The following is a 57,671-nucleotide window of genomic DNA, read 5'->3' as shown; positions in this document are numbered from 1 at the left end:
GACGCTGTGCGTCTTCGATCGCCTGCTGAATCTGGACCTTCGGATCGGCCTTCTCATCGATCTTGGAGTTGAAGAGCGCCATGAGGTACTTCCAACCCTTGACGAACGGATTAGCCATGGGTGTGATCCCGCCTCCATCTGTACGCCGCGCCGAACGCGACCCGGTGTGCGTCCCTCGCGCACCGGTTCCGGTCCGCCGTGCCGGTCACCTTCGACTCGACCGATCCGACGATCCCACCTGGCGACTCGGGCCACCCCCCGGACGGTGGCCCACGCTGTGTCGCTTTCGTCCGTATCCGGCGACGCCGACACGGTCGTGATCCATGTTAGGCCGCGGCGAGCGCTCGCGCGGCCGGTGCCGGAATCACCACGCGGGTCTCCTGCGTGATGAGCGACTCCTGGGCAAGCAGCGGGTCCTGGGCAAGCAGGGCAGCATCGACCGTCTCCACACCCGACTCGGAGTGGGTCGAGCCCTGGTCTGCGTACGCACCCGGCATCACGACGTCCGCGCCGGTGCGTCGCAGAGTCCGCTCGGCGAGCGACTCACTGACGTCGAACATCACGTCGGACAGGGGTACGGCGAGTGCGTCGCAGATGGCGGCGAGCAGTTCGCTCGACGCTTCCTTCCGCCCTCGCTCGACCTCCGAGAGGTAGCCGAGGCTGACCCGGGCGCTGCTGGAGACTTCGCGCAGGGTGCGGCTCTGCGAAACACGGGTGCGCCGAAGGCTGTCACCGAGTGCCTCACGCAACAACAGCGCCATCGCATCCTCCTTCGTCCGACGTGCCTACAACTCGACCGTGCCTACAACTCGACAACGCGCGACACGGTCGCGAGGTTCCCGGGCATCCTCCGGACTTCGAATACCGCGGTGCACAGACATTACAACGCCGCCTGGGAGCCCAGTCGCGTGAGTAGCCCCGACACGGTCGCGTCGACCGCTCCAAGTCTGATCTGCCATCGATCGCCGCTGGCTTCCGGGCGGGTGACAGACGTCCCGGACGGCCCGCTGATCCCGAGAGACAGGGTTCCCGGAGGGTGGTCGTCCTGGGCGTCGGGCCCCGCGACACCCGTCAGCCCGACACCCCACGTCGCCGGGATCGCCTCCGAACGTCATGCGGAATCACCGTTCCGATGTGCTTGTTCGGCGCGACGCACGCCGGCGCGCAATCGCACCGCCTGGACCACGTAATCGATCCCCGTGACCACCGTGAGCACGACCGCCAGCACGATCAACGCCATGGCGAACGGTGCGACGACATCGGGTAGCGGAAGCAGGTACACACCGATTGCGACTGTCTGCACCAACGTCTTGAGTTTGCCGCCGCGGCTGGCCGGGATCACCGCGTGCCGCAGCACCGCGAAACGCAGCGCCGTGATACCCAACTCTCGCGCAGCGATGATGCCGGTGACCCACCATGACAAGTCGCCGAGCAGCGACAGGCCCACCAGTGCGGCGCCGATGAGCGCCTTGTCGGCGATCGGGTCGGCCATCTTCCCGAAATCCGTGACCAGGCCGAGCCGCCGGGCCAGCTGACCGTCGATGCGGTCGGTGATCGCAGCAATCGCGAAGACTCCGGCCGCGGTCAGCCGCCAGACGGTCTCGTGTCCGTCGCCGATGAACAGAAAGACCAGGAACACCGGAACGAGCGCAATGCGCATCACCGTGAGGATATTGGCGATGTTCCACAGTGGGACCGGGTCGTGCGCAGAACCAGCGTTCGGTCCTGGTGCGGCGCCGCTCCCGCCCGATGCGGCAACGGACTGGCGGGGCGTGCTCATGCGCCCACAATATCGGTACATTCACGCGCTACTGTTCACCGCATGACTTCACCGGCCGACGAACAGGACACGAACGACCGGATTGTCGTGCGGCGCGCCAGAACATCCGACGTGCCGGGGATCAAGCAATTGATCGACATCTACGCCGGGAAGATCCTTCTCGAGAAGAATCTCGTGACCCTGTACGAGGCCGTGCAGGAGTTCTGGGTCGCCGAACTCGCAGGCGAACTGGTCGGGTGCGGCGCTCTGCACGTCCTGTGGTCGGATCTCGGCGAAATTCGTACCGTGGCGGTGGATCCTAAGGTCACAGGACGCGGCACCGGGCATCTCATCGTCACGCGCCTGATCGAGGTCGCGCGCGAACTCGAACTCGAGCGGCTTTTCGTCCTCACCTTCGAAGTCTCGTTCTTCGCGCACCACGGGTTTGCGGAGATCGACGGAACACCGGTGACCTCCGAGGTCTTCGCGGAGATGTGCCGGTCGTACGATACCGGCGTCGCAGAGTTCCTGGATCTGAGCTATGTCAAGCCCAACACTCTCGGCAACACCCGGATGCTGCTCGCCTTGTGAGCACACCTCGAGATGTACGACCACCGAGATGTACGAGGATCGAACGGTCGATCCCGCACGGAAGTGAGAACCCATGGCCCTGTTCGCCGTCGAATACACCTACTCCGAGGCGACTGCCGCAGCTCGCGACGAACACCGTCCGGAGCACCGTGCCTGGCTCGGAAGTCTGGTCGAGGCAGGCACGGTGCGGGCGACCGGGCCGTGGGTCGACGGTTCCGGCGCGCTGATCCTCATCGATGTCGCCGACGAAGCAGCCGCACACGATCTGATGGCGCAGGATCCGTTCGCGCGGTCGACGCTGATCGACGCTGTCCGCATCACCGGCTGGACTCCGGTGATGGGCGTGTTCAACGACTGAGGTTCTTCTCCCCAGTCTTGCCGCCCTGATCCTTGTCGTCGTTCCTGGTCTTGAGCAGGCTCGCGACCGTCGTGATGACGAGAACCCCCACGATCACCATCAGCGACAACCCTGTGGAGATCTCGGGGACCGCTACGTGCTCGCCGCCGTTGATCCAGGAGAGCGTGTTCTCGTGCAGCGCATGCAACACGAGTTTTACGCCGATGAACGCAAGGATGACCGACAGACCGTACGACAAGAACACCAGACGCTCGAGCAGTCCACCGATCAGGAAGAACAGCTGCCGCAGGCCCATCAGGGCGAACGCGTTGGCGGTGAAGACCAGGTACGGCTCCTCGGTGAGGCCGTAGATCGCGGGAATCGAATCGAGTGCGAAGAGGATGTCGGTGAAGCCGATCGCGACGAGCGCGAGCAGCATGGGGGTCACCATCTTCTTACCGTTGATGCGGGTGACGAGCTTGTCGCCGTCGTATTCGTCGTGGACCGGCAGAAACTTGCGGGCGAGAACGACCATCTTGTTCTCCGACACGCTCTCGGTTTCGTTGCCGTGGTCGCGGATGAGCTTGACGGCCGTGTAGATCAGGAAGAAACCGAACAGGTAGAAAACCCAGCTGTAAGCGTTGATTGCGGCAGCGCCGACCGCAATGAAGATTCCGCGCATCACCAATGCCAGCACGATCCCGATCGTGAGGACCTTCTGCTGAAATTCGCGTGGCACCGCGAAGGTGGCCATGAGGATGACGAAGACGAAGAGGTTGTCCACCGACAGGGCCTTCTCGGTGACGTAGCCGGCGAAGTACTCACCGCCGTACGTCGGCCCCCACACCACGAAGACGACCACGCCGAAGAGGATCGCGATGGTGATGAACACTGCGGACCAGAAACCTGATTCGCGCAGTGTCGGCGCGTGCGGTTTACGGACGTGCGCGAAGAAGTCGAAGACGAACAGCCCGATGATCACCGCGATCGTGATCAACCAGGTCGTCAATGTGACGTGCATATGCACCTCGGCCTTCCGGTAGGTATGCGTACCTGCCGGAGGTCTCTCCCGCCCGGGGCCGAGCCTCGGACCGGCAGCCCCGGAACGGCAACGGTGCCGAACGTGTTGACGAGACTGCCGCGGATAAGGGGATACTCCCCTCCACAGCTCTCACGATTGTGCCACAGGCACCGCGGCGGGACTTCACGACGACACTTCGGCCGTAAGGCACGTCACCCATCACCCGGTCACGGGGTGTCCGGACATCAGGTGTCACTGCCATCCGATTCCGAGGGATCGCCACCGCCCCGGATCGAATAGAGCAGGCCATCGAGCTCGTCCGGCTTGACGAGGACTTCGCGGGCCTTGCTGCCTTCGCTCGGCCCTACCACGCCGCGGGTCTCCATGAGGTCCATCAGCCGTCCGGCCTTGGCGAAGCCCACGCGGAGCTTGCGTTGCAGCATCGAGGTCGACCCGAACTGGCTCGTGACGACGAGCTCGACCGCCTGCAGGAACACGTCGAGATCGTCGCCGATGTCGGGGTCGACGTCCTTCTTCTCCCCGGCCTTCGGCACCGTGACGCCCTCGTTGTATTCGGGCTCGGCCTGAGTCTTGGCGAAATCGACGACCGCCGAGATCTCCTCGTCGGTGATGAAGGCACCCTGCATGCGGACGGGTTTGCCTGCACCCATCGGCAAGAACAGCCCGTCACCCATACCGATGAGCTTCTCGGCACCCGGCTGGTCGAGGATGACCCGCGAGTCGGTCAGTGAGCTCGTTGCGAACGCGAGTCGTGAAGGCACATTCGTCTTGATCAGACCGGTCACGACGTCGACAGAGGGCCGCTGGGTTGCCAGGACGAGGTGGATTCCGGCGGCACGGGCTTTCTGGGTGATCCGCACGATCGCATCCTCCACGTCGCGCGGGGCGGTCATCATGAGATCCGCGAGCTCGTCGACGATGGCCAGAATGTACGGATACGGCCGGTAGACACGCTCGCTGCCCAGTGGTGCGGTGATCTCACCCGACTTGACCTTCGTGTTGAAGTCGTCGATATGCCTCACCTTGTTGGCCTGCATGTCCTGGTAGCGCTGCTCCATCTCCTCGACGAGCCACGCCAGAGCAGACGCAGCCTTCTTCGGCTGGGTGATGATCGGGGTGATCAGGTGCGGGATGCCCTCGTACGGTGTGAGCTCGACCATCTTCGGGTCGATGAGAATCATCCGCACCTCGTCGGGTGTCGCCCGGATCAACAGCGACACCAGCATGGAGTTGACGAAGCTGGACTTACCGGAACCGGTGGAACCGGCCACCAGCAGGTGCGGCATCTTCGCGAGGTTCGCGGAGACGAAGTCGCCTTCGATGTCCTTGCCGAGCCCGATGACCAGCGGATGGTGGTCGCGGCGAGTGGAGGCCGCCCCCAGCACGTCGGACAGGCGCACAAGTTCGCGATCGGAGTTGGGCACCTCGATCCCGACCGCGGACTTTCCGGGAATCGGTGCGAGCAACCGGACATTGTCGGTCGCGACGGCGTAGGCGATATTGCGGGCGAGTGCGGTGATCTTCTCGACCTTCACACCCGGCCCGAGTTCGACCTCGTACCGCGTGACGGTGGGGCCACGGGTGAACCCGGTAACCGCTGCATCGATCTTGAACTGCTCGAGTACCTCGGTGATCGCCTCGATCATCTGATCGTTCGCGGCCGAACGGGTCTTGGGCGGGTCGCCCTCGATCAACAGATTCAAGGAGGGCAACGTGTAATCGCCTTCGACGACGCGGTCCGGAACCAGCTGTTCCATGACGTCCGCGTCGGGCTCCGGCGGGGTGGGTGTCGGCACTGCCGCCGAGGCCGAGGCCTTCGGCTTGGTACGGGCCCGCGGTTTCGGGGCCTCCGGTTCGGGTTCGGGCGCGGGCATCGGCGCAGCGTCCGGTTGTGGTTCGTCCCACAACGGAAGCACCTCGGTGCGTGCATCGCCGTCGAACTCGTCGGTCGGGTAGTTCTCGCTGGGGGTGCGGCGACGCCGGGACCGCGGCTTCTCGGAGTCGTCCTCGTAGAGCAACGGGTTGAGATGGTCGGAGTAGCCGTCGTGCTCGGGGTGGTACTCGCCGTCTTCGTCGTAGTACCCATATCCGTCGTCGTCGCGGTAGGGAAGGCCGAAGTAGTCGCGGAAGAGCTCGGGTAGTTCGCGGATCGTGGTGCCGGTGATCAGCAGGATTCCGAATCCCATGGCGATCAACATGAGCGGCACCGACAACCACACCGTCAGGCCCGCGGTGATCGGGCCACCGACGGCAGCACCGACGAACCCGGCACCCTCCGACCGCCCCGAGACATCGGTGGGTGAGCCGGACGCGATGTGCCAGAGTCCCAGCGCGGGAAGCGCGACGAGAAGCGACCCGAGGACCAAGCGTGGCCGGGCCTCCGGCCAAGGTTCGGTTCGCATGAGCACCACCGCGATACCGAGAGCGACGAGAGGCAGTACCGCGCTTGCCCCACCGGTGACGGCACGCACTCCGGTTTCGACCCACTCGCCGACGGGGCCGCCCACACCGAACCACACCGAGCCGGCGACAATCACTGCGAATGCAACGAGACCGAGCGCGATGCCGTCACGCCGGTGACCGTGTTCGATCTCTGTCGCGCGGCCCATCGTCCGGGTGGTGGCGCCGAGACCCCGAGCGATCATGAACCAGCCGGCACCGACACTCTTGCCGATCGCGGTGAGCAGTCCTCCCGAGCCTCGACGCGGTTGCGGTGCCGGACCGCGACGCGCGCGCGCTGCCGGGGCTCGGCGAGTCGTGGCCGAGGCACGCGAACCGGAGGCCGAGGGCTTCCTCTTGGCGGGCGACTTCGCCGTCGAGGTCTTCGCCGTCGATGCCCTGGGAGTCGACTTCTTCGCGGTCGAGGCCTTCGCGGAACGTGCGGACGGTGTCTTCGCGGACGAGGTCGATGTGGCGGCAGCAGTCTTGGCCCGACCCGACGAGGTGGACGTGCGCGTCCCCGACCGTGACCGAGAGGTCGCGGGGGACGATGCGCGGCTACCCGACTTTCCTGCCATACCGCCAGGGTAGCCGCACCCACCACTCACGCACCGTCAGCAACACGGGAAGCACGCGGCGGCACTGATCACAACACCGGACCGCCGTCCGGCAAGGAGCACCGGGCACGCGCAGGTCAGAGTCCCCTGCGGGACGCCGCGAGCTCGGCGATATCCGCCTCACTCCCGTCCTGCTCGAGGCGAACCTCGTCGCGTCCGAATGCGTGGAGGAGCAGTTCGGACGGTTCCCCGCGCAGCACGACGGCGCGCGGCCCCCGCGAGCGGACGGTGACCCGGTCGCCGCCCGGGCGTTCGAAGTGCACGGTGATGTCGCTGCCGCTGTAGCTGGTGCGACCGATGGTCCGGGCGTACTTCCAGAGCAGCTCCTGGTCTTCCGCGGACAACCGCCGCGGTTCCCACCCGGATGCGCCTCGTCGCACGTCCTCGTGGTGCACGAACATCTCGGTTGCGTTCGCGACCGAATCGACGAGGTACAGGGGTGACCACTTCGGAGGCCCGGAATCGATGTCGGCGAGCAGGTGCGCCCACTGTTTGTCGGTCACCGCGCGCCGGACCTTCTCGGTGTGGCCGGCCAGCGCCGAGATCATGATTCCGGGCATCGCGTCGATGCGACGCTCGCGCACCAGCAGATGTGCTGCGAGATCGCGGGTCGTCCAATCCCCGCAGAGCGTCGGGGCTTCCGGGCCGACCTCCGACATTGTGCGGACCAAAGCGTGCCGTTCGCGTCGAGCAAGGCTCATTCGGCCACTCTAACGAGCATCTCGCGCGATGGCATCGACCGATCCTGCGTGTGTCTCAGGAGACCTCGATAACCGTGGGCACGATCATCGGCCGACGCCTGTACGTGTCGGCGACCCATCGACCGACGACACGGCGAATGCTCTGCGCGATGCGGTGTGTTTCGGTGATGCCCTCCGCAGCGAGTTGGTTGAGCGTCTTGTCGACGAGCTCGGCCGCCTCGGTCAGTGCGGTCGGGTCGTCGGAGAAGCCGCGCCCCGACACCTCCGGTGTGCTCACCGCACGACCGGTTGCCGCGTCGACAGCGACGGAGATCGAGATGAAGCCGCCTTCACCGAGGATCAACCGATCCGACAAGGTGGACTCGCCCACATCGCCGACGGATAGCCCGTCGACGTACACGTGTCCGACCGGCACCCGGCCGACGATCTCGGCGAGGCCGTCGACCATGTCGACGACGACGCCGTCTTCCGCGAGCACGATCCGTTCCTTCGGCACACCGGTGGCTTCCGCGAGCGCCGCGTTGGCACGGAGGTGACGCCACTCGCCGTGTACCGGCATCGCGTTGGTCGGCCGGACTGCGTTGTACAGGTACAGCAGTTCACCGGCCGACGCGTGGCCGGAGACGTGCACCTTCGCGTTCTGCTGCGTGACGACGGTGGCACCGCGCTTGGAGAGCCCGTTGACGACCGCGAACACCGAGTTCTCATTGCCCGGGATCAGCGACGACGCCAGCACCACGAGGTCGTTTTCCTTGACGTTGATCTGGCGGTGTTCGCCGCGTGCCATACGCGACAGCGCCGACAACGGCTCACCCTGCGAACCCGTCGATACCAGCACGAGCCGATCATCGGGCAGCGATGCCGCGGTGTCGATGTTGACCTCGAGGCCGTCCGGCACAGTGAGGTAACCGAGGTCCTGCGCGATCTGCATGTTGCGGACCATGGAACGGCCGACGAACGCGACGCGACGGTTGTAGCGGTGTGCGACGTCGACGACCTGCTGGATTCGGTGCACGTGGCTCGCGAACGACGCGACGATGACGCGGTTCTTCGCTTTGCCGATGACGTTGTCGAGCACGCCGCCGATTTCGCGTTCCGGAGTCACGAACCCGGGAACCTCGGCGTTGGTGGAGTCGACGAGGAACAGGTCGACGCCCTCATCTCCGAGACGGGAGAATCCCGCAAGGTCGGTGAGGCGGTTGTCGAGCGGCAGCTGGTCGAGCTTGATGTCGCCGGTGTGCAGCACGACACCGGCTTCGGTGTGGATCGCGACCGCGAGCGCATCCGGGATCGAGTGGTTGACGGCGAAGTACTCGCACTCGAACGGGCCGTGGGTGGTCCGCTCCCCCTCGATGACCTCGGTGAGGTTCGGGCGCAACCGGTGCTCGCGGCACTTCGCGGAGACGAGCGCGAGGGTGAACTTCGAACCGATGACAGGGATGTCCGGCCGCAGTCGCAGCAGGAACGGCAGTGCGCCGATGTGGTCTTCGTGACCGTGGGTGAGAACGACCGCTTCGATGTCGTCCATGCGGTCTTCGATGTACCGGAAGTCGGGAAGGATGAGGTCGACGCCTGGCTGCTGGTCCTCGGGGAAGAGAACACCGCAGTCCACGATGAGCAAGCGGCCCTGGTGCTCGAACACCGTCATGTTGCGACCGATTTCACCGATGCCGCCGAGCGCGACGACCCGCAGCCCGGTCTTCGGTGCCTTCGGCGGAGTGCCGAGGCGCGCGGTCGGGTCTGTCGTGGGCCGGGGGCCCGGGCGTTTCGTTGCGGCGGAGTTCTGGGGGACGCGCCGAGTGGGCTTGGACGTCGGCGGTCCGGCGTTGCGGGTCGCGCGACCACGGCCACGGTTGGGACGACTCATCACAGCACCCCCGCTGCATGCAGATCTGCGGCCAGCGCATCGATCTGGGCGGTCACCGGCGCAACCTGCGGCAGGCGTGGCTCACCGACATCGATGCCCATCAGGCGCAGTCCGGCCTTGGACGCGCTCACCCCACCGAGCCGCGCGACGGCGCGGTAGATGGGAATCAACGACAGATTGATCTTCCGGGCGAGTTCGAGGTCGCCGGCGGTGAAAGCGGTGTGCAGTTCGCGTAGTCGTCCGGGTACCAGGTGTCCGATGACGCTGACGAAGCCCACCGCGCCGACCGAGAGCCATGGCAGATTCAGTGGGTCGTCGCCCGAATAGAACTTCAGGTCGGTGGTGCCGATCAACTCCGCGCCGGCATTGAGGTCACCTTTGGCGTCCTTGACTGCCACGATGCGTGGATGTTCCGCCAACAGTCTCAGAGTCTCCGTCTCGACCGGGACGACGGAACGCGGTGGGATGTCGTAGATCATGACCGGAAGGTCGGTGGCGTCGGCGACGGCGACGAAGTGCGCGTACAGGCCGGCCTGCGGCGGACGCGAGTAATAGGGGGTCACCACGAGCAGGCCGTGGGCGCCGGCACGAGCAGCGTCGCGCGCGAGTTCGGCACTGTGAGCGGTGTCGTTGCTTCCCGCGCCTGCGATGATCTTCGCGCGGTCGCCGACTGCGGCGAGTACGGCACGCATCAGTTCAAGTTTCTCGTTCTCGGTGGTGGTGGGCGATTCGCCGGTGGTACCGGCGAGAACCAGTGCGTCGCAGCCGCCCTCGACCAGATAGTTCGCCAGTCGCACACCCGCATCGACATCGAGCTTGCCCTCGGCAGTGAACGGGGTCACCATCGCCGTTGCGATGGTGCCGAACGGAAGCTCGACAGCAGTTGCGGAATCACCGTTGGTCATGGTCAGAAGGCTACCGCGTGGACGCTGCCACCCGGAACACGGCTCGCGCACGGCCCGCACCGGCAGTGCTGTCAGCCGTCGATCTGAAAGCCTCCCGAGGCGACTTCGGTGCCGTCGGCGAGTGCGCTGATCGTGAAGTCGCAGAAGGCGTTCGGCGCCGCTTCGGTGAGCTGCCGCAGACATTCCACGGCGAGTCTCCTGATCTCGACGTCGGCATGCTCGGTGGCGCGCATCGCGATGAAGTGCCGCCACGATCGGTAGTTTCCGGTCACCACGATGCGGGTCTCGGTGGCGTTCGGCAGGACCGCTCGTGCGGCTTCACGGACCTGCTTGGCCCGTAGGGGCCCCGGGGGGAGATGCGACATCTTCTCGTCGAGCGCGTCGAGGAGTTCGACATACGCGTCGCGACTACGTTCGGCAGCGCGGAAGAACAACGCCTCGAGGTCGGCGTCGCCTTCGATTGCCGGAGGAATCACGACGGGAGCGTCCCCTCCCGGGACGAACCGTTGCGACAGTTGCGAGAAGGAGAAGTGTCGATGGCGGATCAGTTCGTGCGTGCACGAGCGGGAGATGCCCGTGATGTAGAAAGTGACGGTCGCGTGCTCGAGCACCGAATCGTGCCCCACGGCGAGGAGGTGTGTGAGGTATCCACTGTTGGTTGCGGTGCGAGGGTTCGGCTTCGCCCAGCTCTGATAGCACGCGCGACCGGCGAACTCGACGAGGGCTTCACCGCCGTCGGCATCGGTTTCCCAGGGCACACCCTCCGGAGGGAGGAATTCCGTCTTGGCGATGAGCCTGACCTGCAGTCCGATCGGTTCCGGCGCCATGCCCGTCTCCCCTCCACGTTTCCGCACGGTAATTCTGCTCGACCCTAACGCGCAGTCGCACGGAACACCTGGATGACATCTGAATGACGGTTGACTGACATCACGTTCGGCGTCACACTGACGTCATGAACATCGATGCTTATACCGACGCCATCGCCGACTCCGTGAGAAGCGCGGCAGAACTGGGCGACGAGCAGACTCGGCGCATCGCCGCGGCCCTCGCCACCGCCATCGCTGCCCCCGCTCGACTCGCCGTGTTGAGCGCCCTGTCCGACCTGGCCGCCGACGTCTCCGAGCAGTTGGGAGACCGTAGGATCACCGTCCGTCTCGACGGAGTCGATGCCATCGTCGAGGTACACGACGGCCCGGCACCCGAGGCCGAGGCCACTCCGCCGCCGACCTTCGAGGAGATGACCGGCGACATCAGTCGCGTCACACTCCGACTGGTCGAGCAGATCAAGACCCGCGCAGAGGAGGCCGCCGCACAGAATGGGGTGTCGCTCAATTCCTGGGTCGGGCAAGCAGTGCAGGGCGCGTTGCGCGAGCAGATGCGCTATCAGCGTCGCGCCGACGAATGGCGCTGGCCCACCACCAAGCCGACCACCACGACTCCGGCACCCGGGGCCCGAACCGACACCGAAACCGACACGCCCGCCGACACCGGGGCCGGTGATGCCACCGGGAACGACACCACCGGCGACACCGACGAGCGCCACACCGACTGACCGCTCCCCACGGGTATCCGTGCGGTAGATTTCCGTCGCACGTGAAGGCGCAGTTCGCGAAGACGCGGACCCGAGGGGTGGAGAAACATGGCCGTCAGCAGCACCAAGAGCTTCGAGATCGACGCGACACCGGAGCAGGTGATGGCGGGTATCGCCGCGGTCGATCGCCTTCCCGAATGGTCGTCGACCCACAAGTCGGTGACGGTCGAGAGCACTCACCCCGACGGCCGCCCCCACCGTGTGCGCATGACTGTGTCGATCATCGGGATCACCGACGAGCAGGTCGTCGACTACACGTGGAGCGGCGACGAATCGATGTCGTGGACCCTGGTCGAGAGCGCTCAGCAGAACGTGCAGGACGGCTCGTACACGCTCACCGCGTCAGGCAAGGGAACCAGGGTCGATTTCAGCCTCGCCATCGATCCGAAGATCCCGGTGCCCGGATTTCTGGTGCGCCGCGCGGAGAAGACCGCCATCGACACCGCGGGCAAGGGCCTGACGAAGTTCGTGGAGAAGAACTTCGTCGCGTAGCCCGTTCCGGGTCGGCACATCACCGGGTCAGCCCATCAGCTGGGCCGCAACAGTCGCGCCGAGTTCCCAGCAGGCCTCGAGATCGCTCTTGCTCGGTTTACCCGAAACGACGACGTAGTCGGCGGTCTTGACCCATCCGAGCCCGGTCGTGATGGTGTCGACGGCACGCTCGGCACCCTCGGTGCCTTCGTTGCCGTGGAGGTACAACCCGTAAGGCCGTCCGCGCGTCGAATCGAGGCACGGGTAGTAACAGACGTCGAACGCGTGCTTGAGCGCGCCACTGATGTATCCGAGGTTGGCCGGTGTCCCGAGCAGATAGCCGTCCGCTTCGAGCATGTCGGTCGGAGAGACCGTGAGCGCCGGCCGGCGGACCACCTTCACACCCTCGATCTCGGGATCGGTGGCGCCCGCCAGCACAGCTTCGAACATCGCCTGCATGAACGGCGACGGAGTGTGATGGACCACGAGCAGAGTGCGGGCGTTGTCTTCGGTCATCCCCGCAGACTACGCATCTCGACACGCTGCGACGAGCGGCTACGTCTCGCTGTCGCGCTCGGACTTCTCCAGGGCCACGGCGCGTTTCATCGTCTCGCGCGCCCGACTGCGGTCGCCGGCGAAATCGTAGGCGCGGGCGAGTCGATACGAGTTGCGCCAGTTGTCGGGGTCGGCCTCCCACTCGGCTTTCACCGAGTGGAACAGTTCATCCGCGGCGTCACGTTCGATACGTCCGGACGCCCTCCGCGGAAGATCGCTCACGTCGAGGTCGAGGCCCTCGTCATGGATCCGGCGGGACAATCGCTGATGGTCCAGCCCCGCACGGAGGGTCGCGTACACGATCCACACGCCCACCACCGGGAGCAGGAACACCCCCACACCGAACACGATCGACACTGCTTCGCCGCTCGTGATCAGCGAGATCCCGGTGTGTCCCAACCTCACGAAGTAGAACGCGAGCGCCGCGACGATGAAGGCGATCGCGATGACCACCTTCGCGACATCGCGACCCGCCGAGGCCTGCGCACTCACAGGTCGAGCAGGGGGTCGATGCCCACGGTCAATCCGGGGCGGGAGCCGACCTCGCGGACGCCGAGGAGCACACCGGGAGCGAACGACGACCGATCGATCGAGTCGTGCCGGATCGTGAGAGTCTCACCCTGCGTGCCGAACAACACTTCCTGGTGCGCGACCAAACCGGCCACCCGCACCGAATGCACCCGCACGCCGTCCACATCTGCACCGCGCGCGCCGTCGAGTTCGGTGGTGGTGGCGTCGGGGCTGCGACCCACTCCGGCCGCGTCGCGGGCCTCAGCGATCAATCGAGCGGTGCGGTACGCCGTTCCGGACGGCGCGTCGGCCTTGTTCGGGTGGTGCAGCTCGATGACCTCGACGGAATCGAAGAAGCGCGCGGCGGCCTGCGCGAAGCGCATCGACAGCACCGCGCCGATCGCGAAGTTGGGTGCGATGAGCACACCGACGGCGGGCTTCGCGGCGAGCCGGTCCCGCACCTGGCCGAGGCGCGCGTCGTCGAACCCTGTGGTGCCGACGACGGCATGGATACCGTTCTCGATCAGGAACTGCAGATTGTCCATCACCACGTCGGGGTGGGTGAAGTCGACGACGACCTGGGCTCCCGACGTGACCAATGCGTCGAGGCTGTCATCCTTGTCGACGGCCGCGACCAGTTCGAGGTCGGCGGCCGTGTCCACCGCGGCGCAGATGGCCTGACCCACCTTGCCCTTCGCTCCGAGAACCCCTACCCGAAGAGCTGTCTTGTCCGCCACCGATCCACGTCCTTCCCGTCGCTGTACTCGGGAAAGCCTACGCAACAGGCGTGATCATCAGACGGGCGGGAGCAGGCGCGACCTCAGGCCACGATCCCCCGCACCGATGCGGGGAGGTCGCGTGCGCGCCGGTACGGACCGACCACCGCCGCAGCGTAGGGACGGTGAAGCAATTCGGCGGCCACTTCACGCACCTGTTCGGTGGTGACGGTGGCAATACGTTCGAGTGTCTCCGTGATCCCCCAGTGCCGCCCGTAACTCAGTTCACTGCGGCCGATCCGGTGCATACGGGCACCGGTGTCCTCGAGTCCGAGAACGAGTCCGCCGCGCAGCGACCCTTTGGCACGCGCACACTCCGCGTCGGTGATGCCGTGCTCGGCAACATCGGCGAGAACTTCACGCACCACCGAGGCGACGTCGCCGAGGTTCTCGGGCTGACATCCGACATAGGTCGAAAACGCCCCGGTGTCGGCGAACGTGTCGACGCCCGAGTAGACGGAATATGCGAGTCCGCGCTTCTCGCGCACTTCCTGGAACAGCCTCGAACTCAGGCCGCCGCCGATCGCAGTGTTGAGAACCGACAGCGCCCAACGCCGCGGATCGTGCCTGCCGAACGCGCGGACACCGAGACTGAAGTGCACCTGCTCGTTGTCCTGATCGGTGATGCTCAGGGTGGGCGCGGCGCGCAGCCGCAGCGTCCCTTCGCGTCGCGGTGCCGCGTGTGCGGATTCGTCGAGGTGCCCTGCAAACGCTCGGCGGACGAGTTCGACAGTGTGCGCGTGATCGACGTTTCCCGCCACGGCCACCACCATCCTCTGCGGTGTGTACCGGCGCATATGGAACGAGTGCAGCTGAGTGCGCGTCATCGATTCGATCGATTCCGTGGAGCCGATGATCGGACGGCCGACCGGGTGATCACCGTAGAGCGCGGTCAGCAGGGCGTCGCCGAGCAGATCCTCGGGGTCATCGTCGCGGATGGCGATCTCTTCGAGCACCACCTGACGCTCGACGTCGACGTCGGTGCTGCGGCACTGTCCGCGCAACACCACGTCGGCGACGACGTCGACGGCGATCGGCAGATCGTCGTCGAGCACATGAGCGTAGAAGCAGGTGTGCTCTTTGCTGGTGAAGGCGTTGAGCTCACCGCCGATCCCGTCGACGAGTTCGGCGATGTCCAGAGCAGAACGGGTGGGCGTCGCCTTGAAAAGCAGATGCTCGAGAAAGTGGGCGGCACCCGCGACCGAGGGTTGCTCGTCGCGGGAACCGACACCTACCCACACACCTACTGCTGCCGATCGCACGCCCGGCACGTGTTCGGTGACGACACGTACGCCACCGGGCAGCACGGTGCGCCGTACGCCGGTGTCCGCGACCCCCGCCGGGGTGTCGAGTGAGAGAGAATCGAAGCGTGTTGCCATGGGCTGTTCTACGGTCCTGCGCTGTCGGTGAATCGCGTGTGGTGAAAGCTGTGTTCAAGGCACGGAACATCACACACTACACGCGACCACCACTGTGTTCTCTTCAGCAACCACGGCTGCGTTCTCTTCAGCAACCCCTGCTGTGTTCTCTTCAGCAACCACTGCTGCGTTCTCGTCACCAACCTCGACGTCGGGGCTGCGATCCGACGAGCTGTCCCTTTGTGGCTTCGTCGCGACCGCGGTACACGATGTACGGGCGGAACAGGTACGCGAACGGCGCGCTGAAGGCGTGGACGAGTCGTGTGAACGGCCAGATCGCGAACAGCACCAGCGCGACCGTCACGTGGATGTGGAACGAGAGCGTCGCCTCGGCCATCAGGTCGCCCCGAGGTTGCAGGATCCAGATCGACCGGAACCACGGTGACACCGTCTCGCGGTAGTTGTGCGCTTCGTTGGCCTCGAACGCGCCGATCACCGTGGTGGCGAGCCCGGCGACGATCGCGGCGACCAACACGACATACATGACTTTGTCGTTGACAGTGGTCGCGCTGAACACGGGCCCCCTGGTGCGCCGGCGGTAGACCAGCAGACCCACGCCGACCAGCGTCGCGACACCCGCAATGATGCCAGGAACCGCCGCGCCCCAGTGGTACATGTGTTCGCTGATGCCCACGGCTTCCGTCCAGGACTCCGGGATCACCAGACCGATGACATGTCCGAGAATCACCACGAGCATGCCGAAGTGGAACAGCGGACTGCCGATCCGCAGCAACCGGCTCTCATACAGCTGCGACGAGCGGGTCGTCCACCCGAATTTGTCGTACCGGTACCTCCACCAGATACCGACGATCAGTACGGCGAGGGTCACGTACGGCACGATGTCCCAGTAGATCACGCCTGCGTTCATGCCGGCCGACCTCCTTCTCGAGCGGAACTGCCGTCGCTGCGCGGCGGCACGGTGAGGGTGAAGGGCTGCAGTCCGATCGCCTCGGCGGGCGGTCCCGCCTCTGCCAGATGCCGGGCTCGCTGCAACTCCTGGTCGGTGACCGGCGGAAGTGTGGCGCACACCGCGGTCACAGTGTCGGCATAGGGCGAGGCGTGTTCGACGAGCGCGGTGTGCAGCACGTCCAGGGGCGCCCGGTGCGCCGCGAGCAACTTCTCCCCCACCTCCGGATCGACGGTCGCCGCGAATTCGAGCACTACGGGCAGGTGGTCGGGCGCCTCCCCGTCGGGTGGCTCGACTCCCGCATTGCGGTAGGCACGTGCGAACGCATGGATCTCGGTGCCCCGATTACGTGTGTCGCCGCCTGTCCAGTAGGTCAGGTACATCGTCGAGCGTCGGCGCATGTCGAAGGTCTCGACGTACTCGCGTGCCGCGACGAGGGGCTCGGTCGTGCGGAGGTACAGCGCGGTGCGTGCGAGTGCGTCGTGTTCGGATCCGGTGACGTGCTCGAGCAGAGCATCGACGGTGACGAGCCGCCCCGGGGTCCGCTCGTCGGGATAGGCGAGCAACAGCGACGCCGCCTGGCGGATCGCGCGGTGCTGCAACCGGACCGCCGCGAGGTCGCGTCGTGTCGAGCGGCGAAGCAGCTTCATCGATCATCCTCGGCATCGTCTCGGTGGTGTTGCGGGAATATGCCTGCGGGTACGCCTTTGCCATCCCAGTTGAGCAGATTCACCCGCGACGGATTGCTGGAGTTCGCGGCCATTCCCTCAGAGGTCTGCCGCTGTTCGAGCGCGTGGAACGTCTCGACGGCAACCGGCACCGGCCCGCCGCTGGACTCGCCGAACGGACCCGATTCGTACATGCCGGGTCCACCGTCGAACGACAACGAGCAGTCGGTTGCCGTCTCCTCCAGCTTGTGGCCGTCGGTCGCGTACGCGGTCGGAATGACGTAACGCTCGTCGTACTTGGCGAGCGCCAGCAGCCGGTACATCTCGTAGATCTCTTCCTCCGTCATGCCCACCGCCTGTGGGATGTGCGGCTGGGTGTCGCGCCCGAGGTTGACATCGCGCATGTACGAGCGCATCGCCGCGAGTCGGTGCAGCACGCCCTCGACCACGTCGGTGTCACCCGCGGTGAACAGTTCCGCGAGATACTGGACCGGGATCCGGAGCGACTCGAGTGCCCCGAACAGGTTTCCGATTTCTTCCCCGTCGTGGCCGTCACGGCTGACGGCGTCAACGACCGGCGACAGCGGTGGGATGTACCAGACCATCGGCATGGTCCGGTATTCCGGATGCAGCGGTAACGCCACCTTGTACTTGTTGATCAGAGCGTAGATCGGCGAGCGCTGGGCTGCGGTGATCCAGTCGTCGGAGATCCCTTCGGCCCGTGCACCTGCCATGACTTCCGGATCGTTCGGGTCGAGGATGAGCTGCCGCTGCGCTTCGTACAGATCCTTGTCGTTCTCGACGGACGCGGCGTCGAGCACTTTGTCGACGTCGTAGAGCACCAGCCCGATGTACCGGAGCCGGCCGACGCAGGTCTCCGCACACACCGTCGGCAATCCGACCTCGATCCGCGGATAGCAGAACGTGCATTTCTCGGCCTTGCCCGTCTTGTGGTTGAAGTACACCTTCTTGTAGGGGCAACCCGACACGCACATCCGCCAGCCCCGGCAACGATCCTGGTCGACGAGCACGATGCCGTCCTCGCTGCGCTTGTAGATGGCGCCCGACGGGCACGATGCCACGCACGACGGATTCAGGCAGTGTTCACAGATCCGCGGCAGGTAGAACATGAAGGTCTCTTCGAGTTGGAGTTTGACCTCCTCGTTGATCTTCTGCAGGATCGGGTCCTCCGGCAGGATCTCGGGGGAACCGCCGAGGTCGTCGTCCCAGTTCGCCGACCACTCCACTTTCATCGGTTTGCCGCTGATGAGACTGCGGGGCGGCGCGACCGGGATGTTGTTGCCGAGCGGCGCGGTGGTGAGGTTCTCGTAGTCGTAGGTCCACGGCTCGTAGTAGTCGTTGATCGACGGCATCTTCGGATTGGAGAAGATGCGGGTGAGCTTGTGGATGCGCCCACCGTCACGCAGACGTAGCCGGCCCTTCTTGTCGCGGACCCAGCCGCCCTGCCACTTCTCCTGGTCCTCATACCTGCGCGGATACCCTTGTCCCGGTCTGGTTTCGACGTTGTTGAACCATACGTACTCGGTACCCGAGCGATTGGTCCAGGCCTGCTTGCAGGTCACTGAACATGTGTGGCATCCGATGCACTTGTCGAGGTTCATCACCATCGCCATCTGTGCCATGACCTTCATCAGTACGTCACCTCCTGGCTGCGGCGGCGGACCACCGTTACTTCGTCACGCTGGTTTCCGGTGGGCCCGAGATAGTTGAAGGCGTACGACGTCTGCGCGTACCCGCCCGCCATGTGTGTCGGTTTGATCAGGATTCTCGTGATCGAGTTGTGGATACCGCCTCGCTTGCCGGTGGTTTCGGTCAGCGGTACGTCGATGGTGCGTTCCTGCGCGTGATAGACGTACACGACTCCTTCGGGCATACGGTGCGAGACGATCGCGCGGCACACCACCACACCGTTACGGTTGACCGCCTCGATCCAATCGTTGTCCCGGACCGAGATCTTCGCCGCGTCGGCCGGACTCATCCACATGGTCGGGCCGCCACGCGACAACGACAGCATGAACAGGTTGTCCTGATACTCGGAGTGGATCGACCACTTGGAGTGGGGCGTCAGATAGCGCACGGTCAGGCCGATTCCGTCGGTCGTTCCGAGTGCAGATTCGCCGAAGAGTCTCGACATGTCCAGCGGCGGCCGGTAGGTGGGCAGCTGCTCCCCGACCTCTTCGATCCAGTCGTGGTCGAGATAGAAGTGCATGCGGCCGGTGAGGGTGTGGAACGGTTTGAGCTCCTCGATGTTCACCGTGAACGGGGCGTAACGCCTGCCACCGGTCTCGCTGCCGGACCATTCGGGGCTGGTGATCACAGGGACCGGTCTGGCCTGGGTGTCGGCATAGGTGATCCGGCGCTCTTCGCTGCCCTCGGCCAGGTGGACGAGGCGCCTGCCGGTGCGCTTCTCGAGTTCGCGGAATCCTTCGACGGCCAACCGGCCGTTGGAGGTTCCCGACAGCGACAGGATCACGTCGGCCATCCGCTCGGCAGTGGTGATCGCGGGGCGGCCCGCACCGGCACCGGTGTTCATCACACCGAATTTCGCGGCGAGTTCGGCGACCTCCTCGGTGGGATGTGTGGTCACGCCCTTGGTGGTCAGCCCGAGCTTGTCCACGAGTGGTCCGAGCGTCGACCACTTGTCGGCGATGGCGGTGTAGTCGCGTTCGACGACCGCGATCGGCCCCATCGTCTTTCCCGGGATCGGCACCTCACCGGTCTTGCGCCAGTCGTTCTCGGTACCCGAGGGGAACGCCATTGCGCCGGGGGTGTCGTGCTGGAGCGTGCCCATCACGACGTCGGTGCGGGTGCCCAGGTGCGTGCGTGCCTGCGCACTGAAGGCCTTCGCGATCGCACCGAATGCTTCGTAGTCCGAACGGGTTTCCCAGGGCGGGTCGATCGCGGGACTGAAGGCGTGGATATAGGGATGCATGTCGGTGCTCGACAGGTCGCCCTTCTCGTACCACGTCGCGGCGGGTAGCACGATATCCGAGAACAGCGTGGTGGACGTCATGCGGAAATCGATCGACATCAGCATGTCGAGTTTGCCTTCCGGCACGGTGTCGGTCCACGTCACCTCGTTCGGCTGCAGTCCGTCGGTGGTGGTCTCGTCCTGCAGGTTCGAGTCGGTGCCGAGCAGGTGTTGCAGGAAGTACTCGTTGCCCTTACTGGAGGAGCCGAGCAGGTTCGAGCGCCACACGCTCAGCACGCGTGGCCAATTCTTCGGGTTGTCGGGATCGGTCACCGCGAGTTTCAGATCACCGCTCGCCAGTTGCTCCGCGACATAGGACGGAATCTCCTTGCCTGCGGCACGTGCATCGTCGGCGACATCGAGATTGTTCCGGTCGAACTGCGGATAGAACGGGGTCCATCCCATCGCGACAGCGGAGGCCATCACATCCATCGTGTGCTTGTCGCGGAAGCGGCCGCGCCCCAACGGGCTGGACAAGGCGTCGGCGCGATAGCCGTCGTATCTCCACTGATCGGTGTGCACATACCAATACGACGTCCCGGCCATCTGTCGCGGCGGCCGACTCCAGTCGGTGCCCATCGCCATCGCCGCCCACCCGGTGACGGGACGGCACTTCTCCTGGCCGACGTAATGCGCCCAGCCACCGCCGTTCCGGCCCATCGATCCGGTGAGCAACAGCAACGCCAGCACTGCGCGATAGGTGGCGTCGCCGTGGAACCACTGACAGATACCCGCGCCCATGATGATCATCGAGCGGCCGCCCGATTCCTCGGCGTTGCGAGCGAGTTCCTTCGCGATCCGAATCGCTTGACCCGCGGACACTCCGGTGATCGATTCCTGCCACGCCGGCGTGTAGGGCGAGTCCGCGTCGTCGTATCCCGTGGGCCACTGCCCCGGCAGACCCAGCTCCGGACGGTTCACGCCGTATTGGGCGAGCATGAGGTCGAACACCGTGCACACCAGGTGTTCGCCGACCCGGCGCACGGGGACACCGCGTTCGATGCTCTCGCCGTGGCCGTCGATCGAATCGAAGCTCGGCAGATGCACCGCCGCGGTCTCACCCGCGACTCCGCCTCCCGGCGCAACGGTCAAGGTCGGTACCAGGTCGCCGAGGTCCAGATTCCATTTTCCTACGCCGTCATCGCCGTACCGGTGGCCGAGCGAACCGTTCGGCGCGACGACGGTGTCGGTGGCGCCGTCGAGCAGGACCGGCTTGAAGGCGGCATTCTCGACATCCTCGCCGAGGTCGGCCGCAGTGAGGTTCTTACCCGGCACGAGCATGCCGTCGCGGTCTTCGAGCTTCACCAGGAACGGAAGATCCGTGTACTGCCGTACGTAGTCGACGAAGAACGGGACCCGTCGCTGTACGTAGAACTCGTTGAGCAGCACGTGGCCCATCGACATAGCGAGCGCGCCGTCGGTGCCTGCGGCGCACGGCATCCATTCGTCGGCGAACTTCGTGTTGTCGGCGTAGTCGGGGCTGATCGAGACGACCTTCGTGCCGCGGTAGCGAACCTCCGCCATCCAGTGGGCATCGGGTGTCCTGGTGACAGGCACGTTCGAGCCCCACATCATCAGGTACGCGGCGTCCCACCAGTCACCGGACTCGGGCACGTCCGTCTGGTCGCCGAAGACCTGTGGGGATGCGACGGGCAGGTCTGCGTACCAGTCGTAGAACGACGTCATGACGCCACCGAGCAACTCGATGAAACGTGATCCCGCCGCGAACGACACCATCGACATCGCCGGGATCGGCGAGAATCCCGAGACTCGGTCGGGGCCGTATTCCTTGATCGTGTGCACGTGCGCGGCCGCGATCATCTCGGTGGCCTCGGTCCACGTCACGCGTACCAGACCGCCCTTGCCGCGTGCCCGCTGGTAGCGGGCTCGTCGCTCGGGATCGTTCTGGATATCGGCCCAGGCGAGGACCGGATCGCCGAGTCGTTGCCGCGCCTCGCGGTACATCTCGACGAGCACACCGCGCGCATACGGATACCGCACCCGGGTCGGCGAGTACGTGTACCACGAGAACGCGGCACCTCGGGGGCATCCTCGTGGTTCGTATTCGGGTCGATCGGGACCGACCGACGGGTAGTCGGTCTCCTGCGTCTCCCAGGTGATGATCCCGTCCTTGACATAGATCTTCCACGAGCACGACCCTGTGCAGTTGACGCCGTGTGTGGAGCGAACCACCTTGTCGTGGCTCCAGCGGTCGCGGTAGAACACATCACCTTCGCGGCCGCCCTGGCGTGTGACGGTACGACCGTCGTCGGATCCTTGCCCGGGAGTGAAGAATCGACCGCTTCGGACCAGGAGTTCTTCGAGGGTTCCGCCCGTACCGGTCTTCTCTGTGGTCACTTCGGTTCCTCCTGCGACTGTGGCGTATCGTTCGCCGGTTCACGTGTCTTCAGTTTCAGTGCGGTGTAGGCCAATGCGATCAGCGCTGTCGCGACGAGCAACAGCAGGCCCACCGTGTAGTCGTTGTCGACCGGGTCGTAGGTCGCGCCCATCACCAGAGGCGGGAAGTATCCGCCCAAACCGCCTGCAGCAGCAACGATTCCGGTGACGCTACCGACCGAATTCGCAGGCGCGCGCCGCGCGACCCACGCGAACACGCCACCGGTGCCGATGCCCAGGAAGATCGCCATCGCAATGAAGTCGGTGGCCGACAGGACGTCGGGCGGCGGTTTGAGGGTGGCGAGGAACGCCGTGACAGCGGTGCCGGCGAGCGAAGCAAGCACAACGTATTTCGGTGGGATCCGGTCGGAGAGTGCGCCGCCGATGGGGCGTGCAATGACCGCGGCGACCGCGAATCCGGCCGTTCGTGTTCCCGCGTCGACGGCCGAGAAGTCGTAGATCGTCTTGATGTAGGTGGGCAGGTAGTTGCTGAACGCCACGAACCCGCCGAACACGATGGCGTAGAGGAACGACATCTCCCATGTGACTCGGAGCTTGCAGGCTGCGAGCAGTTTCGGGGTGACCTTGTCGGTGTTCGGGGTGAACGTCGGCGAGTTCTTCATCGCGACTGCACACAGCACGGCCGTGAGCGCGAGCGCTACCGCGATGATCGCGTGGGTGGCGATCGTCCCGAACCAGCCGACGAAACGCGGGGTGAAGAACGCGGACAGAGCGGTGCCGACCATCCCCGCACCGAACACGCCGGTGGCGAACCCTCGACGGGACTGGTCGTACCAGCCGTTCGCGAACGGGATTCCGACAGCGAAGATCGTGCCCGCGATGCCGAGGAAGAAGCCGAACACCAGGAGCAACGGGTACGACCCCGCCTCACCTGCGAAGCCGACCGCGAGCACCGGAATGATCGAGGCGACGGTGACGAGGATGAACATGAACCGACCGCCGTACCGGTCGGTGAGAGGGCCGACAGCAATTCTGCCGAGCGAACCCACGAGGATCGGCGTCGCGACGAGCATCGACGCCTCACTACTGCTGAGCGACATGTCGCCTGCATATGTGGTCGATAGTGGGCCGATCATGTTCCAGGCCCAGAAATTTATGGCAGATACCCAGGTGGCCAATGCCAGGTTGAACCCAGGTCGTGCCCCGACGCCAGCCGCTGCAACCGTGTTCACCCCCTCAGGTAACCACCCCGGGGAGAATTCGCGCGCATGTTTGGGTAAACGTTACAACGGGCGCACTATGTGAATTCGTACCCTGGTACGAAAGTCCCTGGCGGACCCGACCACCGAGCACCTAGGGTGCACCGGAGCCGAAAGCTTCTTGGAAACAGTGACTTTCGGCAGGTCCCCAGATACCGGATACGACACCGCCCGCGGGCGGTTCTCCCCTACCGGGGGAACCACACGCGGGCGGTGTACGCGAAATCAGGATTCGGCAGCCTCGGTGGCGGCCTCTCCGGTGGCAGCCGGCTCAGCGGCGGCTTCCTCCTCGACGGGGATCAGGCTGATCTTGCCGCGATTGTCGATGTCGGCGATCTCGACGCGGATCTTCGACCCGATGCTCACGACATCCTCGACCTTGGCAATCCGCTTGCCGCTACCCAGCTTGCTGATGTGCACGAGACCGTCGCGGCCCGGAAGGAGCGACACGAACGCACCGAAGGCGGTGGTCTTGACGACCGTGCCCAGGAAGCGCTCGCCGACCTTCGGCAGCTGCGGATTCGCGATGGCGTTGATCTTGTCGATCGCGGCCTGTGCGGACGGGCCGTCCGCAGCACCGACGTAGACGGTGCCGTCATCTTCGATCGAGATGTTGGCGCCGGTTTCCTCGGTGATCGAGTTGATCATCTTGCCCTTGGGGCCGATGACCTCACCGATCTTGTCCACGGGGACCTTGATGGTCGTGATGCGCGGCGCGAACGGGCTCATCTCGTCGGGCGCGTCGATGGCCTCGGCCATGACCTCGAGAATCGTGGCCCGGGCGTCGTGTGCCTGCGACAGTGCACCGGCAAGAACCTTGGACGGGATGCCGTCGAGCTTCGTGTCGAGCTGGAGAGCCGTGACGAAATCCTTGGTACCCGCGACCTTGAAGTCCATGTCACCGAATGCATCCTCGGCGCCGAGGATGTCGGTGAGGGCGACGTACCGCGTCTCGCGGGTGCCGTCCTCGAGCTCGATCTCGTCGGAGACCAGGCCCATCGCGATGCCTGCAACCGGCGCCTTGAGCGGCACACCGGCGTTGAGCAGCGACAGCGTCGACGCACACACCGAGCCCATCGACGTCGAGCCGTTGGAGCTCAGTGCCTCGGACACCTGACGGATCGCGTACGGGAACTCTTCCTGGCTCGGAAGCACCGGCATGAGAGCCCGCTCGGCGAGTGCGCCGTGGCCGATTTCACGACGCTTCGGCGAGCCGACGCGGCCGGTCTCACCGGTCGAGTACGGCGGGAAGTTGTAGTGGTGCATGTAGCGCTTGCTAGTCTCGGGGCCGAGCGAGTCGACCTGCTGCGCCATCTTGACCATGTCGAGGGTGGTGACACCCATGATCTGCGTCTCGCCGCGCTCGAACAGTGCGGAACCGTGAGCGCGAGGAACGATGGCGACCTCGGCCGAGAGTGCGCGGATGTCGGTGATGCCGCGGCCGTCGATGCGGAACTGATCGCGGAGAATGCGCTGGCGCACGAGCTTCTTGGTCAGCGAGCGGAATGCTGCGCCGATCTCCTTCTCGCGTCCTTCGAAGGACGGTGCAACCTGCTCGAGGATCTCGACCTTGACCGCGTCGGTGCGGTCGTCACGCTCCTGCTTGCCTGCGATCGTGAGAGCCTCGGCGAGCTTGGCGGACGCTGCGGCCTCGACGGCTGCGTACACGTCGTCCTGGTACGGCAGGAACAGCGGGAAGTCGCCGGTCGGCTTCGCAGCCGCGGTGGCGATCTGCTGCTGAGCGATGCACAGACGGGCGATGAACGGCTTCGCGGCTTCGAGGCCCTCGGCGACGATCACCTCGGTCGGAGCCTGCGCGCCGCCTTCGACGAGTGCGATGACGTTGTCGGTGGCTTCCGCCTCGACCATCATGATCGCGACATCGGCGGAATCGGGATTGCTCTCGCCGCCGACGATGCGGCCCGCGACGACCATGTCGAACACAGCATTCTCGAGCTGCTCGACGGTCGGGAATGCGACCCACTGGCCGGCCTTGTTCTCCTCCGACGTGATGAGCGCGACGCGCACACCACCGACGGGGCCGGAGAACGGCAGGCCCGCGAGCTGGGTGGAGGCGGACGCGGCGTTGATCGCGACAACGTCGTAGAGGTCGTTGGGGTTCAGGCTCAGAACCGTGACGACAACCTGGATCTCGTTACGCAGACCGTCGACGAACGACGGACGCAGCGGCCGGTCGATGAGGCGGCAGGTGAGGATCGCGTCGGTCGAGGGACGGCCCTCGCGACGGAAGAACGAGCCGGGGATGCGGCCTGCTGCGTACATGCGCTCTTCGACATCCACCGTCAGCGGGAAGAAGTCGAAATGGTCCTTGGGCTGCTTCGAGGCGCTGGTGGCCGAGAGCAGCATGGTCTCGTCGTCGAGGTATGCGACGACGGAGCCGGCGGCCTGCTGAGCGAGGCGTCCGGTCTCGAATCGAATGGTGCGGGTGCCGAAAGACCCGTTGTCGAGCGTAGCGACGGATTCGAACACGCCCTCGTCGACCTCGACTGCGGTGTTACTGGTCATCTGTGAAATCTTCTCTTCCCTCTTCGTCTTCGCCGTACCCGCGCGGGCGCCGGGCCCCCTTGGCCGCGGCTGCGCACCGGCTCACGGAGGCGGCCGTCGATCGAAACCCACCGGCACTTCTCGTGCGGCCGGGAGGTCACTACCGAAGACCGACACCGTCGGTGCGTACGGAACATCGCCGTTGGCGGCGATGTGCTGCGCCGGCAAATGCGGCGCATACACCGATAGCCAACGAGGCCCAGTCTAAGGGGTACCCCGTTGGCTATCGGAAAAGATCAGCGAATGCAGATCGTGTCGCTTCCGAACTGCGTCAGCGACGCAGGCCCAGACGCTGGATGAGCGAGCGGTAGCGCGCGACGTCGGCCTTCTCGACGTACTTGAGCAGGCGGCGACGACGACCGACCAGCAGCAGCAGGCCGCGGCGGGAGTGGTGGTCGTGCTTGTGCTGCTTCAGGTGCTCGGTCAGATCGGTGATGCGCTTGGTGAGCATAGCCACCTGCGCCTCCGGCGAACCGGTGTCGGTCTCATGGAGACCGTACTCGCCGAGGATCTGCTTCTTCTGCTCGGTGGTCAATGCCACTGTCGTACTCCTGATCACTGACGTTCGCGTGATGAAAAACGGGCCGGAACCCGGTGGTGCAGCCGCCGCGAACCGCAGCACACACCGACGGGCAACATTACCAGAGGTCCGCCCGGCGCTTCCCCCGGGGTTGCGTTACGTCACGACCTACGCGTCGTCCACCAGGAGTTCACGAGCGCGGTCCGCATCTCGATGCATCGCGGAAACCAGTGCTTCGATGGAATCGAATTTCTCCATACCTCGAAGCCGCTCGACGAAGTCGACTGCTACGTGCTGACCGTAGAGATCTGCCTCCTCGTCGAGGACGAACGCCTCGACCGTACGATTCCGGCCCGAGAAGGTGGGATTCGTGCCCACCGACACCGCAGCCCGGTAGCGGCGTCCGGCATCGAGCCCGTCCACGGGAGATCCCGAACCCAGGACGGTGAACCACGCAGCGTAGACACCGTCCGCCGGGATGGCCGCATACATCGGGGGTCCGATGTTCGCTGTGGGAAATCCCAGCCCGCGCCCGCGTCCGTCGCCGTGCACGACCACACCTTCGACCCGGTGGGGGCGACCGAGCGCATCGGTCGCCGCAGCCATGTCGCCGGCATCGACGCACGACCGAATGTAGGTCGACGAGAAAGTCACTGCATGTTCGGCGAGCAGGGTCTGCCCGTCGACCGCGAAACCGAAGCGCTCGCCGATCGCGCGGAGCATCTCCACGGTCCCCGCGGCCTTCTTGCCGAAGGTGAAGTTCTCCCCCACCACGACCTCGGCGACATGCAATCTCTCGACGAGGATCTCGTGCGCGTACCGCTCGGGAGAGAGCTTCATGAATTCGGGAGTGAACGGCATCACGCAGAACACATCGAGGCCGAGTTCCTCGGCGAGTTCGGCGCGCCGAGCCAAGGTGGTCAGCTGGGCCGGATGACTTCCCGGACGCACCACTTCCATCGGGTGCGGGTCGAAGGTCATCAACACACTGGCGATACCCCGCTCCTTCGCCGCCTTCACCGCTCGGGTGATCAGTTGCTGGTGACCTCGATGCACGCCGTCGAACACGCCGATAGTGACCACACACCGACCCCAGTCCGCGGGTATCTCGTCCAGACCTCGCCATCTCTGCACATCGGAAGCCTACGACCCCGGAGACGGACCGGCATCCTCGCCCTCGCGCTCACCCCGGGTGGACAACCGGAAGCGACGCTCGGCATAATTTCGGGGTGCCTAACTTTTTGATGAGATGCGCCAAATTAGCCCTGGTTTCCGCATCCGTCGTCGCACTCACCGCATGTGGCACCGTGCAGACCGACGACGATCCCCTCGTCCTGACCACCTTCACGGTGCTCGCCGATATGACACGCACCGTCGCGGGCGACCATGTGCGGGTGGAATCGATCACGAAGCCGGGCGCCGAGGTGCACGGCTACGAGCCGACACCCGGCGACCTGAGGCATGCGACCGAAGCGGATCTCGTCCTCGACAACGGACTCGGTCTCGAACGCTGGTTCGAGCAGTTCCTCGCAGACACCGAGGCCGCACACGTCGTATTGAGCGAGGGCATCGAAGCCCTGCCGATCGGCGATGCGTCCTCCACACAACTCAATCCCCACGCGTGGATGTCACCGGTGACCGCGCAGATCTACGTCGACAACATCGAGGCCGCGCTGAGCGAGCTCGCTCCCGAGCACGCCGCGGACTTCGCAGCCAACGCCGCCGCCTACCGGACCGAACTGCAGGCGGTGCACGACGAACTCGTCACGACGCTGGCAACGGTTCCCGAACACCAGCGGGCACTGGTCACCTGCGAGGGCGCATTCGGTTATCTCGTGCGTGACGCAGGAATGCGCGAGGCCTACCTGTGGCCGGTCAACTCCGACCAGCAGGGCACTCCACAACAGATCGCCCGCACAGTCGATTTCGTCCGCGACAACGACATTCCCGCGGTGTTCTGCGAATCCACCGTCTCCGACAAGGCACAAAGGCAGGTCGCGGCCGACACCGGCGCCGCATACGGCGGCACCCTCTACGTCGATTCCCTGTCCGAACCCGACGGACCGGTGCCCACCTATCTCGACCTACTCCGCCACGACGTCGCAACCATCACGTCAGGACTGAGCTCGTGACACGCTCCCACACCCCACATCTGGCTCCGGACCGACCCTCCGGCCCCGCCCTGCGTCTGGATCACCTCACGGTCCGCTACGACACCGTCGTCGCACTCGACGGGGTGAACCTCGAACTCGACCCCGGCAGGGTGTGCGGGCTCGTCGGGACCAACGGCTCGGGCAAATCAACCCTGTTCAAGGCCGTGATGGGGTTGGTCAAACCCTACGAAGGCGAGGTCACCATCGGCGGCATCGGAATCACCGCCGCACGAAAGTCCGGCGCGGTGGCGTACGTTCCGCAGGCCGAGGGCGTCGACTGGGACTTCCCCGTCGGTGTGCGCGACGTCGTGATGACCGGACGGTACGGACACCAGGGATGGATGCGCCGAGCCCGTCGCGTCGACCACGAGGCAGTCGCGGACGCACTCGAACGTGTCGGCATGACCGCCTTCGCCCACCGTCAGATCGGGCAGTTGTCCGGAGGGCAACGTAAGCGGGTGTTCGTCGCTCGGGCCATTGCACAGCGTGCACCGCTGCTGCTCCTCGACGAACCCTTCGCGGGTGTCGACACGACCACCCAGGTGGCGCTGACCGAGGTGCTCCGCGACCTCGCCGCCGACGGACACACCCTGCTCGTCGCCACCCACGATCTTGCGGGCCTGTCGCAACTGTGCGACGAGGCGGTCCTGTTGCAGGGGCGGGTGATCCTGCACGGCACCCCCGACGAGGTGCTGCTCCCCGAGAATCTTGCGCGTGCGTTCGGTGCGAGCACCGAGCCACAGGAGGTGGCGTGATGCTCGATCCGATCCTCGAACCCCTGCAATACGGCTTCATGCAGCGCGCCCTCGTGGTCGCGGTCATCACGACCGTGGTGTGCGCCCTGCTGAGCTGCTGGCTCGTGTTGATCGGGTGGTCTCTGATGGGCGACGCGGTATCGCACGCGGTACTTCCCGGCGTGGTCCTCGCATACCTGGTGGGCGCACCGTTCACGCTGGGCGCGTTGCTGTTCGCAGGTCTCGCGGTGGCGTTGATCTGGCTGGTCCGCGGGACCACGAAGATCAAGGAGGACGCCGCGATCGGAACGGTCTTCACCACACTGTTCGCTCTCGGTGTCGTCCTGATCTCGAAGAACCCCAGTCAGATCGACCTGCACCACGTGCTGTTCGGAAACCTGTTGGGCCTCTCCCAGTCCGACGTCTGGCAGATCGCCGGGCTCGCCACCGCAGTGTTCGTGGTGCTCGTCGTCAAGCGCCGGGATCTCACCCTGTTCGCGTTCGATCGGGTCCAGGCGCACACACTCGGCATCTCCCCCGCCAAGCTGTCGGCGCTCCTGCTCGCACTGCTGGCTGTCACGATCGTGAGTGCAGTCCAGGCCGTCGGCGTCATCCTCGTGGTCGCCATGCTCATCATCCCCGGCGCCACCGCGTACCTGCTGACCGACAGGATGTCCCGAATGCTGGTGATCGCGCCGGCGCTCGGCGCACTCGGGTCGGTGGCCGGTGTGTACACGAGCTACTACACCGATGCGGCGACCGGTGGCGTGGTGGTCCTCGCCCAGGCCTCGCTGTTCGCTGCCGCGTACCTGTTCGCACCACGGCAGGGCCTGGTGACTTCGGCCCTGCGCAGGCAACCGGTCCGGAAAGGTGATTCTCGGCTGAAGGTTACCTAAGCTGGTGCCGTGACCGACAGTCGTGAGCCCTCCACCGTGACCGACACTCTGTCCTCGGTCGCCCAGGACTACCTGAAGATCATCTGGACCGTCCAAGAGTGGTCGGGTGAGAAGGTCTCGACGAAGCTACTCGCCGAGCGCCTCGGCGTCTCCGCGTCGACGGTGTCCGAAGCGGTCCGCAGACTCGCCGACCAGGGCATGGTCGACCACGCTCGCTACCGATCCATCTCGCTCACCGACAGCGGGCGCGACGCCGCCGTCGCAATGGTGCGCCGCCACCGCCTCATCGAGACCTTCCTTGTCAGAGAACTCGGCTACGGCTGGGACGAAGTGCACGACGAGGCGGAAGTTCTCGAACACGCCGTCTCCGAGCGCATGATCGCCGCGATCGACGCCAAACTCGGCCACCCCGAGCGCGACCCGCACGGCGACCCGATCCCCACCGCGGCGGGCTCGATCCCGTCGCCACCCGCCCGCGCGCTCAGCGAATTCGGCGACGGAGAGCGCGGGCGTGTCGCCCGGATCTCCGACTCCGACCCGGCGATGCTGCGCTACTTCGACGAAGTCGGTATCGCTCTCGACACCGACATCGAAGTGATCGAACGCCGCGACTTCGCCGGTACCGTCTCGGTGCGGATCGGGAGTCCGGACGGCACCACGGTGGATCTGGGAAATCCTGCGGCCGAGTCCATCTGGATCGTCTGACGCGCTGTCAGATGTTCGACGGGCGGACCACGAACACCGACGCCGCCCGCTTCCCCTTCTCCTGGAGCAACGCCACTGCCTGTCCCTGCGGATCGATCGTGGCGTACACGCCCGGCATTCCGATCGGGTCGAGCCAGCGGCCGTGCGAGAGCACCACGGCCTCGTCGGCCGTGACCGAGCGGGTCTCGAACGCAGTCAGGATCGCAGCATCGAGATCGAGGCTGGGTGTCGGATCGTCCGCCAACTGCTCGAGTGTCCGTGCGTGTTCGAGACCGAACGGTCCGACCGTCGTGCGCCGCAGGGCCGTGAGGTGCCCTCCGACGCCGAGCGCTGCTCCCAGATCTCGCGCAAGAGCCCGGATGTAGGTCCCGGACGAACAGTCCACCTCGACGTCGAGGTCGACAAACCCTTTCTCGGGTGTGTCGTGGCGTGCGAGAACGTCGAACCGCGACACAGTCACCGGGCGCGCGGGGATCTCCACGGCTTCGCCCTCGCGCATCCGCGCGTACGCACGCTTACCGTCGATCTTGATCGCGCTCACGCTGGCAGGGACCTGCTCGATGTCGCCGGTCAACACGGCGACCTCCGCGGCAATCCGGTCGTCGCTCACGGTCGAGGCGTCGACGGTCTCGAGCACGTCACCTTCCGCATCGTCGGTCACGGTGTTCTGACCGAGCCGGATGGTAGCGGTGTACGACTTGGTGGTCAGCGCCAGCAACCCCAGCAGTTTGGTGGCGCGTTCGACACCGAGCACGAGGACTCCGGTGGCCATCGGGTCGAGGGTCCCGGCGTGGCCGACCTTGCGGGTACCCAGCAGTTTTCGGCATCGGGCGACGACATCGTGGCTGGTCAGACCCGCCGGTTTGTCCACGACGAGCAGACCGGCGCGGGTGAGGGCAGGGTTCTCGGAAGCGGATTCGGTCACGGGTCAGCGCACCGTGATCGCGGTGAGCACGAGTCCGTCGGCCACCAGCCAACGACCCTCGAACCCGGTCAGCGGCGGGCCTCCGTGGGTGTCGCCCGGAACCAGCAGCTTCGATCGGAACGTACCGGAGGCCTCGGCGGAGTTGTCGCGTTCGAAGGTGATGTGTGCGTCCTCGAATCCGAGCCACCGGCCGGTGAGCGGAAACCACGCCTTGTAGGTGGCTTCCTTGGCGCAGAACAGCAGCCGATCCCAGTGCACATCAGGATCGGAGGTCGATGCGAGCCATGTGCGTTCGACGTCGAGGCTGACCGCGTCGAGGACACCGTCGGGGAGACGGTCGTGCGGTTCGGCGTCGATCCCGAGCGAACGCACCTGCAGCGAGTAGCCGAGCACGGCGCCGCGATAGCCGTCGCAGTGCGTGAGGCTGCCGACCACGCCTCGCGGCCAGACCGGTACACCCCGGTCGCCCTTGAGGATCGGTGCCGGATCGACACCGAGGCGACTCATCGCCTGACGTGCACAGTGCCGCGCACCGATGAACTCGCGGCGACGCTTCTCCACCGCCCTCGCGATGAGCGGTTCTTCCTGTGGGTGGGCCACGAGTCCCGGCGGGTCGGAGAACAGTTCCGCGGCTGCGACACCGTCCGGAACGATCCGTGTGAGCAGACTTTCACGTGCTCCGACCTGGGAGATCGTCGGTTCCGTCACCGCAGTTCCTTCTCTCGTCGAGTCCGAAACTTCTCGGCTTCGGCTTCCATCTCGGGGGTCACGGTGAAGTGACCGCCCCACTTGTTGAGTGTGCCCGGCGGGTAGTCCGGGACGGGGAGGATCTGGCGTAGCACATTGTCGGGGAGGCCGCGCCGCTGCCATTCACGTGGATATCCGACCGACACTTCCTCGAAGCGCACCCCGTCGTAGTAGGTGGTGCGCGGAATGTGGAGGTGTCCGTACACGCTGCACAACGCCCGGTACCGCACGTGCCAGTCGGCGGTCTCGGTGGTGCCGCACCACAGCGCGAATTCGGGATAGAACAGCATTCGGGTGGGCTCGCGCACGAGCGGGAAATGGTTGATCAGCACGGTCGGCAGCTCAGGATCGAGCGCGTCGAGCCGAGCTCTTGTCTGCTCGATCCGTGCCCGGCACCACGTGTCGCGGGTGATGTACGGGTCGGGCTTCAACAGGAATTCGTCGGTTGCGACCACGTTCCGCTCGCGCGCCAAGGCGAGGCCGTCGGCTTTCGTGGTGGTGCCGTCCGGCAGGAACGAGTAGTCGTACAGCAGGAACATCGGCACCAGCGTGACGGGGCCCCCGTCGCCCTCCCAGACCGGGTACGGGTCTTCCGGGGTGATCACGCCGAGTTCACGGCACATGGTGACGAGGTAGTCGTAGCGAGCGACCCCGTGCATCTGTACGGGATCCTTCGCGGTCGTCCACAATTCGTGATTGCCGGGAACCCAGATCACTTTCGCGAAGCGTCCGCTGAGCAGCTTCAACGCCCAGCGGATGTCGTCGGTCTTCTCGGATACGTCACCTGCCACGATGAGCCAGTCGTCGGGTGATTCGGGGAACAGGTCCTCGGTGACAGGCCGGTTGCCCCGGTGTGCCACATGGATGTCGCTGACCGCCCACAGTTTCGCTGCCACCGGCTTCTATCCTCCCGTTCCGTCGTCTGCGTGGACCTGCCGGTCCGCGCCCGTCACTGCCCAACGCCCCGTCCGGGTGCGCCACACGACGGCAATCATCCGAAACACGATGAACACCGTAAGCCCCGTCCAAATTCCCGCGAGCCCCCAGTCGAAGGCGAGCGAACACCAGATCAGCGGTAGGAACCCCAGCAGCGCGGCCGTGAGCGTGGCATTGCGCAGGAACGCGGCGTCGCCTGCGCCGAGCAGCACTCCGTCGAGCGCGAACACCACCCCGGCGAGGGGCATGATCGCGATGAAGAACCACCATGCGACATCGATCTGGCCGAGCACGGCGTCGTCGGTCGTGAACAGGCCGGGGATCATTGTGCGCCCGGCGAGGAAGAACAACGCCAGACCCGCCGCGAACAGCGCCGACCAGGCCGTCACCCGCCAGGCGATCCGGTTCGCGCCGCGGGTGTCCTTGGCTCCGAGAGCGGAGCCGACGAGTGCTTGCGCTGCGATGGCGAGCGAATCGAGGGCGAGGGTGACGAAGTTCCACAGCTGGAGGACCACCTGGTGCCCGGCGACGGCAGCCGCCCCGAACCGCGCGGCAACCGCGGCCGCCGACAGGAAGCACGCCTGGAACGCCAGGCTCCGCGCGATGAGGTCGCGGCCGAGGCGCAACTGCGCGACGATCACCGCACGACGCGGCCGATGCGACACGCCCGAGCGCAGCAGCGCCACGACGAACAGCGTCGCGGCGACGAACTGCCCCACGACGTTGGCGACGGCCGAGCCCACGAGTTCCCACCGCGGAGCGCCGAGCAGACCGTGTACCAGGATCGGGCACAGCACCGCCGAGAGCCCCAACCCCAGCACCACGTATCGCAGGGGTCGTGCGGTGTCCTGCACACCACGCATCCATCCGTTGCCTGCGAGGCTGATGAGGATCAGTGGGGCACCGAACAACGCGACACGTAGCCAGGACACGGCGGCCGCCGCGATCTCCTCGTCGCCTGCGATCAGACTCGCGACCGGCGTTGCAAGCAATTGGCCGATCACGACGATCGCGACCCCGACGCCCACCGCGAGCCAGGTCGCCTGGACGCCCTCGGTGACGGCGTCGTCCCGCCGGCCGGCGCCGTGGAATCGCGCGGCCCGGGCGGTCGTCCCGTACGACAGGAAGGTCAGCTGGGTCGTGACCTGAGCGAGGACGAGGCCGCCGATGGCCAGCCCGGCGAGGGGCAGCGCACCGAGCCGTCCCACGACGGCGATGTCGAACAGCAGGTAGAGAGGCTCGGCAGCAAGCACTCCGAGTGCAGGCAACGCAAGTCCGAGGATGCGTCGACCCGAGAGGTCGAGTGGGGCCCTTCCGGCTTCGGTCGACTCCATCACCCGAGCGCGGCACGCAGGGCAGTGACGATCGCGTCGGAGTCGCCGTATGCCGTGTAGCCGGATGCGAAGCGGTGCCCACCGCCTCCGAGGGAGGTGGCCACCAGCGAGACGTCCACGCCACGTTTGGAGCGAAGCGAGACGGTCCACTCCTGCGGTCCGACCTCTTTGAACACGGCAGCAACCTCGGCTTCGGCGGTGGTGCGCACGATGTCGATCACGCTTTCGATCTCTTCGGCGCCGAGGTGCTCGGAGTCCGCACGACGCACCAGCGCGTACACCAGTCCGCTGCCGCCAGCGGCATCCGGGACGAGCGTGGCAGAAGCCAGAACCGAGGACAGCATCGGCAACCACCCGAACGGGTGTGTGTCGAGAAGTGTGCGGGTGATGCTCGCGCCGTCGATACCGGTCGCGAGCAGCCTCTCCGCGAGCCGGTGGGTACCCGGACGAACCCACCGGAACGATCCGGTATCGGTCGCGAGCCCCGCGAACAGGCAGTGCGCGATGTCCGCGTCGACCTCGACTCCCCACGCGTCGAAGAGGTCCGTGAGGACCGCCGCGGTCGCCTCGGCGTCCACGTCGATGAGATTGTGGGTCCCGAACCGTGTGTTGGAACGGTGGTGGTCGATGATCAACGAGTTCCGGGCGCCCTCGAGTCGGGTCCGCAACCCGCCGAGACGGCCGGCGGTGCCGCAGTCCACAGCGACGAGCAGATCCACCTCGTCCCGGACCTCCTCCGCCGCGGTGACCAGGTGGACACCCGGCAGGCCTCGCATCGACAGGGGCACCGTGTCGGGCGCGGCGAACGCCACCTGCACGGGAATCCCTCGTCGTTCGAACGCCAGGCCGAGTGCCAGCCCGCTGCCGAGCGTGTCGGCATCGGGCTGGATGTGGCACAGCACGGTCACCGTCTCCGCAGCGGAGAGCAGCGCGACGGCGCCGTCCAGGTCGACTGCACCGTCACCGCCGCTCGACGATTCGGAGTCGGGCACTGTTCCGCTATTCGTCGTCGTCACGTTCGCGAGGTTCCTTGTACGGGTCGGAGTCGCCGGCCGGGACCGCGCCCTCCCGTGCCCGTGCCACCTCGTCGTCCGCCGCACGCGCACGCTCGAGAAGTTCTTCCATGTGACGGGCAGTCTCGGGGACGGTGTCGGTCGCGAATGTCAGTGTCGGGGTGAAGCGGACACCGGTTGCCGCACCGACCTTCGATCGCAGGATTCCCTTGGCCTTCTCGAGCCCGGCGGCTGCCGACTCGAGGTCCGCTTCGGTGTTCAGGTCGGCACCGCGCACGGTGTAGTAGACCGTCGCGTCGTGCAGGTCAGGGGTGACCTTCGCGTCGGTGATGGTGATGAACTCGAGCCGTGGGTCCTTGATCTCATGGTCGATCGCGGTGGCCACGATGGTGGAAATGCGCTTCGCGAGTCGGCGCGCGCGTGCTGGATCGGCCATGTCGTTCGTTCCTCCTCGGTCGCCGGTCTCCGGCGACCACTATCGATGTTGTGTCGGTCCGTCAGTCTTCCGGGCCGAACACTCTCAGTCTGGTGGAGAGCAACTCCAGTTCGGGGCGGGCCGCGGCGAGCCTCTCGCACTTGTCGAGTATCTCGCGGACGTGCGCGAGGTCGGGTGCGGCGACCGCCACACCGAGTTGCGCCCGTCGATGCAGATCCTGATCACCGGTCTCCGACGCCGACACACCCAGTCGACGAAGCTCGGCGAGCACCGGCTTGATCAGCGAGCGCTTCCCCTTGAGCGAATGGACGTCGCCCAGGAGGATATCCAGTTCGAGTGCTCCCAGATACATCGTCGGCCTTCTCCCGTCGGATCCGGATCTCTCGACACGCCCGTGGCGGCGGACGACGAGGTCGTCCACCGCCACCGGTCGAGATGTGTCAGTCGCGCGGCTTCTCGCGCAGCTCGTAGGCCTCGATCACGTCGCCGACCTTGATGTCGGAGTAGGTGACCGTCAGACCACATTCGTAGCCTTCGCGCACCTCGACGACGTCGTCCTTCTCACGCCGCAGCGACGAGATCGTGACGGTCTCCGCAACCACGTTGTTGTCGCGGATCAGACGTGCCTTGGCGTTGCGCTTGACGATGCCCGACTGCACGAGGCAACCGGCGATGTTCCCGACCTTCGACGACTTGAAGATCGCACGGATCTCGGCGCGGCCGAGCTCGACCTCCTCGTAGATCGGCTTGAGCATGCCCTTGAGAGCCTTCTCCACTTCGTCGATCGCCTGGTAGATGATCGAGTAGTAGCGGATGTCGACGCCCTCGCGGTTCGCCAGCTCCGTCGCCTTGCCTTCGGCGCGGACGTTGAAGCCGATGATCACGGCGTTCGATGCCGAGGCGAGGTTGACGTTGGTCTCGGTGACGCCACCGACACCGCGGTCGATGACCCGCAGTCGTACTTCGTCGTCGATCTGGATACCCATGAGGGCCTCTTCGAGGGCCTCGACGGTACCGGAGTTGTCGCCCTTGAGGATCAGGTTGAGCTCGTTGTGCTCCTTGAGAGCGGCATCGAGATCTTCGAGGCTGATCCGCTTGCGGCTCTTCGCAGCCAGAGCGTTGCGCTTGCGCGCATTGCGCCGGTCGGCGATCTGCCGGGCGATGCGGTCTTCCTCGACGACGACCAGGTTGTCGCCGGCGCCGGGCACCGACGTGAAGCCGATGACCTGGACGGGACGCGACGGAAGCGCCTCGTGCACGTCGTCACCGAACTCGTCGACCATGCGTCGCACACGGCCGTATGCATCGCCGGCGACGATGGAGTCGCCGACGCGCAGGGTGCCGCGCTGGATCAGGACGGTGGCCACCGGACCGCGACCGCGGTCGAGGTGTGCCTCGATGGCGACGCCCTGCGCCTCCATGTCCGGGTTGGCCCGCAGGTCGAGGGACGCGTCTGCGGTGAGCAGCACGGCCTCGAGCAACTCGTCGATGTGCAGCCCCTGCTTCGCCGAGATGTCGACGAACATGGTGTCGCCGCCGTACTCCTCGGTGACCAGTCCGTACTCGGTGAGCTGCTGACGGATCTTCTGAGGGTTCGCACCCTCCTTGTCGATCTTGTTCACCGCGACCACGATCGGCACGTCGGCCGCCTGGGCGTGGTTGATCGCCTCGACCGTCTGCGGCATGACGCCGTCGTCCGCCGCGACCACGAGGATCGCGAGGTCCGTCGACTTCGCACCACGGGCACGCATGGCGGTGAACGCCTCGTGACCCGGGGTATCGATGAAGGTGATCAGGCGGTCTTCACCGTTGAGGTGCGTTTCCACCTGGTAGGCACCGATGTGCTGCGTGATGCCACCGGCCTCGTCCTCGCGGACGTTGGCCTTACGGATGGTGTCGAGCAGTCGGGTCTTGCCGTGGTCGACGTGACCCATGACGGTGACCACCGGCGGACGCTGCTGGAGATCTTCCTCGCCGCCTTCGTCCTCGCCGTACTGAATATCGAACGACTCGAGCAGCTCGCGGTCCTCGTCCTCGGGCGAGACGACCTGTACGACGTAGTTCATCTCCGAGCCGAGCAGCTCGAGTGTCTCGTCGTTGACCGACTGAGTGGCCGTGACCATCTCACCGAGGTTGAACAGGGCCTGCACGAGCGATGCCGGGTTCGCGTCGATCTTCTCCGCGAAGTCGGACAGCGACGCGCCGCGTGCGAGACGGATCGTCTCACCGCTGCCACGTGGCAACCGCACGCCGCCGACGGCGGGCGCCTGCATCGAATCGTATTCCTGCCGCTTCTGCCGCTTCGACTTACGGCCACGACGCGGAGCGCCACCGGGACGACCGAACGCACCGGCTGCACCGCCACGTCCACGTCCGCCGCCGCCACCGCCGGGACGACCCCGGAAGCCGCCGGGAGCACCTGCTCCTGCGCCTGCAGGAGCACCGGCGCCTGCGCCACCACCGGCTCCACCACCGCGGTAGCCGCCGCCACCGCCGCCGGGACGACCGCCGGGTGCGCCGCCCGGACGACCCGGACGACCGGACGCGGCCGGACGTGCAGCACGCTGCGGCATCGCACCCGGAGTGGGGCGCGGAGGCATGGAACCGGGGGACGGACGCGGTCCGCCCTGACCGGGAGCCGGACGGGGACCGCCCTGACCCGGAGCCGGACGCTGTCCACCTGCGGCCGGACGTCCCTGGCCCGGAGCCGGACGGGGACCGCCCTGACCGGGAGCCGGACGGGGTCCGCCGGGGCCCGGACGGGGACCGGCCGGACGCGGAGCGGGCCGCTCGGCAGGAGCGGACGAGTAGGGGTTGTTACCGACGCGCGGAGACTTCGGGCCCGGACGCGGAGCGGGCTTCGGACCCGGCGTCGGAGCCTTCGGTGCCGGCTTCGCAGCGGGAGCCTGAGCATCCGCCGGTGTAGCGGCTTCGGCGGCCGGTGCTGCCGGAGCCGGTGTTGCGGGTGCTTGAGTCTCCGCTGCCTGAGGTTCGGGGGCCGCGGGCGCCGGAGCGGCCGGGGCTGCGGGTGCCGGTGCCGGTGCCGCGGGCTTGGGTGCACCGGGCTTCGGCCGTGCCGACGAGGTCGGTGCCGGTGCCTGAGCCGCGGGGGCTTCCTTCTCCGGCGTTGCAGGCGCGGCGGGTGCCGGGGCTGCGGGTGCTGCCGGACGAGGGCCCGGACGTGGTGCGCCGGGCCTGGGGCCCGGGGCGGGGGCGGCCTTTGCGGCCGGCGCATCAGCGCTCTGCGCGTTACCGAACGAATCGCGAAGACGACGGGCCACCGGGGGCTCGACCGTCGACGACGCTGACTTTACGAACTCGCCTTGCTCCTTGAGCTTTGCGAGTAGTTCCTTGCTTGTGACACCGAGTTCTTTAGCCAACTCGTGCACGCGGGCCTTGCCTGCCACTGCTCTCCTCACTGATGAGGTCGAGCGGCCAATGCCCGCACGACCTCGGGTTATCTCCGATGGACGTTCATCGCTGGTGCTTCACGGTGTGCTCATGAGTGTTCGTGCCTGTTCTTCTCAGAGTTCGATGTCACTGTTGGTGTCCTGCCGTCGAGATCGCTGTGCGACCTCTCCGTCATGGACCCGACCAGCTGATCCAGCGCTGAGATATCCGGACCGCCGGACACCCTCAGTGCTCTGCCGAATGCTCGACGCCGAACGGCCAGGTTCAGACACTCCGCGGTGGGATGCATCCATGCACCTCGCCCAGGAAGCCTGCGCCTCGGATCGGGGACGACCACGCAACCTTCCGGTTCCGAGCCTCGCGCCACGATCCTCAACAGTTCGGCAGCCAGCGTTCGCTGCCGACATCCGACGCAAGTGCGCACCGGGCCGGTGCGCTCCGGGCCGACGGAGGGCAGTTCATGCTGAACCATCGACCACTGTACCGCTGTTTTGCCCGAAATCCCGCATCTCACCTTCACCTGCCTGTCGGGGACTCGTCCGCGCCCTCTGCCTCGACGGGTGCGGCGTCGCTCCGGATATCGATGCGCCATCCGGTCAGGCGTGCTGCGAGACGCGCATTTTGCCCTTCCTTACCGATCGCAAGCGATAGCTGGAAGTCGGGCACGACCACTCGTGCAGCGCGCGCATCCGGGTCCACAACCGTGACGGAAACCACCTTCGACGGCGACAACGCGTTGCCGACGAACTTCGCGGGATCCTCGTCGAAGTCGATGATGTCGATCTTCTCTTCACCGAGTTCTCGCATCACATTGCGCACACGCTGACCCATCGGCCCGATGCAGGCGCCCTTCGCGTTGAGCCCGGGCACGACCGAGTGCACAGCGATCTTCGAGCGGTGGCCCGACTCCCGCGCGACCGCGACGATCTCGACGGACTCGTCGGCGATCTCGGGAACCTCGAGTGCGAACAGCTTGCGAACCAGGTTCGGGTGGGTCCGCGACAGCGTGATCTGCGGTCCGCGCTGCCCGCGTGAGACACCCACCACATAGCACTTGATGCGGTCACCGTGTTCGTAATTCTCCCCGGGGACCTGCTCGGCCGCCGGGATCAGCCCTTCGGTGGTGCTGGCGTCGCCGCCGATCTTGACAACCACCATGCCGCGGGCGTTGGCGCGGGAGTCGCGCTGCACGACACCGCTGACGATCTCCCCCTCGTGGGTGGAGAACTCACCGAATCGCTGCTCGTGTTCCGCGTCGCGGATCCGCTGCATGATCACCTGGCGTGCGGTGGTCGCAGCGATACGACCGAAGTTCTCGGGGGTGTCGTCCCATTCCGCGATGACGTTGCCGTCTTCGTCGCGCTCCTCGGCGAGCACCTGGATCGCTCCGGTCTTGACATCGACCACGACCCGCGCGTGCGACTGGTGACCGTCGACGTGCCGGTAGGCGGTGAGCAATGCCGTCTCGAGCGTCTCGATCAGCTCGTCGAACGGAATGTTCTTCTCCGACTCCAGCATCCGCAGAGCCGCAATTTCGATATTCACTTGTCCATCCTCAGTTCGTTGCTTTCGGTGCCGCCGTCCACCGTGTCCTCGTCGTCCGCCGCGTCCTCGCCCACCGCATTCTCGTCGATCTCACCGGCCTGCACGCGACCGTCGGGCAGTCCACCGGCAAGTTCCAGCTCCCGCGGATTCGGGGGCGAGAACTCGATCTCGACCACGGCCTTGCGCACGTCGCTCAGCGACAGGGAGCGAACGAAGGGGCCCTGCTTGTCGGACTCCACCACACGAATGGTGTCGCCGACGAGTTCGCCGATCCGGGCGACGAACGTCTCGTCGGCTGTCTCGATCCGGGCCTTGCGGCCCTGAGCGCGCCGCCAGTGCCGGTCGAGTGTGATCGGCCGGCCGATGCCCGGACTCGTCACTTCGAGGACGTACGGCGACTCCCCGAAATCGGAGATGGAGTCGAATGCTTCGGACACCAGGCGGCTCAGACGGGCCGCCTCGTCCAGCCCGAGGCCCGCGTCACTGTCGACCATCAGTCGAACGGTGCTGTGCTTTCCGGCGGCGGTCACGACCACGTCTTCGAGGTCGTAGCCCTCGTTGTCGAGAAGATCGGTGACGAGCTCGACGATCCTCTCCGGGGGTGGCACAGGCATGGTGAGCGGGCTCCTCGTTCAGTTGTGATCGCAGCGGACACCGGCCGGGACGGACGTTCCGGCAGATATCCAGCCTAACGTGCAATTCGCCGCGCCGTGACCAGGCCGGGGTCGTTGTCTGTCACACCCGACTGGCAGGATGGCCCGGTGCCGATGCCAGTGACGCGATCCGCGATGTCCCGACGAACCCTGCTGCGATGGTGCTCGGCCGCGGCCGGAGGAGTCTCGGTGGCGGCTGTCACCGGATGTGGAATCACCGACGACAGCGAGCCCGAGCCCGACCCATTGCTCGCCCAGGCCGCACGAGCTCGCACCGATGCGTCGACCGCCACCGCCTTGATTGCGGCCTCCCCCGACCTCGCCGCCCCACTGACCACCATCAGCTCCGAACGCACCGCACACGCCGATGCACTCGACGCCGAGGTCGCTCGCGTGGCGGGCGCAACGACGAACGACACCCCGTCGTCGACGACCACCGCACCCGCAGCCGAAGCACCCACCGTCGAACTGCTGCGTGAGCGCCTGACGCAGTCGCAGCGCAGCGCAGCCGACGTCGGCCGCACCCTGCAGGGGTTCCGCGCGGGGATGCTCGCCTCCATCAGCGCCGCGTGTGCGGTCCAGACGGCGGTGTTGTTGCCGTGACGTCGCCCGAGCTCGGTCCCGAACAGCAATCCCTCGTCGATGCCCTCGCCGCCGAGCACGCCGCCGTGTTCGGATACGGCGTCGTCTCGGCCTTCGCCGACCCGGCGCGCGCCGACGACGTGGCGACGAGCACCGCAGCGCATCGCGCGCGCCGCGACGCCACGATCGACGCGTTGATCGCCGTCGGTGTCGAACCGCCGGTCGCGGCACCCGGATACACGGTGCCGTTTCCCGTCGTCGATCCGACGAGTGCCGCGCAGCTCGCAGTGCAGATCGAATCCGACACCGCGGTCGCGTGGCGTTCGGTGGTCGAGCGGGCACGAAGCGAACCGGCCCGAGCGAACGCAATCGAGGCACTCACCGACACCGCGGTGCGTGCCGCACGATGGCGGACACACCTCGGGATCGTTCCGCCGACCGTTGCGTTCCCCGGTCGGTCCTGAGGACCCGGCCGACCACACGGTCACACTTCCTGGCGGCGCATCCACCACATCGTTCCGGCAGTGAACACAAGAATGTAGTCGCCGAGGGCTTGACCAACCGTGAGATCGGCGACCCACTGTTCCTGAGCCCCGCGACGGTGCGCACCCATGTGAGCCGGATCCTGCTCGAGCTCGGTGCGCGGGACCGGACCCAGTTGGTGGTGCTGGCCTACGAGTCCGGTCTGGTGCGGCCTGGATGGCGGGAGAGTTGACCGCTCGACCGACGTCGTTCGACCTGTTGGCACCGCATCTGCGCACTAGACTGCGGGTGCGCGACCGTCCGTACAGCGATATGGGAGCACACCATGAAATCAGTCGACCCGTACCTGAATTTCAACGGAAACACCGAAGAAGTATTCATCTTCTACCGATCCGTCTTCGGCGGCGAACTACAGCTGGCTCGCTTCAGCGACATGGATACCGGCGATATGGAGCTGACCGAGGAGCAGAAGAACGGCGTCGCACACGTCGCGCTCCCGTTGGGCGACAGCACGCTCATGGGATCCGATGTCCCCGAGGCAATGGGCACCGTCACTGCCGGAACGAATTTCGCGATCTCGATCGACGCCGACAGCGCCGAGGAAGCCGACCGGGTATTCGCCGGACTGTCCGAGGGAGGCGAGGTGTCCATGCCACTGGGGAAGGTGGAATGGGCCGAGCGCTTCGGCATGTGCACCGACAAGTACGGCGTGCAGTGGATGATCGGCTACGCCGGCGACGTGGTGTTCGGGTCGCCCTAGTCGTCTGTCGGTGTTGGTCGGTGTCCTGGTAGCACGCAGGCGGTGTCGAGACCGAGGACGTGGTTGAGCCGACCGAACGCCAACCACGATCCGATGCTCATCGACAACTCGACGATCTCGGCGTCGGTGTACTGGGCCTTCATCCGGCCCCAGAACGCGTCGTCGAGTCCGTGGTGATCGAGCGCGTATCGCTCGGCGTACTCGGTGGCGAGTCGTGTTCGCTCGTCGAAGTGCTCGGTGGTGCGCCAATTCTCGACGTCTCGGTCGAAACCGGGCTCGACCTTCACTCCGTCCCGTTCGGTGCGCCAGTCCTGGCAGAAGACACATCCGTTGATCTGCGCGATCCGCAGCCGAGCGGCTTCGAACGCGCGCAGGTCGATGGTCGAGTGCTCGTACACGGACAGCGAGAATTGGGCGGCGGGGATGCCGATCCCGGGGACCATCTCGGCCCAGACGTAGCCGATCGGGTCTTTGTCCTCGGGGATGTCGATGATCATGCGGGTGTTCCTTCCGCGGCGGTGAGTTTGCCGATCGCAGGGCGTAGCGGTACGTCGAGCGCGTCGTAGAGACCGGGTTCATGCTCGACGAGCCAGTCGATCGCGCCGACGAGGCGACCCACCGCCGTCGCATTCCCCCCTGCCGCCCGGCTTCCGCCTTCGTCGTCGGCCTCGATGCTGACTTCGATCCGAGGTCGTCCCTCGATGATCACCCGGTGCGCACCCGCACCGCCGTCGGGTGGAACCGGCCAGTCCGGCGCGCAATTCGGGTGGATGCGGGTGACGTGTTCGATGACGATGCGGGGCAGTCCGCCGACGATGCCCTGCAGTTCGAATCGCACCGCGCCCTGTGCGCCCGCCTCGAAGTCGCCCATCGTCGCAGTGGTGATGGTGTTGTCGAGGGCCCGCCGGTCGAAGACTTCACGGATCTCGTCGAGTTCGACGCCGAGGCCTCGCGCCATCAACCGCACCTGTCCGCCCCACACCATGGTCGGGACGGACGGCGCGAGCATGGGTGGTTGGTAGTCCATCGGCAGTCCCATACCCACGAGGTACCGCACCGAGTCCGGCTGGTCGTAGGTGGAGTAGTCGAAGATCTCCTGGCAGCGGATGCCCTCGACCGTCGTGCCGAGTCCGCTGAGCAGCAGCGGCAGCACGTCGTTGCCCCAACCGGGGTCGATACCCGACGCGAAGAACGACCCTCCTGCCTCCGTGATCGCTGCCAGGATCGGCTCCCGCATCTCGGGCGGGGCGCTGCGGTGGTCGTAGAGAGGAAACAGCGCGGGGGTGACGACCACGGCGCCGGTGCTCAGCGCACGAAGAATGTCGGCGAAGGCGTCGTGGGGGCGGATGTCCCCGGTCGCCGCGTACACGACGGCTCCGGGGCCTGCGGAGAGCGCGGCGTCGATATCGGCTGTCGCCGCGACACCGACCTCGCGGCCGAGATCGCCCAGGTCGCCGGCGTCGCGGCCGACCTTGTCCGGGTTGTGGACCAGCACCGCGGTGAGTTCTAGCGCCGGGTGAGCGTCGACGGCTCGGATCGCCGCACGTCCGACGTTTCCCGTGCCCCAGACGACGGTAGAGATCATGGCTGCGCACGTTACGACACTGGAACAGGTTCTCGCACCGGATCAGGCAATCCGGCGGGAACCTGTCCCGTCGCGACCCTCAGTCGACGACGAGTGCCATCGCGAAGCCGTCCCAACCCTTCGAGCCCACGGTCTGGAGTGCCGTGGCATCGAGCCGCGGTTCTGCTGCCAGCAGAGCGAGAACGTCCCGTGACGCGCGGACCCGTTCGTCATCCTGGTCGGGATCGGCGATGGCTCCGCCGCGAACGATGTTGTCGACGACGATGACGCTGCCCGGTCGAGTCAGCCGCAGTGCTTCGCGCACGTAATTGGAGTTGTTCTCCTTGTCCGCGTCGATGAACACCAGATCGAACGGGCCGTCGATGTGCGGCAACGACTCCAATGCCGGTCCGACGCGGATGTCGACGACACCGCCGACACCCGCGCGGTCCAGGTTCGTGCGGGCGACCTCAGCGTGGCGAGGTTCGAATTCGAGTGTGACCACCCGGCCTTCGTCTCCGACCGCGCGGGCGAGCCAGATCGTGCTGTATCCGCCGAGCGTGCCGATCTCGAGCACCGCACGGGCGCCCATCGCGCGGGCGAGCAGGTGCAGGAACTTGCCCTGCATGCGCGAGACGTCGATGGCGGGCAGGCCTGCGTCGGTGTTCGCCACAAGTGCGGACTCCGTGGCGCGATCGTTGCCGATGAGAAGGTCGGAGAGGTAGGTGTCGGTGTGTTCCCATTCAGGAGCCATGGACACAGTGTCCCCCGCCACCGTCTCATCGGTAGCCGTCCGTCGTTTCTAGCGGCGGGTCGCTGCGAGAACCTCGTTCACCGCATCCGCGACGGGCACCTCGCGGGCCTCGCCGGTGAAGCGGTCACGCACTTCGACGTGACCGTCTGCGAAACCGCGGCCGACCACGACGACGAGCGGCATACCGAGCAGTTCGGAGTCCTTGAACTTCACTCCGGGCGATGCTTTGCGGTCGTCGAAGAGCAGGTCGACGCCGGCGTCGGAGAGTTCCTGCGCGAGAGCTTCGGCGCCCGCGCGGGCCTGCTCGTCCTTGTTGGCGATCACGAGGTGGACGTCGAACGGCGCGATCTCTGCAGGCCAGCGCAGGCCCTTGTCGTCGTGCTGCTGCTCGGCGACCACTGCGACGAGCCGTGAGACGCCGACACCGTAGGAGCCCATAGTGGGGCGCACCGGCTTTCCGTTCTCACCGAGGACGTTGACCTCGAATGCGTCGGTGTACTTGCGGCCTAGCTGGAACACGTGCCCGATCTCGATGCCGCGGGCCGAGACGAGCGGTCCGGCTCCGTCGGGCGACGGGTCGCCGTCGCGCACCTCTGCTGCCTCGATCGTGCCGTCCGGGGTGAAGTCGCGACCGGCCACGAGTCCGAACACGTGCTTGCCGTGTTCGTCGGCACCGGTGATCCACGAAGTTCCCTCGACGACCCGGGGATCGACGAGGTAGCGCACGCCGTTCGCCAGCAACGCCTTGGGACCGATGTAGCCCTTGACGAGGAACGGATTGGCAGCGAAATCTGCCTCGCCGAGCAGAGCGACCTCGGCCGGTTCGAGAGAGGCTTCGAGACGCTTGTCGTCGACCTCGCGGTCGCCGGGGACGCCGATACCGAGGAGCTCCCACTCGCCGCCGGGCTGCCGCACCTTCACGAGGATGTTCTTGAGCGTCTCGGAGGCGCCGACCTCGCGACCGAGGATCTGCGAGGACGCAGTGACGAGCGTGTCGATCGTGGGAGTGTCCGGGGTGTCCTGGACGACCGCGTCCGGCTGACCCTCGATCGGGATGGGTGTCGGGGCCAGGGTCTTCACAGCCTCGACGTTCGCGGCGTACCCGGATTCGACGCACCGCACGTAGGTGTCCTCGCCCGCGGGTGACTCTGCGAGGAATTCCTCCGACGCGCTGCCACCCATCGCGCCTGACGTCGCGGACACGACCACGTACTGCACGCCGAGGCGCGTGAAGATCCGCTCGTATGCGTCGCGGTGTGCGCGGTACGACTCGGCGAGCCCCTCGTCGGTGAGGTCGAAGCTGTACGAGTCCTTCATGGTGAACTCGCGGCCGCGCAGAATGCCGGCGCGTGGCCGTTCCTCGTCGCGGTACTTGGTCTGGATCTGGTACAGCGTGACCGGGAAGTCCTTGTACGAGTTGTATTCGCCCTTGACGGTGAGCGCGAACATCTCCTCATGGGTCGGGCCGAGGAGGTAGTCGCCGCCCTTGCGATCCTGGAGACGGAACAGACCGGGTCCGTACTCCGTCCAGCGGTTCGTCGTCTCGTAGGGCTCGCGCGGGAGCAGCGCAGGCAGGGATATCTCCTGCGCGCCGATGCCGTTCATCTCCTCGCGGACGACCCGCTCCACCTCACGCAACACCTTCAGGCCCAGCGGCAGCCACGAGTACACGCCCGGCGCGATGCGGCGCACATAACCGGCGCGGACAAGCAGCTTGTGGCTGGCGACCTCGGCGTCGGCCGGGTCGTCGCGGAGGGTGCGGAGGAACAGTTGCGACATGCGGGTGATCACGATCGGTCAGCCTACCTCGCGGTCTCATCCGCCCGATCGGTACGGTTGTCGTTTGTGCTGGTCCTTCTTCCCCCTTCCGAGACCAAGTCCGACGGCGGCGACGGCGCCCCACTCGATCTCGGCGACCTGTCGATGCCGCAACTGACCGAGACACGCGAGCTCCTCTTGCAGTCTCTCGTCGATCTCGCCGCCGACCCGGAGGCGTCATGTCGGGCCCTCGGACTCGGCGCCACCCAGTTCGACGAGGTCGAACGGAACGCGAAGCTGTGGGTCTCCCCCACTCGTCCGGCGCTCTCCCGCTACACGGGCGTGTTGTTCGACGCGCTCGATGCCGCCGCCTTCACCAAGGCACAGCGCGACAAGGCCTACCGTCGGCTGGGCATCGGGTCTGCGCTGTTCGGCGCGGTGCGCGCGGCCGACCCGATCCCCGCCTACCGGCTGTCGGGCGGGTCGAAGCTGCCCGGTTTCGGGACACTCGCGGCGCTGTGGCGCCCGGAGTTGTCCGACGCGATCACGACGGAAGCGGACGGCGATCTCGTCGTCGACCTACGCTCGGGCGTTTATCAGCAGCTCGGACCGGTGCCCGGTGCGGTGACCGCCACGGTGCTCACCGAGCAGCCCGACGGGACCCGCAAGGTGGTCAGCCACTTCAACAAGCACCACAAGGGCCTGCTTGCCCGAGCGCTGGTGCTCACGCGCGCCGAACCGGCGGACGTCAAGGGTGTAGCGCGGGTGGCGTCGAAGGCCGGTTTGCGGGTCGAGGTGGCATCGCCGACCGAGTTGGTCGTCCTGACCTGATACGCACACCGACCCCGCCGGAAGACGGGGTCGGTGTGCGTGTCAGATCTCAGATCGTCTGGGCTGCCTTCTCGGCTTCCTGTGCCTGCGCGACCTGTTCTGGCGTGAACCGGATGAACAGTGCCGCGATACCCGCGATGACCGCACACACTGCACAGCCGAAGAGAGCGAACAGATAGCCCTCTCCCTGTGCGGTGAGCTGAGCGTCCGTCATATTCGCGACCGGACCGGGCGTGCCGCCGAGTGACATCGCCCGCGACGTCGCCAGCGAACCGATGATCCCGAGACCGACGGGCCCTCCGAGGGTCTGGGCAACCTGCGCGATCGCCGACAGCGGCCCGATCTCGTGCGAACCCACACCGGCGACGGCACACAACGGCAGCGGCACGACGGCGAGTCCGACACCGAACCCGACGATGAGCACGAGTACGAACAGGGTCGGGAAGTACGCGACGTCGTGGTCCATTGCCGACCCGTACACCAGGCTCACGGTCATGATGGCCGTACCGGTCACGATGAGCCAGCGCGGCTGAATCCGCGCGACGAGTTTCGACGACACGGCGGCCGCACCACCGAGACCGAAGGCGAACGGAACGAACGCGAGGCCCGCCTGCAGCGGGGTGTAGCCGAGAACGTCCTGCACGAACAGGGCAACGAATGCGGCGAGACTGAACATCACCGCGCCCGCGAAGAAGATCGACACGAACACGGCGACGCGATCCCTGTTGCGGAACAGCACGAACGGCAGGAGCGGGTTCTCGGCGCGGCGTTCGACCAGCAGGAACGCTCCGAGCAGCACAACACCGGCGGCGAGTGCCCCGATCACGGCGGGACTCCCCCACCCCAATCCGGGACCCTCGGTCAAGGCGAACACCAACCCGGCGCATCCCAGCGTCGCGAGAATGGCGCCGGGTACGTCGAGCGCGAGACGCTCGGCGACGGTCTCTCGCAGCGAGATCACCGCGAGCACCACGATGAGTACACCGATCGGCACGTTGATCAGGAAGATCCATCGCCACGACACCTGGGTGAGCGCGCCGCCGAGGATCAGACCCGCGATGGATCCGACGCCCGTCATCGCGGCGAACACTGCGATCGCCCGGTTGCGTGCAGGACCTGCCGCGAACGTCGTCGCCACCAGAGCAAGGGCGGTGGGTGACGCCACTGCTGCGCCCACTCCCTGGAGGGCGCGTGCGCCGATGAGCATCATGTCGTTGCTCGCGATGCCGCACAACAACGATGCGAACGTGAAGAGCCCGACACCTGCGATGAACATCTTCTTACGGCCGTAGCTGTCGCCGAGTCGCCCGCCGAGCAACATCAGGCCACCGAAGGCCAGTGCGTACGAGGTGAGAACCCAGTTGCGGCCGGAGTCGGACAGTCCGAGTTCGGCCTGCAACGGTGCGAGCGCGAGGTTCGCGACGGTTCCGTCGAGCACCACCATGAGCTGGAGCCCGCTCAGGACGAGCGTCGCGATGGCGACGGCGCGGGCGGTCATCTGTTTCGAGGTATCGGTCACGTCACGGACCTTCCGTCGTGAATCCGGCGACCGGACCTATCACGATGATCGCGGGTGGGCGGATGTCTTCCTCACGGACTCGTGCGGCGACGGTCGCGAGATCTGCGCGCAGTACCCGCTGATGTCGCAACGTCCCTTCCTGCACTACCGAGACCGGGGTGTCGGAAGGTCGCCCGCCCGAGATGAGAGCGTCGGCGAACTGTTCGATGCGCGCCACGGCCATCAGCAACACGAGGGTGCCCCGAAGTTTCGCGAGCGCCTCCCAGTCGGTCAGGGAATCGGGATGATCGGGCGCGACGTGACCGCTGACCACCACGAACTCGTGCGTGACCCCGCGGTGGGTGACGGGGATTCCTGCCGCGGACGGCACCGAGATCGCGCTGGTGATGCCCGGCACGACCGTCACCGGCACACCGGCCTCGGTGCAGGCTTCGAGTTCTTCGAAGCCGCGTCCGAACACGTACGGGTCGCCGCCCTTGAGCCTGACGACGAATTTCCCTGCCTTTGCGCGGTCGACGAGGATCTCGTTGATGGCCTGCTGCGCCATCGCCCTGCCGTACGGCAGCTTCGCGGCGTCGATCACCTCGACGTGCTGGGCGAGTTCGGCGAGAAGCGGTTGCGGCGCCAGATGGTCGGCGACCACCACATCTGCTTGCGAAAGCAGTCGACGGCCCCGGACGGTGATCAGATCCGGGTCGCCCGGTCCGCCACCTACCAGTGCGACACCGACCGGCTTGTTCCCGGTGTCGGAGATCTCGGAGGTGCCCGACCCGGAGAGCGCGTCGAGGATCGAGGTGCGGACCGCCGCGGAGCGCCGGTGGTCTCCACCTGCCAGCACGCCGACGGTCAGACCGTCGTGCCGTGCCGTCGCCGGTGTCACCGCGCTTCCCTCTCGGGCATTGTCGGCGCGCACGCAGAACACCCTGCGTCGTTCGGCTTCCGCGACGATCGCGGCATTGGTGCCGGGTTCGTCGGTGCACGCCATCGCGTACCAGGCGCCGTCGAGGTCGCCGTCGACGTAGTCACGGAGTTCGAGGGTGATCTGTCCTTTGGTCGCCATGCTTTCGATCACCGGTGTCGCAACGCGCGCCACCACGTGGATGTCTGCACCCGCCGAGGCGAGCAGTCCGATTCGGCGCTGTGCGACGGACCCGCCTCCCACCACGGCGACGCGGCGCCCGGACAGATTCAGGCCGACGAGGTAGTTCGTCTCGTCGGCGTTCTCGGTTGGCACCCGATGATCCCCACTTTCCGATCCGATGTGAACACAGGCCGGTCCGCTCCCACTGGGTGCGGACCGGCCTGTGACGATGTGTGCGAGTGTCAGACAGCGGCAGCCTCGACCGGTGCGGTCGGCACCGGATCGGATGCGACGTCGAGCTCGAGAGCCTTGGTGCTCCAGTCCCACACCTGTTCGAACAGTCCGGGCTTGTCCGACAGCTTGACGCCCAGCGACGGGACCATTTCCTGGAGCTTGGGCTGCCACCCCGCCCACTGCTGAGGGAAACACCGCTCGAGCACATCGAGCATCGCGGGGACGGCGGTGGACGCGCCTGGCGACGCACCGAGCAGACCTGCGATCGTTCCGTCGGCGGCGTTGACCACCGCGGTACCGAACTCGAGGACACCACCCGCGCCCTTGCGTCGGATGACCTGGACACGCTGACCGGCGACGATGAGTTCCCAGTCCTCGAGGCGTGCCTCGGGAGCGAACTCGGACAGCGTCACGATGCGGTCGGCGGGCGACTGGCTGAGCTCACCGACGAGGTACTTGACGAGGCCGAGCTCGGTCATGCCCACGCCGAGCATCGACATCAGGTTGTTCGGCTTGATCGACTTGGGCAGGTCCATCACGCCGCCCTCCTTGAGGAACTTCGGCGACCAGCCTGCATACGGACCGAAGAGCAGACCCTGCTTACCGTTGATGACGCGGGTGTCGAGGTGGGGCACCGACATGGGCGGTGCGCCGACAGCGGCCTTGCCGTAGACCTTGGCGCTGTGCTGAGCGATGACGTCGGGGTTGGTGCACCGCAGGAACGCACCCGACACGGGGAAGCCGCCGAAGCCCTTGGCCTCGGCGATCCCCGACTTCTGCAGCAGGTGGAGGGCACCGCCGCCGGCGCCCACGAACACGAACTTTGCGTGAACCTTGCGGGAGTCTCCGGTACGGCGGTTACGGACCTTGACGATCCAGCTGCCATCGGACTGCTTGGTGAGGTTGGTGACCTCGTGGCCGAAGAACACGGTGCCGCCGGACGCCGCGACGTTGTTGACGAGCTGCTTGGTGAGCGCACCGAAGTCGACGTCGGTGCCGGTCTCGGTCCAGTTCAGCGCAACCGGGTCGGAGAAGTCGCGGCCCTTGGCCATGAGCGGCAGGCGCTCGGAGAACCATTCGGGGCTCTCGGAGTACTCCATCCCGGCGAAGAGCGGGTGCCCGGCGAGGGCGTCGTAGCGGGCGCGCAGGTACTTCACGTCGTCGGCGCCGTGAACGAAGCCGACGTGTGGAATCGGGTTGATGAAGTTCTTCGGATCCGACAGGATTCCCTTGTCGATCGCGTAGGCCCAGAATTGGCGCGACACCTGGAACTGCTCGTTGACGTTGATCGCCTTGGTGATGTCGACCGAACCGTCGGGCTTCGCTGGGGTGTAGTTGAGCTCACAGAGCGCGGAATGCCCGGTGCCCGCATTGTTCCACGGGTCGCTGCTCTCCGCGGCGGCGGCGTCGAGCCGCTCGAACGCCGTGATCGACCACTCCGGCTGCAGCTGACGCAGCAACGCCCCGAGAGTCGCGCTCATGATGCCCGCGCCAACGAGCACTACATCGGTCTTCGCCTCTACGTTCTCTGACACTGGGAAATCGACTTCCTTGTCTGTTCGCACGCGCCGCCGCGGTGGTGGTCCGTCCGCGTGAGTGTCCCGTACACGGACATGGACGCTCTCGTACACCGAGCTACCACGATCGTGCAGACTGCGACGAACAGGTTACCCGGAGGTTGACCGGCATTTCATTCCACCCAATTGTGTACCCACTTCAGTCTGCCGCAGTCACCAATACAGTGTGATAGTGACAACTTGGCAGCCCGACATCCTCGGCGACGGATACCAGCAGCTCAGCTTACCGCTGGGCACGGACCCGGACGGTGAAGGACCTATCAGCGCGACCCTCGTTCGGTATCAACCGGACGACGTCGACCTCCCCGATCGTGCAGTCCTCTACGTCCATGGTTTCACCGACTACTTCTTCCAGCAGCACCTGGCCGAGCACTTCGCCGCGCAGGGCTACCGCTTCTACGCACTGGATCTGCGCAAGTGCGGCCGGTCGCGCGCACCCGAACACACCCCCCACTACGTCACCGACCTCGAGTTCTACGACTCCGAGCTCGATCAGGCGTTGCGGCTGGTGCGCAATGAGGTGAGCGAGGGCGTCCTGCTCGCCGCCCACTCGACCGGCGGTCTCGTGCTCCCCCTGTGGCTCGACCGTCTCCAGCGGCGCCCCGGCGGCACCCGCGGAGCGGGAGTGACCGGTCTGATCCTCAACAGCCCGTGGTTCGACCTGCAAGGACCGTCCTACCTGCGCAATGTCGGTACCGCTGCGATCGATATCCTCGGCCGGTTGTGCCCCAAGGAAGCGGTCCCCGGCCCGAAGCTCGACACCTACGGGACGAGTCTGCTCAACGGCGGCTGGACCTACGACCTCGACTGGAAGCCGACGACGGGGTTCCCTATCAGATTCGGGTGGATCCGCGCGGTGCGACAGGGACACGCGCAACTGCACCGTGGGCTCGACATCGGGGTGCCGTCACTGATCCTGCGTTCGGGGGAGAGCCGTTCGGCGCCGAAGTACGATCCGGCGATCGACACCGTCGATGCAGTTCTCGATGTCCGGCAGATCGCCCGGTGGGCGGGGTGTCTCGGCGACCGCACGACGATCGTGCCCATCGACGGTGCACGGCACGATGTGTTCCTTTCCACACCCGGCCCCTTGCGTGAGGCCTTTCGGGAATTGGACCTGTGGCTGGGATGGTTGGACGATCACAGAACCGGTGACGAGACCGCCGGCGCCCGGGCGGACGACGCCCGGCCACGAACCACGGGAGAGCATGCGTGACCCACTACGACCTCGCGATCATCGGTACCGGATCGGGTAACTCACTCATCGATGAGCGCTACGACGACAAGCGTGTCGCGATCCTCGAAGAGGGCACCTTCGGCGGTACGTGTCTCAACGTCGGGTGCATTCCGACCAAGATGTACGTCTATGCCGCCGAGGTCGCACGCACGATTCGCGCCGCAGGCAAGTACGGCGTCGATGCCTCCATCGATGGTGTGCGCTGGAGCGACATCGTCGACCGCGTCTTCGGACGCATCGATCCGATCGCTGCGGGCGGCGAACGCTACCGCCGCGAGGACTGCGACAACGTCACCGTGTACAGGGGGCATGCCCGGTTCGTCGGGGAGCGCACGATCGACACGGGCACCGGCGAGACCATCACCGCCGACCAGGTGGTTGTCGCGGCCGGCTCACGCGCAGCAGTCCCCGGACCCGTGCTCGACAGCGGCGTGCGCTATCACACGAGCGACGACATCATGCGTCTGCCGAAGCTCCCCGAGTCACTGGTGATTCTCGGTACCGGATTCATCGCCATGGAGTTCGCGCACGTGTTCTCCGCCTTGGGCACACGAGTGTCGGTGATCGCGCGCAGCGGCGCGCTGCTGCGTCACCTCGACACCGACGTCTCCGAGCGATTCACCACGCTCGCCCGCGAGAAGTGGGACGTGCACCTGTCCAATCCCGCGCGCGTGTTCCGGTCCGTCGGCGACGGCGTAGAGGTGGAACTCACCGACGGCACTGTCGTGGCCGGCGACGCGCTGCTCGTCGCAACCGGCCGCGACCCCAACGGCGATCTCCTCGATGCGGCGAAGGCCGGGATCGACCTCGACGACGAAGGGCGCATCGTCGTCGACGAGTTCCAGCGCACCACGGCGCGCGGCGTGTTCGCACTCGGTGACGTGTCGTCGTCGTACCAGCTCAAGCACGTCGCCAATCACGAGGCCCGGGTCGTACAGCACAACCTGCTCCGTGATGCGTGGAGCGGCACGTCGGAGCTGCGGCGTTCCGATCACCGGTTCGTGCCGTCCGCGGTGTTCACCGATCCGCAGATCGCGACGGTCGGACTGACGGAGGAGCAGGCCCGCGCAGCCGGGTATGGCATCTCGGTCAAGGTCCAGAACTACGGTGACGTCGCCTACGGCTGGGCGATGGAGGACACCGACGGCTTCTGCAAGCTGATCGCCGATCGGTCCACGGGTCTGTTGCTCGGTGCGCACATCATCGGGGCGCAGGCGTCGACCGTGATCCAGCCGCTGATCCAGGCGATGAGCTTCGGTCTCACCGCAGAGGAGATGGCCAACGGTCAGTACTGGATCCATCCGGCGCTGCCCGAGCTCGTGGAGAACGCTCTGCTCGGCCTCTGACACGATCCGCACACGGCGCCTCCCGGATCTTCGGATCCGGGAGGCGCCGTGCGTCTACCAGCTGCCGGTGCGGAGCACGATCGCCGATGCGAAATCTGCGGGCGCGTGCACCGGGATGTTCTCGACACCGTCGAGTTCGACCACTCGGAATTCACCGGTGACGTAGCGCATCGAGCCATCGGCTTCCGCTCGCCGAGCGGCGCTCCCGATCACGATGGTGGTCGGGACCTCCGCGGCAGGCGCCGATGCGTCGCGCACGGTGCCATCGGCAGTCGGGACGGCGGGGTGTCCGCGCTCGGCGACGACGAGACTGCCGAACCGTCCGAACCGCCCTGCCGCGACCGCCCATGCGAGTTCAGCACCGGCGCCACTGCCCACGAGATGCACCCACGGCAGAGTCAGGTCGTCGAGTATCGCGAACACGTCGGCGGGGACGAGACCGTCGATATTGTCGACGACGACTGTGCGAAGGTCCGAGTTGTGCAGTCGCTCGCACACGGTGTCGTATACGTCTGCGGACTCCCCTGCATCGGGAAGCAGCAGCACCGTGTGTCGACTGTCGGGGCCCCCGACATACACCCGAACGCTTCCCCCTGGGGCGCTCACAGTCCTGGTTTCCATGCGGGCAAACGCTACACGCCGGACCGTCGCACATCGGGCATTGCATCCCGTCCGTGGTGGTTCGACGGTGACTCCGTTCAGGAAACCTGCAAATGTGTGTCCTGAGTCGACGCCTTGCGGCGTCGACGTTGGCCCTCACCCGGGGGTGTGGGTCTTCCCGGGGCAGTACCCGTCGCCCGCGTAGTGCAGGTCTTACGTGGGTTTCCGTCGGGCTCGTTTTCCGTCGCCCCGCAACTCGGGGAGGACGCCTCTGCAAGTGCGGCGAGGTTGCGCGCCGCGTTGAGGTCACGATCGAGGCGTTGTCCGCATCCATCGCAGGTGAAGATGCGTTCGGACAGGCGCAGTTTGGTTTTCACCACGCCACACGCCGAGCACGTTTTGGAGCTGGGATACCAGCGGTCCGCGACCACGATGTCGGTCCCGTGCCAGTCGGCCTTGTATGTGAGCTGTCGTCGTAGCTCGGCCATGCCGACTCCGGCGATGTGCCGGGCCAACCGCCGGTTGCGGACCATCCCGGCCACGTTCAGGTCCTCGACCACGATGGTGGTGTGGCTGCGGACGAGGCGGGTCGAGAGCTTGTGCAGCCCGTCGGCCCGCGCGTTCGCCACGTACGTGTGCAGACGAGCTATCCGGGCCTGGGTCTGTCGCCACCGGTTCGACGGCTGCTGCCGGGCCCGCCGGTCCGGTCCTGTGCGCCGTGCGGCCTGGCGGCCGAGTCTGTGTAGTTCCTTCTGCGCCTGCTCGAGGTGACGCGGGTTCGGAACCACCTCCCCGGTCGAGAGGACCGCAAGCGACGCGACGCCCAGGTCCACACCCACCACCGACGGCGGTCCTGCCGGGTTCGGGGCGGTGCGTTCGACCTCGACGGAGAACGAGACGAACCAGCGACCCCTCTTGAACGACACTGTCGCCGAACGGATCCGAGCCGTCCCGGCCTCGATCCGGCGGGTGAGTTTCCGCGTCGACTCGTGGGTGCGGACCAGGCCGA

57 protein-coding genes and 1 pseudogene (1 of these 58 running past the window's edge) are annotated in these 57,671 nt (G+C 66.3%); 16 read left to right on the top strand and 42 right to left on the bottom strand.

The window, feature by feature from the left end; translation table 11 throughout:
* The 4 genes from ACFWB0_RS17335 to pgsA all read right to left on the bottom strand — a co-directional run.
* Nucleotides 1-118: the 5' end (the start) of a PspA/IM30 family protein gene (locus ACFWB0_RS17335; RefSeq protein WP_378491700.1), read on the bottom strand. Its footprint begins 695 nt before the window's first position; only the first 118 of its 813 coding nucleotides appear in the window; the start codon lies at nt 116-118; its stop codon lies off the left edge, out of view.
* A 208-nt stretch (nt 119-326) separates the two neighbouring features.
* Nucleotides 327-761 carry a helix-turn-helix domain-containing protein gene (locus tag ACFWB0_RS17330; protein ID WP_378491699.1) on the bottom strand — a complete coding sequence of 145 codons (435 nt, stop codon included), beginning with the start codon at nt 759-761 and terminating at the stop codon, nt 327-329.
* 119 nt (nt 762-880) lie between these two features.
* Nucleotides 881-1,099, bottom strand: a complete 219-nt coding sequence (locus ACFWB0_RS17325; protein WP_378491706.1) for a CinA family protein — start codon at nt 1,097-1,099, stop codon at nt 881-883.
* 12 nt (nt 1,100-1,111) lie between these two features.
* Nucleotides 1,112-1,780: a CDP-diacylglycerol--glycerol-3-phosphate 3-phosphatidyltransferase gene (pgsA, locus tag ACFWB0_RS17320; RefSeq protein WP_378491698.1), complete on the bottom strand. Its 669-nt coding sequence runs from the start codon at nt 1,778-1,780 to the stop codon at nt 1,112-1,114.
* A 42-nt stretch (nt 1,781-1,822) separates the two neighbouring features.
* Here pgsA and ACFWB0_RS17315 point away from each other — a divergent pair, with 42 nt between their 5' ends.
* Nucleotides 1,823-2,350, top strand: coding sequence for an amino-acid N-acetyltransferase (locus tag ACFWB0_RS17315; protein ID WP_378491697.1), 528 nt, complete (start codon nt 1,823-1,825; stop codon nt 2,348-2,350).
* 73 nt (nt 2,351-2,423) lie between these two features.
* Nucleotides 2,424-2,708 carry a YciI family protein gene (locus ACFWB0_RS17310; RefSeq protein ID WP_378491696.1) on the top strand — a complete coding sequence of 95 codons (285 nt, stop codon included), beginning with the start codon at nt 2,424-2,426 and terminating at the stop codon, nt 2,706-2,708.
* Here ACFWB0_RS17310 and ACFWB0_RS17305 read toward each other — a convergent pair.
* Complete coding sequence (locus ACFWB0_RS17305) at nt 2,698-3,708, bottom strand: TerC family protein (protein ID WP_378491695.1); 1,011 nt, start codon at nt 3,706-3,708, stop codon at nt 2,698-2,700. The two genes, ACFWB0_RS17310 and ACFWB0_RS17305, sit on opposite strands and share 11 nt — an antisense overlap.
* A gap of 245 nt (nt 3,709-3,953) precedes the next feature.
* On the bottom strand, nt 3,954-6,374 hold the full coding sequence (locus ACFWB0_RS17300) for a DNA translocase FtsK (RefSeq protein WP_378491694.1): 2,421 nt from the start codon (nt 6,372-6,374) through the stop codon (nt 3,954-3,956).
* Here ACFWB0_RS17300 and ACFWB0_RS17295 point away from each other — a divergent pair.
* Nucleotides 6,373-6,759 (top strand): hypothetical protein, encoded by a 387-nt coding sequence (locus ACFWB0_RS17295; RefSeq protein WP_378491693.1) that lies wholly within the window; start codon nt 6,373-6,375, stop codon nt 6,757-6,759. The genes ACFWB0_RS17300 and ACFWB0_RS17295 overlap by 2 nt on opposite strands.
* A gap of 103 nt (nt 6,760-6,862) precedes the next feature.
* Here the strand turns inward: ACFWB0_RS17295 and ACFWB0_RS17290 are convergent, their stop codons facing one another.
* From ACFWB0_RS17290 to thyX, 4 genes are all read right to left on the bottom strand, one after another.
* Nucleotides 6,863-7,486, bottom strand: a complete 624-nt coding sequence (locus tag ACFWB0_RS17290; protein WP_378491692.1) for a TIGR03085 family metal-binding protein — start codon at nt 7,484-7,486, stop codon at nt 6,863-6,865.
* Nucleotides 7,487-7,541: 55 nt separating this feature from the next.
* Entirely contained in the window at nt 7,542-9,353 is a 1,812-nt protein-coding gene (locus ACFWB0_RS17285) for a ribonuclease J (RefSeq protein ID WP_378491691.1), read from the bottom strand.
* Nucleotides 9,353-10,258: a 4-hydroxy-tetrahydrodipicolinate synthase gene (dapA, locus tag ACFWB0_RS17280; RefSeq protein WP_378491690.1), complete on the bottom strand. Its 906-nt coding sequence runs from the start codon at nt 10,256-10,258 to the stop codon at nt 9,353-9,355. Before dapA ends, ACFWB0_RS17285 begins: the two co-directional genes overlap by 1 nt.
* A gap of 71 nt (nt 10,259-10,329) precedes the next feature.
* A complete protein-coding gene (thyX, locus tag ACFWB0_RS17275; protein ID WP_378491689.1) occupies nt 10,330-11,085 on the bottom strand; it encodes an FAD-dependent thymidylate synthase in 756 nt (251 codons plus the stop codon).
* A 125-nt stretch (nt 11,086-11,210) separates the two neighbouring features.
* Between thyX and ACFWB0_RS17270 the strand changes: the two genes are divergently transcribed.
* Both ACFWB0_RS17270 and ACFWB0_RS17265 read left to right on the top strand, forming a co-directional pair.
* A complete protein-coding gene (locus tag ACFWB0_RS17270; RefSeq protein ID WP_378491688.1) occupies nt 11,211-11,810 on the top strand; it encodes a toxin-antitoxin system HicB family antitoxin in 600 nt (199 codons plus the stop codon).
* Nucleotides 11,811-11,897: 87 nt separating this feature from the next.
* The gene (locus tag ACFWB0_RS17265; protein WP_378491687.1) at nt 11,898-12,341 is read left to right on the top strand and encodes an SRPBCC family protein; all 444 of its coding nucleotides are present in this window, start codon (nt 11,898-11,900) and stop codon (nt 12,339-12,341) included.
* A 27-nt stretch (nt 12,342-12,368) separates the two neighbouring features.
* On the opposite strand, the gene ACFWB0_RS17260 is transcribed toward ACFWB0_RS17265, so the two are convergent.
* From ACFWB0_RS17260 to ACFWB0_RS17205, 12 genes are all read right to left on the bottom strand, one after another.
* Entirely contained in the window at nt 12,369-12,836 is a 468-nt protein-coding gene (locus ACFWB0_RS17260) for a flavodoxin family protein (protein WP_378491686.1), read from the bottom strand.
* Between the two features lie 39 nt (nt 12,837-12,875).
* The gene (locus ACFWB0_RS17255) at nt 12,876-13,367 is read right to left on the bottom strand and encodes a hypothetical protein (RefSeq protein ID WP_378491685.1); all 492 of its coding nucleotides are present in this window, start codon (nt 13,365-13,367) and stop codon (nt 12,876-12,878) included.
* Nucleotides 13,364-14,122 (bottom strand): 4-hydroxy-tetrahydrodipicolinate reductase, encoded by a 759-nt coding sequence (gene dapB, locus ACFWB0_RS17250; protein WP_378491684.1) that lies wholly within the window; start codon nt 14,120-14,122, stop codon nt 13,364-13,366. Before dapB ends, ACFWB0_RS17255 begins: the two co-directional genes overlap by 4 nt.
* Before the next feature lie 83 nt (nt 14,123-14,205).
* Nucleotides 14,206-15,540, bottom strand: a complete 1,335-nt coding sequence (locus tag ACFWB0_RS17245) for a M16 family metallopeptidase (RefSeq protein WP_378491683.1) — start codon at nt 15,538-15,540, stop codon at nt 14,206-14,208.
* Between the two features lie 175 nt (nt 15,541-15,715).
* Nucleotides 15,716-16,447 (bottom strand): respiratory nitrate reductase subunit gamma, encoded by a 732-nt coding sequence (gene narI / locus ACFWB0_RS17240; RefSeq protein ID WP_378491682.1) that lies wholly within the window; start codon nt 16,445-16,447, stop codon nt 15,716-15,718.
* A complete protein-coding gene (gene narJ / locus ACFWB0_RS17235; RefSeq protein ID WP_378491681.1) occupies nt 16,444-17,136 on the bottom strand; it encodes a nitrate reductase molybdenum cofactor assembly chaperone in 693 nt (230 codons plus the stop codon). The genes narI and narJ overlap by 4 nt, the downstream gene beginning before the upstream one ends.
* Nucleotides 17,133-18,806, bottom strand: coding sequence for a nitrate reductase subunit beta (gene narH / locus ACFWB0_RS17230; RefSeq protein ID WP_378491680.1), 1,674 nt, complete (start codon nt 18,804-18,806; stop codon nt 17,133-17,135). The genes narJ and narH overlap by 4 nt, the downstream gene beginning before the upstream one ends.
* The gene (locus tag ACFWB0_RS17225) at nt 18,806-22,504 is read right to left on the bottom strand and encodes a nitrate reductase subunit alpha (RefSeq protein WP_378491679.1); all 3,699 of its coding nucleotides are present in this window, start codon (nt 22,502-22,504) and stop codon (nt 18,806-18,808) included. The genes narH and ACFWB0_RS17225 overlap by 1 nt, the downstream gene beginning before the upstream one ends.
* Nucleotides 22,501-23,736 (bottom strand): nitrate/nitrite transporter, encoded by a 1,236-nt coding sequence (locus ACFWB0_RS17220; protein WP_378491678.1) that lies wholly within the window; start codon nt 23,734-23,736, stop codon nt 22,501-22,503. Before ACFWB0_RS17220 ends, ACFWB0_RS17225 begins: the two co-directional genes overlap by 4 nt.
* A 252-nt stretch (nt 23,737-23,988) precedes the next feature.
* Nucleotides 23,989-26,289 (bottom strand): polyribonucleotide nucleotidyltransferase, encoded by a 2,301-nt coding sequence (locus tag ACFWB0_RS17215; protein WP_378491677.1) that lies wholly within the window; start codon nt 26,287-26,289, stop codon nt 23,989-23,991.
* A 310-nt stretch (nt 26,290-26,599) separates the two neighbouring features.
* Complete coding sequence (gene rpsO / locus ACFWB0_RS17210; RefSeq protein ID WP_378491676.1) at nt 26,600-26,869, bottom strand: 30S ribosomal protein S15; 270 nt, start codon at nt 26,867-26,869, stop codon at nt 26,600-26,602.
* A gap of 147 nt (nt 26,870-27,016) precedes the next feature.
* The gene (locus tag ACFWB0_RS17205; protein WP_378491675.1) at nt 27,017-27,982 is read right to left on the bottom strand and encodes a bifunctional riboflavin kinase/FAD synthetase; all 966 of its coding nucleotides are present in this window, start codon (nt 27,980-27,982) and stop codon (nt 27,017-27,019) included.
* 110 nt (nt 27,983-28,092) lie between these two features.
* Between ACFWB0_RS17205 and ACFWB0_RS17200 the strand changes: the two genes are divergently transcribed.
* Genes ACFWB0_RS17200 through ACFWB0_RS17185 form a run of 4 tightly spaced genes read left to right on the top strand, consistent with a single transcriptional unit; the run spans nt 28,093 to nt 31,336 of the window.
* Nucleotides 28,093-28,980, top strand: coding sequence for a metal ABC transporter substrate-binding protein (locus tag ACFWB0_RS17200; RefSeq protein ID WP_378491705.1), 888 nt, complete (start codon nt 28,093-28,095; stop codon nt 28,978-28,980).
* Nucleotides 28,977-29,756: a metal ABC transporter ATP-binding protein gene (locus ACFWB0_RS17195; RefSeq protein ID WP_378491674.1), complete on the top strand. Its 780-nt coding sequence runs from the start codon at nt 28,977-28,979 to the stop codon at nt 29,754-29,756. Before ACFWB0_RS17200 ends, ACFWB0_RS17195 begins: the two co-directional genes overlap by 4 nt.
* Nucleotides 29,756-30,631: a metal ABC transporter permease gene (locus ACFWB0_RS17190; RefSeq protein ID WP_378491704.1), complete on the top strand. Its 876-nt coding sequence runs from the start codon at nt 29,756-29,758 to the stop codon at nt 30,629-30,631. Before ACFWB0_RS17195 ends, ACFWB0_RS17190 begins: the two co-directional genes overlap by 1 nt.
* Nucleotides 30,632-30,640: 9 nt before the next feature.
* Complete coding sequence (locus ACFWB0_RS17185) at nt 30,641-31,336, top strand: metal-dependent transcriptional regulator (protein ID WP_378491673.1); 696 nt, start codon at nt 30,641-30,643, stop codon at nt 31,334-31,336.
* A gap of 7 nt (nt 31,337-31,343) precedes the next feature.
* On the opposite strand, the gene truB is transcribed toward ACFWB0_RS17185, so the two are convergent.
* The 11 genes from truB to rimP all read right to left on the bottom strand — a co-directional run bounded on the left by truB (nt 31,344) and on the right by rimP (nt 42,297).
* Entirely contained in the window at nt 31,344-32,261 is a 918-nt protein-coding gene (gene truB, locus ACFWB0_RS17180) for a tRNA pseudouridine(55) synthase TruB (RefSeq protein WP_378491672.1), read from the bottom strand.
* 3 nt (nt 32,262-32,264) lie between these two features.
* Nucleotides 32,265-32,927 carry a 4'-phosphopantetheinyl transferase Npt gene (npt, locus tag ACFWB0_RS17175; RefSeq protein ID WP_378491703.1) on the bottom strand — a complete coding sequence of 221 codons (663 nt, stop codon included), beginning with the start codon at nt 32,925-32,927 and terminating at the stop codon, nt 32,265-32,267.
* 38 nt (nt 32,928-32,965) lie between these two features.
* Nucleotides 32,966-33,904, bottom strand: a complete 939-nt coding sequence (locus ACFWB0_RS17170) for a metallophosphoesterase family protein (RefSeq protein ID WP_378491671.1) — start codon at nt 33,902-33,904, stop codon at nt 32,966-32,968.
* A gap of 6 nt (nt 33,905-33,910) precedes the next feature.
* Nucleotides 33,911-35,278: an MATE family efflux transporter gene (locus ACFWB0_RS17165; RefSeq protein WP_378491670.1), complete on the bottom strand. Its 1,368-nt coding sequence runs from the start codon at nt 35,276-35,278 to the stop codon at nt 33,911-33,913.
* On the bottom strand, nt 35,278-36,270 hold the full coding sequence (locus ACFWB0_RS17160; protein WP_378491702.1) for a bifunctional oligoribonuclease/PAP phosphatase NrnA: 993 nt from the start codon (nt 36,268-36,270) through the stop codon (nt 35,278-35,280). The genes ACFWB0_RS17165 and ACFWB0_RS17160 overlap by 1 nt, the downstream gene beginning before the upstream one ends.
* 7 nt (nt 36,271-36,277) lie before the next feature.
* Nucleotides 36,278-36,727: a 30S ribosome-binding factor RbfA gene (rbfA, locus tag ACFWB0_RS17155; RefSeq protein ID WP_378491669.1), complete on the bottom strand. Its 450-nt coding sequence runs from the start codon at nt 36,725-36,727 to the stop codon at nt 36,278-36,280.
* A 61-nt stretch (nt 36,728-36,788) separates the two neighbouring features.
* Nucleotides 36,789-37,079, bottom strand: coding sequence for a DUF503 domain-containing protein (locus ACFWB0_RS17150; protein ID WP_378491668.1), 291 nt, complete (start codon nt 37,077-37,079; stop codon nt 36,789-36,791).
* Nucleotides 37,080-37,167: 88 nt separating this feature from the next.
* On the bottom strand, nt 37,168-40,134 hold the full coding sequence (gene infB / locus ACFWB0_RS17145) for a translation initiation factor IF-2 (RefSeq protein WP_378491667.1): 2,967 nt from the start codon (nt 40,132-40,134) through the stop codon (nt 37,168-37,170).
* Between the two features lie 92 nt (nt 40,135-40,226).
* A complete protein-coding gene (locus tag ACFWB0_RS17140) occupies nt 40,227-40,610 on the bottom strand; it encodes a YlxR family protein (protein ID WP_378491666.1) in 384 nt (127 codons plus the stop codon).
* 44 nt (nt 40,611-40,654) lie between these two features.
* Nucleotides 40,655-41,683, bottom strand: coding sequence for a transcription termination factor NusA (gene nusA / locus ACFWB0_RS17135; RefSeq protein ID WP_378491665.1), 1,029 nt, complete (start codon nt 41,681-41,683; stop codon nt 40,655-40,657).
* Nucleotides 41,680-42,297, bottom strand: coding sequence for a ribosome maturation factor RimP (gene rimP, locus ACFWB0_RS17130; protein WP_378491664.1), 618 nt, complete (start codon nt 42,295-42,297; stop codon nt 41,680-41,682). The genes nusA and rimP overlap by 4 nt, the downstream gene beginning before the upstream one ends.
* Before the next feature lie 228 nt (nt 42,298-42,525).
* Here rimP and ACFWB0_RS17125 point away from each other — a divergent pair, with 228 nt between their 5' ends.
* The 4 genes and pseudogenes from ACFWB0_RS17125 to ACFWB0_RS17110 all read left to right on the top strand — a co-directional run bounded on the left by ACFWB0_RS17125 (nt 42,526) and on the right by ACFWB0_RS17110 (nt 44,161).
* Nucleotides 42,526-42,939 (top strand): hypothetical protein, encoded by a 414-nt coding sequence (locus tag ACFWB0_RS17125; RefSeq protein WP_378491663.1) that lies wholly within the window; start codon nt 42,526-42,528, stop codon nt 42,937-42,939.
* Nucleotides 42,936-43,382: a ferritin-like domain-containing protein gene (locus ACFWB0_RS17120; protein ID WP_378491662.1), complete on the top strand. Its 447-nt coding sequence runs from the start codon at nt 42,936-42,938 to the stop codon at nt 43,380-43,382. The genes ACFWB0_RS17125 and ACFWB0_RS17120 overlap by 4 nt, the downstream gene beginning before the upstream one ends.
* Before the next feature lie 62 nt (nt 43,383-43,444).
* A pseudogene (locus ACFWB0_RS17115) lies at nt 43,445-43,633 on the top strand (response regulator transcription factor); the annotation flags it as partial.
* A 93-nt stretch (nt 43,634-43,726) separates the two neighbouring features.
* On the top strand, nt 43,727-44,161 hold the full coding sequence (locus ACFWB0_RS17110; RefSeq protein ID WP_378491661.1) for a VOC family protein: 435 nt from the start codon (nt 43,727-43,729) through the stop codon (nt 44,159-44,161).
* Here ACFWB0_RS17110 and ACFWB0_RS17105 read toward each other — a convergent pair.
* The 4 genes from ACFWB0_RS17105 to ACFWB0_RS17090 all read right to left on the bottom strand — a co-directional run bounded on the left by ACFWB0_RS17105 (nt 44,158) and on the right by ACFWB0_RS17090 (nt 48,270).
* A complete protein-coding gene (locus tag ACFWB0_RS17105; RefSeq protein ID WP_378491660.1) occupies nt 44,158-44,658 on the bottom strand; it encodes a carboxymuconolactone decarboxylase family protein in 501 nt (166 codons plus the stop codon). The genes ACFWB0_RS17110 and ACFWB0_RS17105 overlap by 4 nt on opposite strands.
* A complete protein-coding gene (locus tag ACFWB0_RS17100) occupies nt 44,655-45,746 on the bottom strand; it encodes a dihydrodipicolinate reductase (protein ID WP_378491659.1) in 1,092 nt (363 codons plus the stop codon). Before ACFWB0_RS17100 ends, ACFWB0_RS17105 begins: the two co-directional genes overlap by 4 nt.
* A 79-nt stretch (nt 45,747-45,825) precedes the next feature.
* Nucleotides 45,826-46,479: an O-methyltransferase gene (locus ACFWB0_RS17095; RefSeq protein WP_378491658.1), complete on the bottom strand. Its 654-nt coding sequence runs from the start codon at nt 46,477-46,479 to the stop codon at nt 45,826-45,828.
* A 48-nt stretch (nt 46,480-46,527) separates the two neighbouring features.
* The gene (locus tag ACFWB0_RS17090; RefSeq protein WP_378491657.1) at nt 46,528-48,270 is read right to left on the bottom strand and encodes a proline--tRNA ligase; all 1,743 of its coding nucleotides are present in this window, start codon (nt 48,268-48,270) and stop codon (nt 46,528-46,530) included.
* A gap of 54 nt (nt 48,271-48,324) precedes the next feature.
* Here ACFWB0_RS17090 and yaaA point away from each other — a divergent pair, with 54 nt between their 5' ends.
* Nucleotides 48,325-49,068 (top strand): peroxide stress protein YaaA, encoded by a 744-nt coding sequence (gene yaaA, locus ACFWB0_RS17085; protein ID WP_378491656.1) that lies wholly within the window; start codon nt 48,325-48,327, stop codon nt 49,066-49,068.
* A 49-nt stretch (nt 49,069-49,117) separates the two neighbouring features.
* Here yaaA and ACFWB0_RS17080 read toward each other — a convergent pair whose 3' ends face one another.
* From ACFWB0_RS17080 to mqo, 3 genes are all read right to left on the bottom strand, one after another.
* Entirely contained in the window at nt 49,118-50,566 is a 1,449-nt protein-coding gene (locus tag ACFWB0_RS17080) for an MFS transporter (protein WP_378491701.1), read from the bottom strand.
* Between the two features lie 22 nt (nt 50,567-50,588).
* Entirely contained in the window at nt 50,589-51,821 is a 1,233-nt protein-coding gene (cobA, locus tag ACFWB0_RS17075) for a uroporphyrinogen-III C-methyltransferase (RefSeq protein ID WP_378491655.1), read from the bottom strand.
* Between the two features lie 89 nt (nt 51,822-51,910).
* Entirely contained in the window at nt 51,911-53,437 is a 1,527-nt protein-coding gene (gene mqo / locus ACFWB0_RS17070) for a malate dehydrogenase (quinone) (protein WP_378491654.1), read from the bottom strand.
* A 214-nt stretch (nt 53,438-53,651) separates the two neighbouring features.
* Between mqo and ACFWB0_RS17065 the strand changes: the two genes are divergently transcribed.
* A complete protein-coding gene (locus ACFWB0_RS17065) occupies nt 53,652-54,695 on the top strand; it encodes an alpha/beta hydrolase (RefSeq protein ID WP_378491653.1) in 1,044 nt (347 codons plus the stop codon).
* Entirely contained in the window at nt 54,692-56,062 is a 1,371-nt protein-coding gene (gene mtr / locus ACFWB0_RS17060; RefSeq protein ID WP_378491652.1) for a mycothione reductase, read from the top strand. The genes ACFWB0_RS17065 and mtr overlap by 4 nt, the downstream gene beginning before the upstream one ends.
* A 54-nt stretch (nt 56,063-56,116) precedes the next feature.
* Here the strand turns inward: mtr and ACFWB0_RS17055 are convergent, their stop codons facing one another.
* Complete coding sequence (locus ACFWB0_RS17055; protein WP_378491651.1) at nt 56,117-56,683, bottom strand: alpha/beta fold hydrolase; 567 nt, start codon at nt 56,681-56,683, stop codon at nt 56,117-56,119.
* A 77-nt stretch (nt 56,684-56,760) separates the two neighbouring features.
* The coding region (locus ACFWB0_RS17050; protein WP_378491650.1) for an RNA-guided endonuclease TnpB family protein at nt 56,761-57,671 on the bottom strand (911 nt) is incomplete at its 5' end.

This window comes from Rhodococcus sp. NPDC060086 (assembly GCF_042730275.1).
GTDB lineage: Bacteria > Actinomycetota > Actinomycetes > Mycobacteriales > Mycobacteriaceae > Rhodococcus.
Note: the sequence above shows the minus strand (reverse complement) of the source record. Positions and strands in the feature narration are given on the sequence as shown.

Bases quoted from the DNA above. Each gene is read 5' to 3' on its own strand.
- ACFWB0_RS17140 (WP_378491666.1), bottom strand. From the start codon at position 40,610: ATGGTTCAGCATGAACTGCCCTCCGTCGGCCCGGAGCGCACCGGCCCG.
- pgsA (WP_378491698.1), bottom strand. From the start codon at position 1,780: ATGAGCACGCCCCGCCAGTCCGTTGCCGCATCGGGCGGGAGCGGCGCC.
- ACFWB0_RS17290 (WP_378491692.1), bottom strand. From the start codon at position 7,486: ATGAGCCTTGCTCGACGCGAACGGCACGCTTTGGTCCGCACAATGTCG.
- ACFWB0_RS17260 (WP_378491686.1), bottom strand. From the start codon at position 12,836: ATGACCGAAGACAACGCCCGCACTCTGCTCGTGGTCCATCACACTCCG.
- ACFWB0_RS17100 (WP_378491659.1), bottom strand. From the start codon at position 45,746: ATGATCTCTACCGTCGTCTGGGGCACGGGAAACGTCGGACGTGCGGCG.
- rbfA (WP_378491669.1), bottom strand. From the start codon at position 36,727: ATGGCCGATCCAGCACGCGCGCGCCGACTCGCGAAGCGCATTTCCACC.
- ACFWB0_RS17270 (WP_378491688.1), top strand. From the start codon at position 11,211: ATGAACATCGATGCTTATACCGACGCCATCGCCGACTCCGTGAGAAGC.
- ACFWB0_RS17110 (WP_378491661.1), top strand. From the start codon at position 43,727: ATGAAATCAGTCGACCCGTACCTGAATTTCAACGGAAACACCGAAGAA.
- ACFWB0_RS17150 (WP_378491668.1), bottom strand. From the start codon at position 37,079: ATGTATCTGGGAGCACTCGAACTGGATATCCTCCTGGGCGACGTCCAT.
- ACFWB0_RS17245 (WP_378491683.1), bottom strand. From the start codon at position 15,540: ATGGCAACACGCTTCGATTCTCTCTCACTCGACACCCCGGCGGGGGTC.
- ACFWB0_RS17105 (WP_378491660.1), bottom strand. From the start codon at position 44,658: ATGATCATCGACATCCCCGAGGACAAAGACCCGATCGGCTACGTCTGG.
- ACFWB0_RS17165 (WP_378491670.1), bottom strand. From the start codon at position 35,278: ATGGAGTCGACCGAAGCCGGAAGGGCCCCACTCGACCTCTCGGGTCGA.
- ACFWB0_RS17305 (WP_378491695.1), bottom strand. From the start codon at position 3,708: ATGCACGTCACATTGACGACCTGGTTGATCACGATCGCGGTGATCATC.
- ACFWB0_RS17265 (WP_378491687.1), top strand. From the start codon at position 11,898: ATGGCCGTCAGCAGCACCAAGAGCTTCGAGATCGACGCGACACCGGAG.
- ACFWB0_RS17285 (WP_378491691.1), bottom strand. From the start codon at position 9,353: ATGAGTCGTCCCAACCGTGGCCGTGGTCGCGCGACCCGCAACGCCGGA.
- narH (WP_378491680.1), bottom strand. From the start codon at position 18,806: ATGAAGGTCATGGCACAGATGGCGATGGTGATGAACCTCGACAAGTGC.
- ACFWB0_RS17095 (WP_378491658.1), bottom strand. From the start codon at position 46,479: ATGGCTCCTGAATGGGAACACACCGACACCTACCTCTCCGACCTTCTC.
- ACFWB0_RS17200 (WP_378491705.1), top strand. From the start codon at position 28,093: ATGAGATGCGCCAAATTAGCCCTGGTTTCCGCATCCGTCGTCGCACTC.
- narJ (WP_378491681.1), bottom strand. From the start codon at position 17,136: ATGAAGCTGCTTCGCCGCTCGACACGACGCGACCTCGCGGCGGTCCGG.
- dapA (WP_378491690.1), bottom strand. From the start codon at position 10,258: ATGACCAACGGTGATTCCGCAACTGCTGTCGAGCTTCCGTTCGGCACC.
- thyX (WP_378491689.1), bottom strand. From the start codon at position 11,085: ATGGCGCCGGAACCGATCGGACTGCAGGTCAGGCTCATCGCCAAGACG.
- ACFWB0_RS17055 (WP_378491651.1), bottom strand. From the start codon at position 56,683: ATGGAAACCAGGACTGTGAGCGCCCCAGGGGGAAGCGTTCGGGTGTAT.
- ACFWB0_RS17330 (WP_378491699.1), bottom strand. From the start codon at position 761: ATGGCGCTGTTGTTGCGTGAGGCACTCGGTGACAGCCTTCGGCGCACC.
- ACFWB0_RS17080 (WP_378491701.1), bottom strand. From the start codon at position 50,566: ATGACCGCCCGCGCCGTCGCCATCGCGACGCTCGTCCTGAGCGGGCTC.
- ACFWB0_RS17295 (WP_378491693.1), top strand. From the start codon at position 6,373: ATGAACCAGCCGGCACCGACACTCTTGCCGATCGCGGTGAGCAGTCCT.
- ACFWB0_RS17190 (WP_378491704.1), top strand. From the start codon at position 29,756: ATGCTCGATCCGATCCTCGAACCCCTGCAATACGGCTTCATGCAGCGC.
- rimP (WP_378491664.1), bottom strand. From the start codon at position 42,297: ATGCCTGTGCCACCCCCGGAGAGGATCGTCGAGCTCGTCACCGATCTT.
- ACFWB0_RS17310 (WP_378491696.1), top strand. From the start codon at position 2,424: ATGGCCCTGTTCGCCGTCGAATACACCTACTCCGAGGCGACTGCCGCA.
- ACFWB0_RS17315 (WP_378491697.1), top strand. From the start codon at position 1,823: ATGACTTCACCGGCCGACGAACAGGACACGAACGACCGGATTGTCGTG.
- narI (WP_378491682.1), bottom strand. From the start codon at position 16,447: ATGAACGCAGGCGTGATCTACTGGGACATCGTGCCGTACGTGACCCTC.
- ACFWB0_RS17215 (WP_378491677.1), bottom strand. From the start codon at position 26,289: ATGACCAGTAACACCGCAGTCGAGGTCGACGAGGGCGTGTTCGAATCC.
- ACFWB0_RS17300 (WP_378491694.1), bottom strand. From the start codon at position 6,374: ATGATCGCTCGGGGTCTCGGCGCCACCACCCGGACGATGGGCCGCGCG.